This window comes from Streptomyces sp. OfavH-34-F (assembly GCF_022347745.1).
Taxonomy (GTDB): domain Bacteria; phylum Actinomycetota; class Actinomycetes; order Streptomycetales; family Streptomycetaceae; genus Streptomyces.
On record NZ_JAKRGC010000007.1, the window covers coordinates 1 to 55463 of the forward strand.

Annotated in this window: 55 protein-coding genes and 4 pseudogenes (1 of these 59 running past the window's edge); 32 read left to right on the forward strand and 27 right to left on the reverse strand. The window is 73.3% G+C overall.

What is annotated here, in order from left to right; all coding sequences use genetic code 11:
• Together MHW47_RS02780 and MHW47_RS02785 are read right to left on the reverse strand one after the other, a co-directional pair.
• A partial coding sequence (locus MHW47_RS02780) for a bifunctional DNA primase/polymerase (protein WP_275448787.1) occupies positions 1–816 on the reverse strand: 816 nt, incomplete at its 3' end.
• Between the two features lie 790 nt (positions 817–1606).
• Complete coding sequence (locus MHW47_RS02785) at positions 1607–2566, reverse strand: ScbA/BarX family gamma-butyrolactone biosynthesis protein (RefSeq protein WP_239220972.1); 960 nt, start codon at positions 2564–2566, stop codon at positions 1607–1609.
• A 511-nt stretch (positions 2567–3077) separates the two neighbouring features.
• Between MHW47_RS02785 and MHW47_RS02790 the strand changes: the two genes are divergently transcribed.
• From MHW47_RS02790 to MHW47_RS02815, 6 genes and pseudogenes are all read left to right on the forward strand, one after another.
• Complete coding sequence (locus MHW47_RS02790) at positions 3078–3662, forward strand: ScbR family autoregulator-binding transcription factor (protein ID WP_275448792.1); 585 nt, start codon at positions 3078–3080, stop codon at positions 3660–3662.
• Positions 3663–3965: 303 nt separating this feature from the next.
• Positions 3966–4781, forward strand: coding sequence for an AfsR/SARP family transcriptional regulator (locus MHW47_RS02795; RefSeq protein WP_239220974.1), 816 nt, complete (start codon positions 3966–3968; stop codon positions 4779–4781).
• Positions 4782–4936: 155 nt separating this feature from the next.
• A pseudogene (locus MHW47_RS02800) lies at positions 4937–5146 on the forward strand (DUF4158 domain-containing protein); the annotation flags it as partial.
• A gap of 235 nt (positions 5147–5381) precedes the next feature.
• Positions 5382–6047 carry a transcriptional regulator gene (locus tag MHW47_RS02805; protein WP_239220976.1) on the forward strand — a complete coding sequence of 222 codons (666 nt, stop codon included), beginning with the start codon at positions 5382–5384 and terminating at the stop codon, positions 6045–6047.
• Positions 6044–7324 (forward strand): annotated as a pseudogene (locus tag MHW47_RS02810) (MFS transporter); the annotation flags it as partial. The gene MHW47_RS02805 and the pseudogene MHW47_RS02810, both read left to right, overlap by 4 nt.
• Positions 7312–7627 (forward strand): annotated as a pseudogene (locus MHW47_RS02815) (transposase); the annotation flags it as partial. The pseudogenes MHW47_RS02810 and MHW47_RS02815, both read left to right, overlap by 13 nt.
• Here the strand turns inward: MHW47_RS02815 and MHW47_RS02820 are convergent.
• Positions 7592–7996, reverse strand: coding sequence for a hypothetical protein (locus MHW47_RS02820; protein WP_239220977.1), 405 nt, complete (start codon positions 7994–7996; stop codon positions 7592–7594). The pseudogene MHW47_RS02815 and the gene MHW47_RS02820 sit on opposite strands and share 36 nt — an antisense overlap.
• A gap of 147 nt (positions 7997–8143) precedes the next feature.
• The gene (locus tag MHW47_RS02825) at positions 8144–8737 is read right to left on the reverse strand and encodes a TetR/AcrR family transcriptional regulator (RefSeq protein ID WP_239220978.1); all 594 of its coding nucleotides are present in this window, start codon (positions 8735–8737) and stop codon (positions 8144–8146) included.
• Positions 8738–8843: 106 nt separating this feature from the next.
• On the opposite strand from MHW47_RS02825, the gene MHW47_RS02830 reads away from it, so the two are divergent.
• The 3 genes from MHW47_RS02830 to MHW47_RS02840 all read left to right on the forward strand — a co-directional run bounded on the left by MHW47_RS02830 (position 8844) and on the right by MHW47_RS02840 (position 11192).
• Positions 8844–10295 carry an MFS transporter gene (locus MHW47_RS02830; RefSeq protein ID WP_275448789.1) on the forward strand — a complete coding sequence of 484 codons (1452 nt, stop codon included), beginning with the start codon at positions 8844–8846 and terminating at the stop codon, positions 10293–10295.
• An 83-nt stretch (positions 10296–10378) separates the two neighbouring features.
• Positions 10379–10726: a YciI family protein gene (locus tag MHW47_RS02835; protein ID WP_239220979.1), complete on the forward strand. Its 348-nt coding sequence runs from the start codon at positions 10379–10381 to the stop codon at positions 10724–10726.
• Between the two features lie 61 nt (positions 10727–10787).
• Entirely contained in the window at positions 10788–11192 is a 405-nt protein-coding gene (locus MHW47_RS02840) for an SgcJ/EcaC family oxidoreductase (protein WP_239220980.1), read from the forward strand.
• On the opposite strand, the gene MHW47_RS02845 is transcribed toward MHW47_RS02840, so the two are convergent.
• The 3 genes from MHW47_RS02845 to MHW47_RS02855 all read right to left on the reverse strand — a co-directional run bounded on the left by MHW47_RS02845 (position 11182) and on the right by MHW47_RS02855 (position 16401).
• Positions 11182–12441 (reverse strand): MFS transporter, encoded by a 1260-nt coding sequence (locus MHW47_RS02845; protein ID WP_239220981.1) that lies wholly within the window; start codon positions 12439–12441, stop codon positions 11182–11184. The genes MHW47_RS02840 and MHW47_RS02845 overlap by 11 nt on opposite strands.
• A gap of 140 nt (positions 12442–12581) precedes the next feature.
• Positions 12582–15971 carry a tetratricopeptide repeat protein gene (locus MHW47_RS02850; protein ID WP_239220982.1) on the reverse strand — a complete coding sequence of 1130 codons (3390 nt, stop codon included), beginning with the start codon at positions 15969–15971 and terminating at the stop codon, positions 12582–12584.
• A 55-nt stretch (positions 15972–16026) separates the two neighbouring features.
• Entirely contained in the window at positions 16027–16401 is a 375-nt protein-coding gene (locus MHW47_RS02855; protein WP_239220983.1) for a hypothetical protein, read from the reverse strand.
• A 151-nt stretch (positions 16402–16552) separates the two neighbouring features.
• Here MHW47_RS02855 and MHW47_RS02860 point away from each other — a divergent pair, with 151 nt between their 5' ends.
• From MHW47_RS02860 to MHW47_RS02870, 3 genes are all read left to right on the forward strand, one after another.
• Positions 16553–17500, forward strand: a complete 948-nt coding sequence (locus MHW47_RS02860; RefSeq protein ID WP_239220984.1) for a LysR family transcriptional regulator — start codon at positions 16553–16555, stop codon at positions 17498–17500.
• Between the two features lie 51 nt (positions 17501–17551).
• Positions 17552–17920 (forward strand): hypothetical protein, encoded by a 369-nt coding sequence (locus tag MHW47_RS02865; protein WP_239220985.1) that lies wholly within the window; start codon positions 17552–17554, stop codon positions 17918–17920.
• 262 nt (positions 17921–18182) lie between these two features.
• A complete protein-coding gene (locus MHW47_RS02870) occupies positions 18183–19487 on the forward strand; it encodes a phytase (protein WP_239220986.1) in 1305 nt (434 codons plus the stop codon).
• Between the two features lie 61 nt (positions 19488–19548).
• On the opposite strand, the gene MHW47_RS02875 is transcribed toward MHW47_RS02870, so the two are convergent.
• Positions 19549–20592, reverse strand: coding sequence for an SGNH/GDSL hydrolase family protein (locus tag MHW47_RS02875; RefSeq protein ID WP_239220987.1), 1044 nt, complete (start codon positions 20590–20592; stop codon positions 19549–19551).
• A gap of 305 nt (positions 20593–20897) precedes the next feature.
• Between MHW47_RS02875 and MHW47_RS02880 the strand changes: the two genes are divergently transcribed.
• Positions 20898–21521, forward strand: a complete 624-nt coding sequence (locus MHW47_RS02880) for a hypothetical protein (protein ID WP_239220988.1) — start codon at positions 20898–20900, stop codon at positions 21519–21521.
• A 4-nt stretch (positions 21522–21525) separates the two neighbouring features.
• Here the strand turns inward: MHW47_RS02880 and MHW47_RS02885 are convergent, their stop codons facing one another.
• Positions 21526–22365, reverse strand: a complete 840-nt coding sequence (locus tag MHW47_RS02885; RefSeq protein WP_239220989.1) for a class I SAM-dependent methyltransferase — start codon at positions 22363–22365, stop codon at positions 21526–21528.
• Positions 22366–22445: 80 nt separating this feature from the next.
• Between MHW47_RS02885 and MHW47_RS02890 the strand changes: the two genes are divergently transcribed.
• Entirely contained in the window at positions 22446–23219 is a 774-nt protein-coding gene (locus MHW47_RS02890) for a glycosyltransferase family 2 protein (protein ID WP_239220990.1), read from the forward strand.
• 42 nt (positions 23220–23261) lie between these two features.
• On the opposite strand, the gene MHW47_RS02895 is transcribed toward MHW47_RS02890, so the two are convergent.
• Positions 23262–24161, reverse strand: coding sequence for a hypothetical protein (locus tag MHW47_RS02895; RefSeq protein ID WP_239220991.1), 900 nt, complete (start codon positions 24159–24161; stop codon positions 23262–23264).
• A 276-nt stretch (positions 24162–24437) separates the two neighbouring features.
• Between MHW47_RS02895 and MHW47_RS02900 the strand changes: the two genes are divergently transcribed.
• A complete protein-coding gene (locus MHW47_RS02900; protein WP_239220992.1) occupies positions 24438–25637 on the forward strand; it encodes an alpha/beta hydrolase in 1200 nt (399 codons plus the stop codon).
• Here MHW47_RS02900 and MHW47_RS02905 read toward each other — a convergent pair.
• From MHW47_RS02905 to MHW47_RS02915, 3 genes are all read right to left on the reverse strand, one after another.
• Positions 25621–26100 (reverse strand): DUF2871 domain-containing protein, encoded by a 480-nt coding sequence (locus MHW47_RS02905; RefSeq protein ID WP_239220993.1) that lies wholly within the window; start codon positions 26098–26100, stop codon positions 25621–25623. The two genes, MHW47_RS02900 and MHW47_RS02905, sit on opposite strands and share 17 nt — an antisense overlap.
• A gap of 137 nt (positions 26101–26237) precedes the next feature.
• Positions 26238–26633 carry a cupin domain-containing protein gene (locus MHW47_RS02910; protein WP_239220994.1) on the reverse strand — a complete coding sequence of 132 codons (396 nt, stop codon included), beginning with the start codon at positions 26631–26633 and terminating at the stop codon, positions 26238–26240.
• Entirely contained in the window at positions 26630–28078 is a 1449-nt protein-coding gene (locus tag MHW47_RS02915) for an MFS transporter (RefSeq protein ID WP_239220995.1), read from the reverse strand. The genes MHW47_RS02910 and MHW47_RS02915 overlap by 4 nt, the downstream gene beginning before the upstream one ends.
• A 57-nt stretch (positions 28079–28135) precedes the next feature.
• On the opposite strand from MHW47_RS02915, the gene MHW47_RS02920 reads away from it, so the two are divergent.
• Entirely contained in the window at positions 28136–28804 is a 669-nt protein-coding gene (locus tag MHW47_RS02920) for a TetR/AcrR family transcriptional regulator (RefSeq protein WP_239220996.1), read from the forward strand.
• 225 nt (positions 28805–29029) lie between these two features.
• On the opposite strand, the gene MHW47_RS02925 is transcribed toward MHW47_RS02920, so the two are convergent.
• The 3 genes from MHW47_RS02925 to MHW47_RS02935 form a co-directional block, all read right to left on the reverse strand.
• The gene (locus tag MHW47_RS02925) at positions 29030–30106 is read right to left on the reverse strand and encodes a CU044_5270 family protein (RefSeq protein WP_239220997.1); all 1077 of its coding nucleotides are present in this window, start codon (positions 30104–30106) and stop codon (positions 29030–29032) included.
• Positions 30103–30780: an RNA polymerase sigma factor gene (locus MHW47_RS02930; RefSeq protein ID WP_239220998.1), complete on the reverse strand. Its 678-nt coding sequence runs from the start codon at positions 30778–30780 to the stop codon at positions 30103–30105. Before MHW47_RS02930 ends, MHW47_RS02925 begins: the two co-directional genes overlap by 4 nt.
• 136 nt (positions 30781–30916) lie before the next feature.
• Positions 30917–31396 carry a nuclear transport factor 2 family protein gene (locus MHW47_RS02935; RefSeq protein ID WP_239220999.1) on the reverse strand — a complete coding sequence of 160 codons (480 nt, stop codon included), beginning with the start codon at positions 31394–31396 and terminating at the stop codon, positions 30917–30919.
• 81 nt (positions 31397–31477) lie between these two features.
• On the opposite strand from MHW47_RS02935, the gene MHW47_RS02940 reads away from it, so the two are divergent.
• Entirely contained in the window at positions 31478–31933 is a 456-nt protein-coding gene (locus MHW47_RS02940; RefSeq protein ID WP_239221000.1) for a VOC family protein, read from the forward strand.
• A gap of 31 nt (positions 31934–31964) precedes the next feature.
• Here the strand turns inward: MHW47_RS02940 and MHW47_RS02945 are convergent, their stop codons facing one another.
• The gene (locus tag MHW47_RS02945; protein WP_239221001.1) at positions 31965–32288 is read right to left on the reverse strand and encodes an acyl carrier protein; all 324 of its coding nucleotides are present in this window, start codon (positions 32286–32288) and stop codon (positions 31965–31967) included.
• 186 nt (positions 32289–32474) lie between these two features.
• On the opposite strand from MHW47_RS02945, the gene MHW47_RS02950 reads away from it, so the two are divergent.
• Both MHW47_RS02950 and MHW47_RS02955 read left to right on the forward strand, forming a co-directional pair.
• Positions 32475–33092 carry an ABATE domain-containing protein gene (locus MHW47_RS02950; protein ID WP_239221002.1) on the forward strand — a complete coding sequence of 206 codons (618 nt, stop codon included), beginning with the start codon at positions 32475–32477 and terminating at the stop codon, positions 33090–33092.
• A 3-nt stretch (positions 33093–33095) separates the two neighbouring features.
• Positions 33096–33491 (forward strand): SRPBCC domain-containing protein, encoded by a 396-nt coding sequence (locus tag MHW47_RS02955; protein WP_239221003.1) that lies wholly within the window; start codon positions 33096–33098, stop codon positions 33489–33491.
• Positions 33492–33566: 75 nt separating this feature from the next.
• Here the strand turns inward: MHW47_RS02955 and MHW47_RS02960 are convergent, their stop codons facing one another.
• Complete coding sequence (locus tag MHW47_RS02960) at positions 33567–34406, reverse strand: alpha/beta fold hydrolase (protein ID WP_239221004.1); 840 nt, start codon at positions 34404–34406, stop codon at positions 33567–33569.
• Positions 34407–34473: 67 nt separating this feature from the next.
• Between MHW47_RS02960 and MHW47_RS02965 the strand changes: the two genes are divergently transcribed.
• The 3 genes from MHW47_RS02965 to MHW47_RS02975 all read left to right on the forward strand — a co-directional run bounded on the left by MHW47_RS02965 (position 34474) and on the right by MHW47_RS02975 (position 36631).
• Positions 34474–35304, forward strand: coding sequence for an AraC family transcriptional regulator (locus MHW47_RS02965; RefSeq protein ID WP_239221005.1), 831 nt, complete (start codon positions 34474–34476; stop codon positions 35302–35304).
• A 31-nt stretch (positions 35305–35335) separates the two neighbouring features.
• A complete protein-coding gene (locus tag MHW47_RS02970; RefSeq protein WP_239221006.1) occupies positions 35336–35926 on the forward strand; it encodes an AAA family ATPase in 591 nt (196 codons plus the stop codon).
• A gap of 78 nt (positions 35927–36004) precedes the next feature.
• Complete coding sequence (locus MHW47_RS02975) at positions 36005–36631, forward strand: maleylpyruvate isomerase N-terminal domain-containing protein (protein ID WP_239221037.1); 627 nt, start codon at positions 36005–36007, stop codon at positions 36629–36631.
• Positions 36632–36745: 114 nt separating this feature from the next.
• On the opposite strand, the gene MHW47_RS02980 is transcribed toward MHW47_RS02975, so the two are convergent.
• A complete protein-coding gene (locus MHW47_RS02980; protein WP_239221007.1) occupies positions 36746–37669 on the reverse strand; it encodes a serine/threonine dehydratase in 924 nt (307 codons plus the stop codon).
• 124 nt (positions 37670–37793) lie between these two features.
• Positions 37794–38537 (reverse strand): VWA domain-containing protein, encoded by a 744-nt coding sequence (locus tag MHW47_RS02985; protein WP_239221008.1) that lies wholly within the window; start codon positions 38535–38537, stop codon positions 37794–37796.
• A 251-nt stretch (positions 38538–38788) separates the two neighbouring features.
• Between MHW47_RS02985 and MHW47_RS02990 the strand changes: the two genes are divergently transcribed.
• The 5 genes from MHW47_RS02990 to MHW47_RS03010 all read left to right on the forward strand — a co-directional run bounded on the left by MHW47_RS02990 (position 38789) and on the right by MHW47_RS03010 (position 42891).
• On the forward strand, positions 38789–39343 hold the full coding sequence (locus tag MHW47_RS02990; RefSeq protein ID WP_239221009.1) for a hypothetical protein: 555 nt from the start codon (positions 38789–38791) through the stop codon (positions 39341–39343).
• Between the two features lie 213 nt (positions 39344–39556).
• Positions 39557–39904, forward strand: a complete 348-nt coding sequence (locus MHW47_RS02995; protein WP_239221010.1) for a hypothetical protein — start codon at positions 39557–39559, stop codon at positions 39902–39904.
• Between the two features lie 172 nt (positions 39905–40076).
• Positions 40077–40922: a hypothetical protein gene (locus MHW47_RS03000; protein ID WP_239221011.1), complete on the forward strand. Its 846-nt coding sequence runs from the start codon at positions 40077–40079 to the stop codon at positions 40920–40922.
• Between the two features lie 50 nt (positions 40923–40972).
• Positions 40973–42205: a fumarylacetoacetase gene (gene fahA / locus MHW47_RS03005; RefSeq protein ID WP_239221012.1), complete on the forward strand. Its 1233-nt coding sequence runs from the start codon at positions 40973–40975 to the stop codon at positions 42203–42205.
• Positions 42202–42891, forward strand: coding sequence for an IclR family transcriptional regulator (locus MHW47_RS03010; RefSeq protein WP_239221013.1), 690 nt, complete (start codon positions 42202–42204; stop codon positions 42889–42891). The genes fahA and MHW47_RS03010 overlap by 4 nt, the downstream gene beginning before the upstream one ends.
• A gap of 28 nt (positions 42892–42919) precedes the next feature.
• Here the strand turns inward: MHW47_RS03010 and MHW47_RS03015 are convergent, their stop codons facing one another.
• Complete coding sequence (locus MHW47_RS03015; protein ID WP_239221014.1) at positions 42920–44083, reverse strand: aromatic ring-hydroxylating dioxygenase subunit alpha; 1164 nt, start codon at positions 44081–44083, stop codon at positions 42920–42922.
• A gap of 195 nt (positions 44084–44278) precedes the next feature.
• Between MHW47_RS03015 and MHW47_RS03020 the strand changes: the two genes are divergently transcribed.
• Positions 44279–45454, forward strand: coding sequence for a GDSL-type esterase/lipase family protein (locus tag MHW47_RS03020; protein ID WP_239221015.1), 1176 nt, complete (start codon positions 44279–44281; stop codon positions 45452–45454).
• A 150-nt stretch (positions 45455–45604) separates the two neighbouring features.
• On the opposite strand, the gene MHW47_RS03025 is transcribed toward MHW47_RS03020, so the two are convergent.
• Together MHW47_RS03025 and MHW47_RS03030 are read right to left on the reverse strand one after the other, a co-directional pair.
• Entirely contained in the window at positions 45605–46135 is a 531-nt protein-coding gene (locus tag MHW47_RS03025) for a pyridoxamine 5'-phosphate oxidase family protein (RefSeq protein WP_239221016.1), read from the reverse strand.
• Positions 46136–46179: 44 nt separating this feature from the next.
• Positions 46180–47610: an MFS transporter gene (locus tag MHW47_RS03030; RefSeq protein ID WP_239221038.1), complete on the reverse strand. Its 1431-nt coding sequence runs from the start codon at positions 47608–47610 to the stop codon at positions 46180–46182.
• 163 nt (positions 47611–47773) lie between these two features.
• Between MHW47_RS03030 and MHW47_RS03035 the strand changes: the two genes are divergently transcribed.
• The 3 genes and pseudogenes from MHW47_RS03035 to MHW47_RS03045 form a co-directional block, all read left to right on the forward strand.
• Positions 47774–48700, forward strand: a complete 927-nt coding sequence (locus tag MHW47_RS03035) for a LysR family transcriptional regulator (RefSeq protein WP_239221017.1) — start codon at positions 47774–47776, stop codon at positions 48698–48700.
• A 65-nt stretch (positions 48701–48765) separates the two neighbouring features.
• Positions 48766–49230, forward strand: a complete 465-nt coding sequence (locus MHW47_RS03040; RefSeq protein ID WP_239221018.1) for a MarR family transcriptional regulator — start codon at positions 48766–48768, stop codon at positions 49228–49230.
• A gap of 98 nt (positions 49231–49328) precedes the next feature.
• Positions 49329–49967, forward strand: a pseudogene (locus MHW47_RS03045) (phosphatase PAP2 family protein); the annotation flags it as partial.
• A gap of 42 nt (positions 49968–50009) precedes the next feature.
• Here the strand turns inward: MHW47_RS03045 and MHW47_RS03050 are convergent.
• The 4 genes from MHW47_RS03050 to MHW47_RS03065 form a co-directional block, all read right to left on the reverse strand.
• Positions 50010–50699 (reverse strand): response regulator, encoded by a 690-nt coding sequence (locus tag MHW47_RS03050; protein WP_374230046.1) that lies wholly within the window; start codon positions 50697–50699, stop codon positions 50010–50012.
• Positions 50696–52162 carry a sensor histidine kinase gene (locus MHW47_RS03055; protein WP_239221019.1) on the reverse strand — a complete coding sequence of 489 codons (1467 nt, stop codon included), beginning with the start codon at positions 52160–52162 and terminating at the stop codon, positions 50696–50698. Before MHW47_RS03055 ends, MHW47_RS03050 begins: the two co-directional genes overlap by 4 nt.
• A 101-nt stretch (positions 52163–52263) precedes the next feature.
• Positions 52264–53844: an MFS transporter gene (locus tag MHW47_RS03060; protein WP_239221020.1), complete on the reverse strand. Its 1581-nt coding sequence runs from the start codon at positions 53842–53844 to the stop codon at positions 52264–52266.
• Positions 53845–53980: 136 nt separating this feature from the next.
• On the reverse strand, positions 53981–54451 hold the full coding sequence (locus MHW47_RS03065) for a MarR family winged helix-turn-helix transcriptional regulator (RefSeq protein WP_239221021.1): 471 nt from the start codon (positions 54449–54451) through the stop codon (positions 53981–53983).
• A gap of 207 nt (positions 54452–54658) precedes the next feature.
• Here MHW47_RS03065 and MHW47_RS03070 point away from each other — a divergent pair, with 207 nt between their 5' ends.
• On the forward strand, positions 54659–55463 hold the 5' portion of the coding sequence (locus MHW47_RS03070; protein ID WP_239221022.1) for a rhodanese-like domain-containing protein. It continues 584 nt past the right edge of the window; only the first 805 of its 1389 coding nucleotides appear in the window; the start codon lies at positions 54659–54661; the stop codon falls past the right edge of the window.

The window sequence follows — 55463 nt, forward strand, 5'->3', positions numbered from 1 at the left end:
GGTGCCCAAGTACCTCAGGCCCCTGCGCACCGGCCTGGGCCCCGGCGCGGGGGCGTTGGGCAGATGGCCGGTCCGCTGGAGCTCCCTGGCCAGCCAGGCGGGCAGCGGCGCCGGGGTGCGTACGCTCCCCACCGCGCGATAGGTCCCGGCCTCGGTGACGGTGCCCGGGGCGACGATGTACCCGCCGTGCGCCCGGACGTCCACCTGCCAGGCGAGGGCCCGGCCGCCGCCCGACCCGGCCGAGCACTGCCAGCGGTGGCCGCCGTCGTTCCGGTACCAGACGTGCATGCCGCCCGAGGGCGTCCGCACCCGGAGCGTCGAGGCGTCGTCGGCCGGGCTGGTGGCGCCGCGCAGGGCGGCCAGCAGCCCCAGCGTGTGGAAGCCGTTGGCCAGGCCGGTCAGGTCGATCGCGGCGGAGATCCCGACGCCCGGCAACAGGCGGTCCCGGTGCGGGAGTTCACGGGCGTGCGCGTCGACATCGACGACCACCAGGCCCGCCGAGCCGGTGGCCACGCCGACCCCCAGGTCGGGGCGGCTGCCCCACCACTGGCCGATCCGGTCGAAGTCGAGCGTCGCCGCGTGGAACCCGTGGCACCAGCGGCCCGCACGCACGCAGTCGCAGCGGGCCCGGTCGTGGTCCGGGCCGCGGCACGCCTCGCAGTTGCCCACCGGTGTCTTGCGGCCCGGTGCAAGAGGATGAACCGGCCATCCCTGGCGCGCGCACCACCAAGCGGTCGTCAAGGGCTGCGAAGCGACCGGAGCAGCCCTCTTGAACTGCCGTGGGTCGTCGCACGAGACCCGCAGTTCAGCTGCCATCCACTTCCCCCGTCAGCGACCGAAGCGACTCAACTCGCAAAATCAGATTAGCGAAACAATCGGGGAAGAAGAGGTACAAGCGCCAGAACGCATGTGCCCACCGGGGAACGGCTCCAGCGACCCAGCGACCGGGCGGCGAGCGACCCCCGGTCGCTGGGTCGCCGGCCGGAGCGCCGCGAACCCCGCAGGTCAGCGAGGTTTCCCCGGCGCAACAGCGACCGAAGCGACTCAAGCTCGCTATATATGACGCGCACGCGCACACATGCCAATGGCTCCATATACCTGAGCCTTCGGTCGCTTCGGTCGCTGCCCGCCCTGGCCGGGCTGGTGACCTGGGACTTCCTCCCGGGCCCCGCAGCTACCGAGAGGGCGGTCGGTCGCTTCCGGCCGGTCGCTGGGGGCGTGAAACACTTCCGGCCGCCTCCAGCCCTTCTGAACCGTGTTTCCAGCGCTCGCCGCCCGGCTCGCGCCATCCGTGCGGCCTGCGCGGCGGGCGAGGGGCCCGGGGACGAACCGGCTCCGCCGCACGCAGAGTCTGCGTGCGGCGGTCACCGACAGGGCGTCACATGGGGTGCGAGCGGGGCCTTCGGTCGCTTCGGTCGCTGCCGAGTGCTGCCGTACGGCCGTGACCTGCTGGTTCGACGGGCGAGCGGGGCAGCTACCCAAGGCGCCCCCGGGACTCCCCCCGGTCCCGGGTCGCCCCGCCCCGGGAGGGCACTCTCCCAAGAAAACAGGATGACCGGTTTGTTTTTGAGGGAGGGGGCGGCGCGTGGGTGGACCTGGAGAGGGGTCAGCCGACCGGGCCCGTGAGCACCGAGGTGAAGACGTCCTTGCCGTCCTGGCGGCCGGTGACCTCGAGCGTCACCATGTTGTGCGCCTCCCGCTCCACGCGGGTCACCTCGATCCAGCAGGGCCGGTCGAGTTCGGCGTACTGGTGGAAGTGGTTCGCGGCGGCGGCCGGGACGAACGAGCGGGGCGCCATCACGGCGCAGGCCGCCTGGCGGGCCGCTTCGAGCAGGACCATGCCGGGGACGTGGTCGCCCTTGTGGTCGAAGAGGATCGGGTGGTTGAGGTCCGGGGTGAGCAGCCAGCGCGGATGCCGGCCGGTGCCGGGCGCGCCGACTGCGGAGAGCACCACGTCCGTGAGGAAGGTGCGCCCGACCATCGACGGCGGCAGCAGGGTGCGGTCCGGGTACGTCTCGGCGGCGGCGGGCGGCTGGGCGGCGCGGGTCTGCCGTAACCGGTTGTAGACGGCCGGCGGGATCACGGAGATCTGCCCGGTGCCGTTCGCCATGGGCAGGCCGCTGCGGCGGAGCGCGAACTCGAACGCCATACGGCTGGCCACGCCCCTGCGCCGGACGACCTCGGTACACCGGGTGTCGAGGTCGAAGTCGGTCGGGCCGGACGCGATGCGGAGACTCGTGGTGTCCGTGGTGTAGGTGATGCTCGACATCACAAACTTGTGACCGAGGGGTACTCCCAATTCCACGTGCGAGACGTAGATTCCTGCTTGGCGGAACGTTTCCGCCACCTGGAGCGGGTCGTGGCTCGCTCCGTCGAGACTGCGGAACATGGTGTGGGCGCGGGGCCATTGGCCGGTGAGCGAGAAGTTCGCCCCGTCCTGGGTGTCGCACCCGGTGAGGAATACCTCGGCGACGGAGTCGCGGTGCACGTACTCCTTCGCGACCGTGGTGGTCAGCCGCGGTGCGGCCGGCGGTGCGGTTCTGGCTTCAGCAGTGGTGAGACTCACGGTGGCCCCCATCTTGCATCTTGAAACCTGCGTTCGGCGACGCCACTTAAGATACGGACCTACCGGTTTTTTTCAATCGGCCCAAAGGTAAAGGATTTACCAAGCGTTGACCAGTTTGCTTGAACATCTCATTCCACTTCAAGGCTTCTGGTCAGTAACTTCGCGCTCGATCGCTGAGTAAATCGGGGCATATGCCGCGTAGATCGTCCAGGCCGCACGGTCCGGCGGCGAAGGCCGCCGTAGAAAAAAACCTTTCGGACGGTTTCCTTTGGTGGACTGAGGTCTAGTCCTCCGAGAGGATGGCTGGAGAAACCAACTACTTCTGTGACCTGGGGCCCCCGGTGTCACACGCGCCTGGGCAAAATGATCAGCCTGCCCCGGGGCGTTGCACGTCGCAGTGCTAAACCAACCAGCCGTGCGGTTTACTGGGGGTCAGTAGGGTCAGCAGGATAATCCAGGGTGAATCGGACGGCGGTACGCCGGGCCCGTGCCCCGCCAGGAGGAGGACATGATGGTCAAGCAGGCGCGAGCGGCTGTGACACGTCAGGCTCTCATCTCGGCCGCCGCGGAGGTGTTCGGTGCCGACGGGTATGCGATGGCAACGCTACCGACGATCAGCGGCCGGGCGGGGGTGAGTTCGGGCGCCCTCCACTTCCACTTCCCCAACAAGGAGGCCCTGGCCTCCGCCGTGGAGAGTGCCGCCGCGGAATCGGCCCTCGCGCTGACCGAGGAGAGCGCGCAGGCCGAGGGGGGCGGCCGGCTCCAGACACTCGTCACGGCGGTGCGCCGGCTGATGGACGCGGTCGCCGGCGATCCGGTCGTGCGCGCGGGCTTCCGGCTGAGCGGCGACCCCTCCCGCAAGAGCGAGGCCAGGCTGCACGACTGGTGGTACGAGTGGGTGCGCGACGCCCTCGCGGAGGCGCGCAGCGACGGGGAGCTGGCGGAGGGCGTCTCGGCCGAGGACGCGGCGGTGGTCATCGTGGCGGCGACGCTCGGTCTGGAGACCCTCGGCGCGGCCGACCCGTACTGGCGGTCCACGGAACGAGTGGACCAGCTGTGGTCGTTCGCGCTGCCGCGGCTGAGCCGCGCGGAGTAGCGGGCCAGGCGTGAGCCCCCGGCAGCTGCCGCCCGCCGGGGCGCGGCAGCAAAACAATCCGTATGGTCTGGTTGTGGGAGTGCCTCCCGGGGGTGACAGAAGGGTCAACGCCCGCGCGGATGCCCAAGTTTGATGCATCAGGCACCTTTTACACCCTCGCTCTTGAGGATCGCTGAGGCCGCGCACCAGCGGGAGCGGGTGGATTGGTTGGGTATTGACATACCGTCTGCGCTGTTTTTAAATCGGTTGGGTCAGCAACAGTTCCGGGCGGCCCGTGGTGGTCCGGAGATGCGGGGAGACGGCGTGGACATCGACGTACTCGGCACGCTCGACGTGCGGGAAAAGGGCACCTCGATCGCACCGACCGCGCCCAAACCCCGGCAGGTGCTCGCCCTGCTGGCGCTGCACGCCGACGAGGTGGTGCCGGTGGGCACCCTCATCGAGGAGCTGTGGGGGAGCGAGCCGCCGCGCAGCGCCCGCCCCACCCTGCAGACGTACATCCTGCAGCTGCGCGAACTCATCACCGTCGCGCTCGAACGGGACGGCGACGAGACCCGCACCGCCAAGGACGTCCTGCTCACCGTCCCCAGCGGCTACTTACTCCGCAGCGGCGAAGGAACGCACGACGTCCGGGAGTTCGAGCGCCTGGCCGGGATGGGCTACCGGGCCATGGACGCCGAGAACTTCCCCGAGGGCGCGCGGCTGCTGCGCGAGGCCCTCGCCCTGTGGACCGGACCGGCGCTCGCCGACGTCCACACCGGGCCCCACCTGGAGACACAGCTCAAGCGGCTGGAGGAGAGCCGGCTGTGTGCGCTGGACCAGCGCATCGAGGCCGACCTCAGACTGGGCCGCCACCGCGAACTGCTCTCCGAACTGACCGTGCTGCTCAGCCGCTACTCCACCCACGAGAGCCTGTGCGGGCAGTACATGCTCGCGCTCTACCGCTCCGGACGGCGCGGTGAGGCGCTGGACGCCTACCAGCGGCTGCGCTCCACGCTCGTACGCACCCTGGGCCTCGAACCCTCGCCCGCGCTGGCCAAGTTGCAGCGCTCCATCCTCCTGGCCCGCACCGAGGGCGTGCCGGCAGCAGGCGGCGCCCGGCTCGCCGAGATCGGCTGACGCACCCGCCTGCCCGGCCCGGACCCGAGGGCTGAGGAACATCCGTGTCAGATCGTGCGCGCTAAGCCGCCTCAGGGCTGATTAGCCCTTTGACCTGGGGTGATGGAGCGTCGGAGCCTTCGTGGGTCGTTGTTGTCGATCTTCGGAGAACTGCTGTGTCGGTCGAGTTCCTGGCGGATGAGCAGGCGGCCCAGTAAGGGGCGTTTTGCGAGGTTCCCTCGCGGGCGGAGCTGGAGCGTTACTTCTTCCTGGACGACGCGGACCGTGAGGCGGTGCAGGCCAGGCGCCGGGTCTGTAACCGGCGCGGGTTCGCGGTCCAGCTCACGAGCGTGCGGTTCCTGGGCCTGTTCATGCCGGACCCGCGGTAGGTACCGGCGGAGGTGGCCGAGTACCTGGCCGAGCAGCTGGAGATCGCGGCTCGGCCGGTACTCCTTCCAGCTCCCCGACCTGCCTGGCGGCCTGCGGCCCCTGCGTGACAAGCCCCCCCGAGGCCGGATAAAGGCACCAGCAGACACGACATTAGCCACAAATAGTCAAACCGCAAAGAGTTCTTCGCGAAGGTCTATTTGCGAAGAACTCTTGCGGACTACGGTGTCCCGCATGAGTGATGCTGTGGAGAGGCCAGACGGCCCGAACGTGGGAGAAGACTCGGTCGTCCTGGATGCCAAGGGGCTGCGAGCCCTGGCGCATCCGGTGCGCGTGCAGGTGGTCGGGCTGCTGCGGAAGTACGGCCCGTCGACGGCCACCCGCCTCGCGGAGCGGTTGGGCGTGAACTCCGGTACGGCCAGCTACCACCTCCGGCAGCTCGGCGCGGCCGGCTTCGTCGAGGAGGACACCGAACGGGGCAACGCGCGAGAGCGTTGGTGGCGTTCGGTGCACCGGACGATCTGGTTCAACGATCCGGAGCTGGCCGAACGGGAGCCCGAGGCCGCACTGGCCTATCAGCAGTCCGTCGCCGCCATCTACACCCTGCGCACGCAGCAGACCCTGAACGGGCTTCAGACGATGCCCCGCGCATGGCGGAACACGTTCGACATGAGCGACTGGGCCCTGCGGCTCACGCCGGAGGAAGCCGGTGACCTGTACCGGGAGCTGGCGGACGTCATCGCGCGCTACCGGCGCGACGCACCGGAGACGGCGGCAAGCGCCCCCGAGGGAGCCGAACGGGTCGCCGTAATCACACAGATTCTGCCCGAACTGGACGTGCCTGCCGCGTCGCCGATCCCTTCCCACCCCCAAAGCGAGGAAGGAGACCCGACATCATGACCGACGACGCCTCGAAGGCCGGCGGCATACCCGGCGAGAAGTCCTTACGGCCGCTGGGCGGGGTGCTGGCGGCCATGGCCGTGTCGCTGACCGGCACTCGGATCTCCGTTGTGGCACTGCCCTGGTTCGTCCTCGCCACGACCGGCAGCGCCACCCAGACCGGACTGGTCGCCTTCTGCGAGATGGCTCCCTACGTGATGGTCAAGGCGTTCACCGGACCGCTGGTGGACCGGATCGGCCCCCGGGCCGTCTCCTGGACCACCGACCTGGCCAGCGCGACCGCCGCCGCCGCGATCCCCCTGCTCCACACTCTTGACCTGCTCTCCTTTCCCCTTCTGCTGGTTCTCGTCGCGCTGATCGGCGCGGCCCGAGGGCCCGGCGACCTGGCCAAAGAGGTGATGGTCCCGGAGGCGGCTGAGCGCGGCCGAGTACCGCTGGAGCGCGCCACCGGTCTGTCCGGCGTGGTCGAGCGGCTCGCCTCCACCGTCGGCCTGGCGGCCGGCGGATCCCTGGTGGCATTGCTCGGTCCCCTGACCGGACTCGCCGTCAACGCAGGATGCTTCGCCCTCGGATCGGTGATCATCAAGCTCGCCCTGCCTCGCGGCATGGGGCACGCCGCCGAGGAAGCTCCTTCCCGAACCGGGGAGACAGAACCGGGCTACTGGCGGCGATTCGGCGAGGGCTTCACCTTCCTGCGCGGCGAGCCGCTCCTGCTCACGGTCATCGTCATGGTCGGCATCACCAACCTGTTGGACTCAGCATTCGCCTCGGTGCTCGTACCCGTCTGGGCCAGGGAGTCCGGCAACGGGCCGGCCGCGATCGGCCTGATGGGCAGCGTAATGGGGGCCGCGGCGGCAGGCGGAAGCTTGATCGCCGCGATGGTCGCACACCGACTGCGGCGGCGGATGGTAGTGCTCACCGGGTTCCTGCTGGCCGGGGCACCGAGGTTTCTGGTCCTCGCCTTCGACACCCCGCTGTGGACGGTACTGGCCGTCTTCGCGATCAGCGGGTTCGGCGCCGGCTTCGTCAACCCGGTGTTGGGGGCCGTCCTCGTCGAGCGGGTGCCGCGCCGAATGCTGGGCCGGGTCAACGCGCTCGGTGACTCACTGTCCTGGGCCGGCATCCCCCTCGGCGGACTGCTCGCCGGGGCGGCGGTGACCGCTGTCGGACTCGTGCCGGTGCTGTTCGCCGGGGGCAGCGCATACTTCCTCACCACAAACCTGGCCGGACTACGGCAGGAATGGCGCCAGATGGACGGGACGCGCGGGCGGGGCGCCGCAACCAGGAACCGGACGCGGTGCTCGGGGACCGCGGCTACGACCTCGACAAGTACCGCCGGCTCGTCCGGGGCCTCGGTGTGAACCGCTGATCGCCCGCCGGGGCACCGAACACGGCTCCGGGCTCGGTACTCAACGCTGGGTGGTGGAGCGCGCGTTCGCACACCTGCACGGGTTCCGCCGCCTGCGGATCCGCTGGGAGATTCGTGACGACATCCACGAAGCCTTCCTCCGCTGGGATGCGCGCTCATCTGCTGGCGACGCCTGTCACAGCCGGTCCGAGCTCTCGCTCTCCCGCAGTAGCCATTCCCTGACCGAAGGAGAACGGTCAAGGAGCTGTCTGACCTGCATTCCCTCTTCGCGTGAGGTCACCTTCGGCAGCGGGACGAAGTCGTCGGGGATCACGTCCAGCATGCTCACCACACGGCCTCCCGTACGCAGAGCGATCAGCAGTTCCCACCGCACGTGATCGGGAACGTCAGGGCGGTGGGACAGGGTGTGCCACATGGCCGGCCAGAGATAGTGGGTGTCGCCGGGCGCCACATTCGCCCGCACCCACGTTGGATCCAACCGCTGGCTCAGGCCGAGGACTTCCGCCCGCTCCTCCAGCCGGAACAGCGAGGCCGAATCGATGACCTTCACCTCGCGCGGCAGCGGCCGCTCAACGTTCATCGTTCCATGCTTCCCGACAGCGAATTACGTTGGGCACCCGACCCCAAAGAGTCATTCCGTCAGGAGTTCTCAGCGCACGATCTGACACCGATGTTCCTCAGACCCTGACCCGTGCCCAGGCGGTCCACGGGCGCGCCGCGGGACGGTCTACGGGGCGGTTCCGTTCGGGCGGAACGAGAGCAGGCGGTTCACCAGGCCGTTGATGTACTCCGGTGTGAGCCCGTCCATGCCGAACAGGACGCGGATGTACATGGGGGCCAGGACGTGGTCCAGGACCTCGAACGCGTCCGGGGCCTCCTCGCCGCGCTCGCGGGCGCGGTCGAGCACGGACTGCAGCTGCCGGGTCCGTTCGGCGCGGACGCCCTCCCGGGCCCGGTCGCCCTGTTCGCCCGTGCCGGCCAGGGCGACGGCCAGGTGCAGCACGGCCGGGCCGTCCGGGCCGGTGATCTCGCGGGCCACCTGTGCCGCGTATGTACGCAGGTCGCCGGCCAGGGTGCCGGTGTCGGGCATCGGTGACCTGGCGTTGAGGCGGGTCAGCGCGACCTCGCCGAGCAGGGTCTCCAGGTTGCCCCAGCGGCGGTAGACACTGCTGTCGGCCACGCCCGCGCGGGCCGCGACGTCGCCGACCGTGAAGTTGCCGTAACCGCGCTCGCCGATCAGCTCGGTGACGGCCTGATGCACCTGCGCGGCGACGCGCGCACTGCGCCCGCCCGGCCGCCGGGCCGGCTCCTTCTCACTCATGCCCCCACCTTAACGCAGTCAAGGCTTGCGTTTACGAGCATCCTTCCGTACAGTCCACTAACGCAGCCAACAACTGCGTTAACGTTCTGACGGAGAGGAACTCCTTTTGGCAGCCTCGTCTGCGGCCGCGAGCCGCCGCCCCCGCCGGGGCGTGCTGCTCACGGTGACCTGCCTGGGCCAGTTCATGGTCCTGCTCGACAACACGATCGTCGGCGCCGCGCTGCCCGACATGCAGCACCGCCTGAACACCGGGCTGACCGGCCTGCAGTGGATCGTCGACGCCTATGTGCTGCTCGTCGCGATGCTGCTGCTGTCCGGTGGTGTGTTCGCCGACCGGTTCGGCCGCAAGCGGGTCTTCCTGACCGGCGTGGTGGTGTTCACCGCCGCCTCGGCGCTGTGCGCCCTCGCCCCTTCGCTCGGGTGGCTGGTCGCCGGCCGGGCGCTCCAGGGCATCGGAGCCGCCGCGCTGAGCCCCGCCTCGCTCGCCCTGCTCGCCGCCGCCCATCCCGTGCCGCAGGACCGGGTGAGGGCGATCGGACTGTGGGCCGGGCTGAGCGGAGTCGGCCTGGCGGCAGGCCCGGTGGCCGGGGGCGTGCTGACCGACGCCTTCGGCTGGCCCGCCGTCTTCCTGGTCAACGTGCCCATCGGCGCGGTCCTGCTGCTGGCCGGGCTGCGCGGCCTCGACGAGAGCCGCAACCCCGGCGCGCCCGCGATCGACGTACCCGGAACGGTGCTGTCCGTCCTGGCGGTGGGGACGCTGACCTACGCGCTGATCGAGGGCGGCGCCCGCGGCTGGACCTCCCCGCCGATCCTGCGCGGGTTCGCCGCCGGGGCGGCCCTGCTCGCCGCGTTCCTGGCCGTCGAGGCGCGCAGGACCGCGCCGATGCTGCCGCTGCGGCTGTTCCGGGAGCGCCTGTTCACCGTCTCCAACACCGCGATGGTGGTGGTCGGGTTCGCGCTCATGGGGTCGTCGTTCTTCTTCTCCCAGTTCTTCGTGTACGTCCAGGGCAGCTCGCTCCTGGAGGCCGGGGTGCGCACCCTGCCGCTCTCGCTCGCGATGGTGGTCGTCAGCCCGTACGCGGGCCGGCTCGCCGCCCGGTACGGCTTCCGCCCTGTGGTCACCGCCGGGCTGGTCCTGGCGGGGCTGGGCCTGGTGGCGCTCGGCGCGGTGCACGCCGACACGGGGTACGGGAACGTGTGGTGGCGCCTGGCGCTCGCCGGTACCGGCTTCGCCCTGACGATGTCCCCGCTGACGGGCGCCGCCATCCAGGCCGCCGCCCCGCAGGAGGGCGGTCTCGCGTCGGGCATCAGCAGCACCACCCGGCAGATCGGCGCGGTGCTCGGGGTCGCGGTGCTCGGCGCCGTCGTCCGCGCCCGCCAGTCCGGCGGCGCCTCCTTCGGGAGCGGCCTGGACACCGCGTTCACCGCGGCCGGTGTCCTCACCCTGGCCACCGCCGTGCTCACCGGCCTCTGGCTGACGAGGTCCGCACCGGCGCAGAACCCGCCCGCCCCGCAGCGCGCGGCCGAGCCGGCCCCGGCCGAGGCATCGACGCCGTAACCGGCCCCGACCCCACGGCCCTTACACCGACCCCCCTTCACCCACAGCGGTCGCCCGTACGGCGGCCGGAGAGAGGATGTGCCATGAAATTCGCCCTTGTGATCTTCGAGACGGACGCGTCGCGCCGCCGGATCGAGGCCGACCGGGCCGCGTACCGCAAGGAGTACGAAGGCTGGATCGGCGGCCTCGCGGCAGCGGGGAAGCTCGTCGGCGGTGAGGCCCTGGAGACCGAGCGCCTCGCGCCCGCGACCGTACGCACGACGGCCGACGGGACGACGACGGTGAGCGACGGGCCCGCGCTGCCCGGCGAGGAGACCCTCGGCGGCTGGTTCCTCGTGGAGGTCGCCGACCGTGCGGAGGCCGTGGAACTGGCCCGGAGCCTGCCCACCCCGGAGACGGTGGAGGTCCGTCCGGTGCTTGAATCGGCCTGAGCGGCGGGACGTTCGCGGCGGGCTTGACCCCAAGCGGACTTGAGGTCGCAGGATTCCCGGCATGGACACCGAATCAGCGGCCCACGCCGCGGACATCGAAGCTATGCACCAGGTCGTCGCCACCGTCGAGCGCTCCCAGAGGCGCAAGGACCCCGACGCGTTCCTGTCCCTCTTCCGCCCCGACGCCATCTGGACGACGGCGCACGGCAAGGTCCTCATCGGCCTCGACGCGATCTCCGCGTTCACCCGCGAGGTCCTGCCGGCGTCCCAGTGGGACGGCGAGGTCACCTACGAGGTGGCGCACGTCGTCTTCATCCGCCCGGACGTGGCGGCGGTCAAGGTCCGCCAGCGCTACGTGTTCCCGGACGGCGAGAGCGAGGGAGCCCCGCTGTACGTGATGAGCAGGGAGCCGGACGGGCGCTGGCTGCTGAGCGCCGGCCAGAACACGGAGGTCCTCACGGCCTGACCCCACCCGCGGCCCGCCCGGACGATTCCGGCGCGGGCCGCGGTGTCCGCCGTTTCCGGGGGAGCAGCAGCGGGGTGGCCAGGATGAGCAGTCCGGCGACCGCCAGGGCCGGGCGCGGACCGGTGACGCCGGCGAGCAGCCCGGCGAGTGCGGTGAGAACGGCGACGGCCGCCTGCTGGCCGATCGACCAGGCCGTCAGCGTGCGAGTCACGAGGTGCTGGGGCGTGTGTTCCAGCCGGTACGTGGACAGCACCGGCCCGTACAGGCTCATGCTGACGACGATGGCCAGCTCGACCGCCATCACCGTGACCAGCCCGGCGACCCCCGGCCCTACGAGGACCAGGCCGATCAGCCAGACCGCGCGCAGCGTCCCCACCACCCGGAAGACCCGGTCGCGGCCGTGCCGGGCGACGACCCGGCGGGCCAGCCGGGAGCCGACGAGCCCGCCGAGGCACGGCGCGGCGAAGGCGAGGCCGTACTGCCAGGGCGGGAAGCCGAGTTCGCGCAGCAGGAGGACGGCGAGCAGCGGTTCGGTGGCCATGATCAGACCGGCGACGAGCACCTGGTTGAGGTAGAGCGCCCGTAGTACCGGATGACCCAGGATGTGCCGCCAGCCGGCCAGCAGCGCCCCCGCGCGCAGCGGGCTCTCCCCGGCCGGTTCCGGCGCCGCCTCCCTGCCCCCGATCGCGGTGAGGGCGAGCGCGGAGAGCAGATAGCTGAAGGCGTCGGCCAGCACGGTGGTGACCGGCCCGAAGACCCCGATCGCCGCACCGCCCAGGGGCGGGCCCACCGCGATGGAGCTCCAGTTCGTCGACTCGAAGCGGGCGTTGGCGACGAGCAGGTCGCGTGGCCGTACGAGCGCCTTCAGGAACGCGCCGCTCGCCGCGCCGAACGCGATCTTCGCCGCCGCGATCACCGCCGAGACCACCAGCAGCTGGACGAAGCCCAGCACCCCGAAGGCGTACGCCACCGGCACCGACGCCATGGCCCCGAACCGGACCAGGTCCATCCCGATCATCACCGGCCGCTTGCGCCGGAACTCCACCCACGGCGCGAGCGGCACCGCGATCAGCGCCCCCACCGCCGGCCCTGCGGCGGACAGCGCCGACACCTCGGCCGGCCCGGCGTCCAGCACCAGGACCGCGATCAGCGGCAGCGCCCCGAACCCCAGCCCCGACCCGTACGCGCCCACCGCGTACGACGCCCACAGCCACCCGAAACGCCGCCCCAGCCGTCTCCCGCCCACCATGCGCAGCGCGCTCCTCGCACCCTCGGCCGAACAACCCGTCCGTGTCGGGGTGAGCCAATCCGGCGGGATACCGGCAGGTCAAACAACCCATAGGGCGGTCCGGGACAACCAGTGGTTGTACGCGGGGGCGGGCGGCGCGGTCAGGTCAGCTCCGCCGCGAGCCGGGACCGGGCAGCCAGGGAGTGGCTGCGCAGCAGGGTTTCGAACGACTCCTGGCCCCCGTCCCCGCCCCCGTGTTCCACCGCCGCGTCCGGCCCGGCCACATCGCCCGTCCTGCGCAGGCGGACGAGGAAGGCGTGCACCGCCGAGGTGACGGAGGAGTCGCGGCCCAGCGCCCGCACACAGTCGGCGAGCAGGTTCTCGAAGGCCGGGACCGCCGCTTCCGGATCGCCGTCCACGTGGCCGCGCGCCTCGGCCAGACAGCCGCGCAGCATGAACGTCCCCACGTGGTCGGGGCCCCAGATCCGGACGGCGGCGGACAGGATGTCCTCGTACGCGGCGGCCGCCCGGGCGTGGTCCCCCGCCTTCGCGAGGAGGTCGCCGTAGGTGACGCGCGGAGCGAGCATCTCCACGTGCTCGTGGCCCATCAGCCGCCGGTAGTCGCCCAGCAGTTCCTCGTACGCGACCACCGCGCCGGCCGCGTCGCCCGCCTCGCTCCGCAGGACGATGACCTGGCTGCGCACATCGAGCGTCCGGGGATGGTCGGGGCCCAGCACCCGCACATGGCTGGCCAGCAGCTCCTCGTACTCGGGAAGCATCCCGTCCGGCTCGGCCCCGGGGTCCTCGCTCCGCAGTTCGGCCAGCACGGAGCGCAGCCGGAGGGTCTCGGGATGGTCCGCGCCGAGCACGCGCCGGCGTACGTCCAGCACCTCCTCGTACAGGGCGATCGCCGCCTCCTGGTCGCCCGCGTCGTGCCGCAGGCTCGCCAGCATGCGGCTGATGCGCAGGGTCTCGGGGTGCTCGGGCCCCAGCAGGCGGACGGCGTCCGCGCGCACCGCGCCGAGGTCGGCGAGGGCCCGCCGGTACTCACCCGCCAGACCCTGCCACTCGGCGGCGCTCGCGCGCACGGCGAGCGTACGGGCGTGGTCGGGCCCGAACAGGCGCAGGCAGTCGGCGACCAGGACGCCGAACTCCTCGGCGGTGCCCGCCGGATCGCCCGTCACGCCGTGCAGCTCGGCCAGCATGACGCGCACGTCCAGGATCTGGTCCTCGGGGGCCGACGCCGCCCGCGACGCGGCGACCAGCTCCGCCAGGGAGGCCGCGGCGGCGACCGGGTCGCTCTCCAGCATCGCCTGGTGCCAGGCGGCGGCCAGGGCCCGGTTGGCGAGGACCAGCGGATGACCGGGGCCCAGAGTCGCCTCCAGACCCTCGACGGACTGGCCCATCCCCGTCGGCGCGTGCATCGCGTCACCCGCCTCGTTCCGCATCAGGGAGAGCGTGAAGCGAATGGAGGAGACCTCCAGATGGTGCGGGCCGAACACCCGCGTGCCGTCCGTGAGCAGGGCTTCCAGCTCGGCGACGCCCGCAGCCGGGTTCCCGGCGTTCGCGCGCCAGACGGCCAGCTGGTAGCGGGTGTCCAGGGTGTCGTAGTGGTCGGGGCCCAGGGCGCGCAGACAGTCGCCGAGCAGCGTCTCGTACGCCGCGACGGCCCCCGCCGGATCGCCCGCCCGGCCCCGCAGCTCCGCGAGCAGGCCGCGCAGGTGCAGGGTCTTCTTGTGGCCGGGCCCCAGCACCCGGGCCACGTCCCCGTACAGCGCCTCGCACTCCGCCCGCGCCCGGCTCTCGTAGCCCCGCTCCTTCCACAGCTTCGCCGTCGCCAGCCGGACGTCGAGGGTGTCGGGGTGCACGGGTCCGAGCACCCGTACGTGCTCGGCCAGCACGTCGGCGTACAGCTCCAGCGCCCCGGCGCTGTCCCCGCCCTGCGCCAGGGCCTCGGCGACGTCCTTGCGCGCGAACAGGACAGTGGGGTGGTCGGGCCCGAACAGACGCAGCTTGTCGGCGAGCAGATCCTCGTACGCGCGTACCGCCCCCGCGGTGTCCCCGGTCAGGGCGAGGAAGCGTACGGCGTTGCTGCGCGCCGCCAGGGTGCGGGTGTGGTGGGGGCCGAGGCGGGCCTCGGCGGTCGCGGCGATCCGCCGGTAGTGGGCCATCGTCGCCCGGAGCAGCCCGGCGGCGGCGAGGCTCTGGCCCGCCCGGAGCACCACGTCGTGCACATCGCCCGCCGCCCACAGCTCGTCCTCGCCCAGCTCGTACAGCGCCTCCGCGTTCGTCCGCAGCGTCTGGCCGACCGCGAACTCCCGCTCCACCTCCGGCCAGCACGCGGCCAGGGCGTCGGCGGCCACGCGGACCACCTCTGCGAACCGGCCCGGCGGCAACTGCTCGCGCGCGGCCCGCTGGACGAGCCGGTGCAGCCGGACGGGCCCGTCGTCCGGGGCGGCGCTCACCAGGCTGAGGCGGTGGAGGCAGCGGACCGCCCCGCGCGCGTCGTCCTCGTCCACGTGCGCGTACGGACCACCCTGCTCTGCGCGGGCCCCGGCCAGGAACGCGCGGGCCGGGGCGCTGGTGTACAGCGCGGCCGGAATGCCCTGGGAGCTGAGCACACTGGACAGCTCCAGCGCCGGGCGGGCCAGCCCGGCCGGGTGGAGCCGGTCCGCGAGTTCGACGGACAGCGACCACACCACGGCGAGGGTCTGCCGCTGCTCGTCCGGGAGGGCGCCGCTCTCGGGCAGCAGTCCGTCCAGTCGGCGCGCCCGGTCGGCGAGCCTGGCCCGGTAGACGCGGCAGCTCATGCCCTGGTCCAGCATGTACGCGCCCGCCTGGGCCAGCGCCAGCGGCAGCAGCCCCAGTTCGTGCACCAGCTCCCGCGCCCCGTCCAGCAGCCGGGGGTCGCCGCCGAGGCGGCGGCCCAGATAGCCGACCGCCTCGTCCGGGCCGAACAGCTCGGTCTCCACCAGCCGCCGACCGGGCCCGGCGAGCGCGGCGTCCCGCCGACGGGTCGTCACCACCACCGTCCCGCCGGGACGTACGGGAGGCCACAGGTCCCGCAGGTCGCCGGGGGCGGTCACATCGTCCAGGACCACCATCCAGCGGCGGTCGGTGCGCCCCAGCCAGGCCACGAACCGGGCCGCCGCCTGGTCGGCGTCGGCGACCCGCCCCGGGCACACGTCCATCGCGGCCTCCGCGTAGACCGCGACGACCGCCTGGCGGGTGGCGGCCGGCACCCACACCAGCAGGTCCAGTTCGCCGGACGCCTGCGCGCGCCGCGCCCACTGGGCGGCCCACTGCGTCTTGCCCACGCCCCCCATCCCGGTCAGCACATGGGTCGTCACCGAGGCGTCGGCGGGGGCATCGGGGCGGGCCTGGAAGCAGTCCGCGGGCAGCGGCACCACTCCGACCTGGTGCGGCCAGGCCACTTCGGGGGCGGACAGGAGGTACGTGTTGTGCTGGACGTTGCCGTGGCCGAACTGCACCCCGCGCGCATGGGGCAGCTCGAAGCGGTCGCCGTGCCCCGTATCCGTATCCCTGTTCACGTGGTGTCAGAAGTCGTCTGGATCGTTCTGTCTCGTCGTGGGTCGCGGCGGGCGGTCAGAAGGTGTTGTGCTGGACGTTCCCGTCCCCGACCTGCACGCCTCTGGCGTCGCGCAGGTCCACCACGGTCCGCCCGGCCTCCCCGGACCCGCGCCCGGCCAGCCGCAGCACGTCCTCGGCGGCGGCGAGCAGTTCGGCGTCCTCGGCGGCACCCGCCTCCGCGAGGCAGGCCGTCAGCCGGTCCTGCCAGGTCTCCGGGTCCTCCTCGTGGCCGGCGAGCGCCTCCTCCGCGTCCCGGCGGCCCGAGAACCGCCGCCGCACCGCGTCCCGCAGGGCGGCGTAGGAGTCCTGCACGGCGGCGGACGCCACGTTGCTCGCGCCGACGCCGGCCCCTGCCGCCAGGGCGCTCGCGATCACCAGTACGGGTTCCACGGAGCCCCTCTCCTCGGCCGGCACGGCCTCCCAGTATGGCCCGCGCACGCGGGTCCGGCCCGGACAACCGGAGGAAAAGTCAGGCGGCCGGGAGAGGCGGCTCGGCGCACCTGCACGGCGCTCCCGGCCGGCGCTCCCTAAGGTGGCCGGCGTGGACCTTCAAGCCGTACGCACCTTCGTCGCCGTCGCCGAAGCGGGACAGTTCCAGAAGGCGGCCGTCGACCTGGCGGTCACCCAGCAGGCCGTGTCCAAGCGGATCGCCGCGCTCGAACAGGCCCTGGGGGTGCGGCTGTTCGTTCGGGCGCCGCGAGGAGCGCAGCTCACGATCGACGGCCGGGCGTTCCTGCCCCACGCGCGCGAACTGCTGCGCGCGGCCGAGCGGGCGGCCGCCTCCGTACGCCCCGGCCGCCGTCCGCTGCGCGTGGACGTGCTCACCTCGCGCAGCGCGCAGTCGGGCGCGATGCGCGGCTTCCACCGCGCGCACCCCGAGGTCGAACTGGACGTGCTGATGCTGCCCGGCATCGACGCGGCGATGGCCGCCCTCCGCTCCGGCGAACTCGACGCCACCTTCCGGGCGGTCGCCGCGCCCGGCCGGCCGCTGCCCGAGGACATCGAGGCCACCCGCGTCCTCGACGAACCCCTCCAACTCCTCACCGGCCCGGCCCACGCGCTGGCCGACGCGCCGTCGGTGACCCTCGCCGGACTCGTCGGGCACCGCATCTGGATGCCCGGCGTCGCCCCCGGCACCGAGTGGGGCGCCTACTACGACGACCTGGTCGCGGAGTTCGGGCTCACCATCGAGGCGACCGGCCCCAACTTCGGCTCGGACGCGCTGTTGGACACCCTCGCGGACACCCCGGCCCTGGCGACCTTCATGGGCGAGCACTCCCGCCTCATCTGGCCCGCCGGCCACGGGTTGCGCCGCATTCCGGTGACCGGACCGACGCCCGTCTACCCCCACTTCCTCCTCCACCGCCGCGACAACCCGCACCCGGCGCTGCGCACGCTGCGCGCCTACCTGTCGACCACGGCGAGCCCGGCGGACCCGGCGGAGACCTGGGTGCCGGGGTGGGTGGGCCCCCTGCCCAAGAATGGTTGAGCGTGCAATGATCGCGGGCGGTATCCGTACCCGTATCGAGAAGGCGGTCGTATGCTCCCCCGCAACGCAAACCTCCGCACCATCGCCGCAACGGCGACCACCACAGCCGCGCTGGCCGGTCTCGCCGTCCTCGGCACCGGCACCGCGAACGCCGCCGCGTGGCCCTCCCTGCAGCCGGGCGCCGCCCTCTACACGGGCACCAACGGCACGGGCGCCGTCCTCAACCCCGACCTCGGCGACCTCGGCACGTGCCACACCACCGCCGAGCCGGTCCGCTCGATCCAGATCGCCAACGGCTCCGCGTCGGTCCTCCTCTACTCCGGCGCCGACTGCACGGGCAACGCCTGGGCCAGCGGCACCCTGACCCAGAGCAACCTCCCCGAGACCAAGCTGAGCTACCGGGTCGTCACGGCCCGGTAACCCGCCGCACGAAGGAAGCGCCCACGCCCCGGCGGCCCCGTCGGGGCGAAGGGGGCGACGAGGCCGTGGTCCCCGACTGAAATAGTGGTGGGCCGGGTGTACCTGTGTGCCCCTCTCGGCGGCCTCCGTTTCGCCAGCCGTGTGTTCGTTCATCGTGCGTACACCTGGGCGGGTTGTTACCCGTCGCGTCGCGGCTGCCGTACGGACACCCCGCGGGGCCAGGCTCTCGCAGGTCGATCAACCCCCTGCTGAGGAGACCTGCGTGAATCGCTCCGCCCTCGTCCGGACCACTGTGCTGACCGCGACCACGGCTTTTGCGGCAGTCGCACTGGCCGTGCCCGCCGAGGCCCGGCACCGTCCGTACGCCGACGCCCTGCCCGCCGTGACCCCGCGTGCGGAGACGCCGGCGCTGTACGACGACGACGAAGGCGGCAACGCCGACGCGGACGACCCGGCGATCTGGCGCAACGCCGCGGCGCCCGGCCGCAGCCTCGTCGTCGCCACCGCCAAGGAGGGCGGCCTGCGGGTCTACGACCTGGACGCGCGACTGGTGCAGTCGATCGCCGCGCCCTCCGCCGCCGGGGAGGACGACGCCCCCGGCCGCTTCAACAACGTGGACCTCGTCCACGGCCTCCGGCTCACCTCGGGCAAGAGCGACCTGGCCGTCACCAGTGACCGGGGCCAGGACCGGCTGCGCTTCTACCGCATCGACCGCGACCGGACCGGCGGCCCGCTGACCGACGTGACCGACCCCGCCGTGCCGCCCGTGTTCTCCCGGGACCAGGCCGAGATCAACGACCAGCAGACCGCGTACGGCCTGGCGACCTGGACGAACCCGGCGACCGGGAAGTCCTACGCCCTGGTCAGCCGCCGCGAGCACACCACCCTCGCCCTCCTGGAGCTGCTGCCGGCCGCGGACGGCAAGGTCACCTACCGCAAGGTCCGCACCCTCGACCTGCCCTCCTCCTTCCGGATGCCCAACGGCACCCAGTGGTCCCCCTGCGGCGATCCCGGCGAACTGCCCCAGGTCGAGGGCATGGTCGTCGACCCGGCCAACGGCATGCTCTACGCCGGCCAGGAGGACATCGGCGTCTGGCGGATGCGCGCCGACCTCACCGGCACGCCCGAGCTGATCGACAAGGTGCGCGAGTACGGCGTGCCGGGCGTCTACGACGAGGAGACCGAGGAGTGCACCCCCGGCGCCGACCCCGGCTTCGGCGGCACGAAGATCTCCGCGGACGTGGAGGGCCTGACGCTGCTCACCGAGTCCGACGGCGACGGCTACATCCTCGCCTCCAGCCAGGGTGACAACACCTTCGCCGCCTACGACCGCGAGCTGGAGGACGACAACGAGTACGAGGGCGGCTTCCGGGTCGCCGCCGCGAACGACACCCTCGACGGCTCCGAGGAGTGCGACGGCGCCGCCGTCCTCAACGCCCCGCTCGGCTCCAAGTACCCCAACGGCCTCCTCGTCGTCCAGGACGGGCACGACGGCGACGGCGAGCGGGACGCGACCAACTTCAAGTTCGTCGACCTCGGCAAGGTCATGGACGCCCTCGACGACTGACCGCCCGGCGGCGCCCGGCCCGCCGGGCGCCGCCCCTCCTCGAACGCCGGCCGCGAACCGATCAGCGTTCGAGGAGGGCGATGCGGATGGCCCGCTCGACGTGGGCCGCCGTGTTGGCGTGGCCCTCGGCGTTGGGGTGGACCAGGGTGAGCTTCTTGTCGATGAGACCGCAGTTCAGCGGGACGCCGGGGACCTTCGCCGGCCAGAAGTCCGCAGCGTCGCCGCAGATGCCCTCGACCCACTTCGTGTCCGCCGGCTGGCAGACGTCATGCCCCTCGCTGGAGGAGTAGACGTCCACGTAACGGTCGCCGAAGAAGTCGCTCACCTGCTGGATCGTCCTGTTCAACGGCTTGAGGACGTCGTCGCGGAGCCAGTCGACGTCGGCGTGGGTGATCAGGCTCAGCTCGGTGAAGGACAGCCGGTTGCAGTCGCCGCTGTCCTCGGGCAGGACGGCCGGATAGCCGACCGTGAGGACCCGGGCGTTGGGCGCGGCCTGGTGCACCCGGGCGAGCATCTCGATGTACTCGTCCCGGACCCGGGCGAGCTTGTCCGCGATGCTCTCCTCGCCCTCGGGCGGGTCGGTGAAGTAGTCGCGGCAGGACTGCCCGACCGTGCCCTTCTCCAGGCAGGTGGTCAGGATGCCGGCGAACGGCAGGCTGTTGCCGCCGACGCCGATGGTGACGACGTCCGTCCCCTCGCCGAGGCCGGCCCGCTGGATCTGGGTGTCCACCGCCGGCCAGCCGCCCTCGGGCGGCCGCACCGGGCTGATCGGGACCTGCCGGGTCGTGGCGATGTCGGAGATCACGGCGCCGCCGCAGCTCACATTCGTCAGGTTGACGGGCTTGCCCGGCGGGAACTCGGCCAACTCGCGTTCCACGACGTCCGGATAGGCGTTCTCGGTGCGGTCGCAGCCGTCCCGCGAGGCGTCGCCGAGCGGCGGCTGCGGGGCTCCGACGAAGACGCCGGCGGTGTACGAGTCACCCAGCGCGGCCCACTCGTACGAGTCGGCCGCACCGGCGGAACCGGAGGGCAGCAGCGCGGACGCCGCCAGGGCGAGCCCGACGGCCAGGGCGCGCGTGCGCAGGCGTGACACACGGTGTCGCATGTTTGCTCCAGGGTGGGGGAAGGGCGCCCCGGCGCCGGTCGGCTCCTCCGGGGCGGGATACCTCGCCAGTGATCATCCATCCGGCAAGGCCGCCGGAGCGGTGAATCGGGCCGATCGTCCCCGATCGGGGTAAATCGTCAGATCTATCGCGCAGTTGCCGGCGGTCCGGGTTGACGCCACCCGGCGGTCACCCGCAGAGCGGCAGGGTGGCCGCGCTCGCCGTGATCGCCGGCGGCGTGGTCCTCGCCCGCCTGACCTCGCCGGACGGCGCCCGACGCGCCGGACCCGGCCGATAGGCTCGCGCCATGGGCCTCGACCTCACCACGCTGATCGCCGACTGGTCGTGGCTGGGCGAGCTGCCCGCGCGGGAGCGGCTGCCCCGGCTGCGGGACGCCTGGTACGACGACGAGACGGGGCTCTGGGACCGGGACGCCCCGGCGGCCGACGGCGGCTGGGAGTGGCCGCGCGGGCCGCACGGCGCGTACTTCGGCGTCTACGAATTCCCCGGCACCCTCGGCTCGTTCGGGCCGCACTTCTGGGCGGGGGAGGCGTGGGAGAAGGTACGCGACCACGCCGACCCGGCCCTGCGCGCGGAACTGGACGCCCTGCTGGGCGGGCTGACCTGGCCCGGACCCGGCTTCGAGGACGAGAAGGAGAACGAGGACCGCGCGTTCTTCACCCACGACCCCGAGGTTTCCTACGGCCTCCTCGTGGTGTGCGCCCCGCAGCGTGTACGGGAACTGCTCGCCATCTGGGAGCGCCTGCGCCCCCGGCTCGACGCGCTGCGCGCCCCCTTCGACCGGTACGCCGCCCGGCCGCAGGGCTGGATACCCGACTTCGACTCCTTCGTACGCCTCCTCACCGGCTGGGGCCGCGTCCTGGCGGAGGCGGCCCGGCGGGGCTGGGGGATCGTCGGGGTGAGCGAGTAGCCGGTCACCGCCTGCGCGAGATCCCCAGCTCGATCAGGTACCGCTTGGTCACCCGGCCCTCGTACCGCCCGTCGATCAGCTCCCCGACGGCCGCCAGCAGACCGCGCCGGGCGGCCTCCGGGAGCGCCCGGTGGCCCGAGTACGTGCGGAGCACGTCCAGGTACTCCGCCGTGGAGTACGTCAGGTCCCGCTCGTGACGGCGGAAGACGGTGGGGCCGAAGCGCCCGCTGCGGGCCACCTCCTCCGCGTGGTCGGCGTTGCCGACGTCGGCGGCGGCGGGCGGCCGCGTACCGGGACGGGTCCGCGGGTCGAACCGCTCGTAGCAGCGCTGGACCTCCACGAAGAACCCCTCCGTGCCGCCCGCCACGTGCTGCGTGCGCACCACGGCGAGCGCCCCGCCCGGCCGCAGGGCGTCGGCGGCCTTCGGCACGCGTACCACCGGATCGACCCAGTGGAACGAGGTGGCCGCGAGCACCGCGTCGAACGGTTCCGCCGGCAGCGGCCACTCCTCGAACGCCGCCGTCACCACCTCCGCGTCCGGCGCGCCGGCCAGCCTGCGCCGGGCGACCGCGGCCATGGCCGGCCCCGCCTCGACGGCCGTCACCCGGCACCCCCGCCCGGCCAGCGGCACCGTGGCCTGCCCGGTCCCGCACCCGATCTCCAGCACCCGGGCGCCGGGACGGACCCCGGCGAACGCCGCGAGATCGTCGTACAGCACCTCCGGATAGCCGGGCCGGGCCCGGTCGTACAACTCCGCGTCCTCGTCGAACGTGCGGCGCAGCCGCTCCCGCCGGGACTCCTCGGGACTGTCGTCGCGGCCCGGCCGCGCGGTGGCTTCGCCCATGCCGAGCAGGCTAGGCGACGGCGCCCGCCGGCGTGATGCTTGAATGAACCGTTGTCCCTGATCACGCAAGGAGAAGCGCTGTGCCCCTGGTGTCTGTCGTGATGCCCGTCTACAACTCGGCGGCCACCCTCGGCGCGGCCGTCCGGTCGGTGCTCACCCAGACGCACACCGACGTGGAGCTGCTGATGACCGACGACCAGTCCTCCGACGAGTCGATGGAGCTGCTGCGCGAGTTCGCCGCGCAGGACGAACGCGTACTGCCGCAGACTGCGCCCGAGCGAGGCGGCGCGGGCCGGGCCCGCAACCTCGCGATGGAGCGGGCCCGCGGCGACTACGTCGCGTTCCTCGACTCCGACGACATGTGGCTGCCGGAGAAGACGGAGAAGCAGCTCGCCTTCGCCGCCGAGGGCACCGCCCCGCTGACGTTCACCAGCTACTACAAGATGGACGCCGACCACGCGGGCGAGAGCGTCGACTGGGTGCCCAACGGGCGGGTGATCCGCGCCCGCGCCCACGTCGACTACCGCGCGATGCTGCGCCGCGACTACATCGGCGCGCTCACCGCCATGTACGACCGCAACGTCCTGGGCACCCGGCTGATGCCGGAGATGCGCAAGCGCCAGGACTACGCGCTGTGGCTGTCGATCATGCGCGACGGCGCGGACGCCCGCGGCCTGGCCGAACCGCTCGCCGTGTACCGGGCCGGCCAGGCGACCTCGCTGTCCTCGAACAAGATGTCCCTGGTCAAGTACAACTGGTCCCTCTACCGCGAGCACGAGCACCTGTCGGTGCCGAGGGCGACCCGTGCCCTGGCGGGCGCGGCGTGGCAGTCGCTGCGCAACTCCCGGATCTGAGGCGTACGGCCCCGGGGGGCCGTACGCCGTCGCGGGGTCGCGTCAGGCGCAGCCGGCCAGGGCGATGGAGAGGGTCGTGCACGTGGCGCTGTCCTGGTCGTCGGCCGCGTTCGGGTCGCTCGGCGACGACGACGTGCGGACGGCGGTGACGTGGACGGGGCCGATGTCCAGGACGCCGATCGGAATGCGGAACGTCGAGACCGCGTCGCTGCTGTCGGCCAGGTCCGCGTAGACGCACGTGACCGTGCCCGGCGCGGCGGTGCAGCCGGGGGAGAGGTTCGTGGCCGTCCTCCCCGCCGGGAGCGTCGCGGTCACCGTCGCCGAGGTGGCCGCGTCGGGGCCGTTGTTGTGGGTGCGGAGGGTGTACGAGAGGTAGGGCGCCAGGATGCCGACGCGCGGCTGGGCGTTCAGGCCGATGCTCAGGTCCGCCTCGGTGGGCGGGTTGGTGATCGTGATGGTGGGTCCGTTCGCGGTGGCCTCGCCGCCGTCGGCGTAGAGCTGGTAGCGCAGGACAAACGTTCCGGCAGGGGTCTCCGGGGCGATGCGCAGCGTGATCGAGCCGCTGAACGCCTCCCCGCCGGCCAGATCACCGAGCGGCACCCGCGGACCGAGCCCCCGCACCTCGGCGCAGGGCGCGGTGTTCCCGCTGCACGACTCGATGGTCGTGAACGCGTCGAGGGAGCCGAGGTTCGTGGAACCGGCGTAGAAGTTCTCACCGGCACCGGTCCTGGGGGTGTCCGCGGTGCCGTTGAAGTCGATGGTCAGGGTCTCCCCGGCGGCCACCGTGGTGGACGAGACGCTGATGTGGGAGACCGCGTACGCCGGCGCGAGCGTGAACTGCGTGCCCGCCACGGCGAGCAGGGTCGCCACGAACAGGGCCCAGGCGCGGCCCGGTCCGCGCGCCGCCCGGGGCCGGTGAGGAGAGGAGGTGAATCGTTTCATCAGCAGTGCTCCCTTTCGAACGTCGGTGACGAGCGGTGGCAGGGGGCGCCCTGCTGACGGCCTGGAGCTGTCCGCGCCCTCCCCGTTGCCGTGCTAACGACGGGAGTGGCGCCGGGGCACGACCGAACCGGGCGCGACCGGCGCCGACTTGGCGTACGCCGGAGCGCGGTAGGCCCCTGGTACGACCCGCCCTCCGCCCGTGCGACCCCGGAGGTACCGGAAGGCGTACCCGGGGCGGACGTCGGGGAGGTGGGGGCGGTCATAGCGTGCGGGATCATGAGAACCCGTCAGCGCGGCATCGCCGCGTCACTCCTCGTCCTGGCCCTCGGGGCCACCGCCGTCACGCCCGCCGTCGCCGCGCCGCCCTCCGCTCCAGCGGACCGGTCCGCGTCCGCGTCCGCCGCCTCCGTCACCGCGCCGCAGCTGCGGCTGCCCGCGCCGCGCGGGCCGTACGCGGTCGGCCGGAGCACCCTGCACCTGCGGGACACCGGCCGGGCCGACCCGTACGCGCCGGAGGCCGGCGCGCGGGAGCTGCTGGTGTCCGTGTTCTACCCGGCGCGCGCCGGAAGCGGGGTGCCCGCCCCGTACATGAGCACCCGGGAGGCGCAACTCCTCCTGGAATCGCGGGGGCTCGGCGGGCTCGTCGCGCCGGAGGCGGTCGGGGCGACCGAGACGTACGCCCGTACCGGGGCGGCCCCCGCACGCGGGCGGTACCCGCTCGTCGTCCTGTCGCCCGGCTTCGGGCAGAGCCGCTTCACGCTGACCGCCCTCGCCACCGACCTGGCCGCCCGGGGGTACGTCGTCGCGGCCGTGGACCACGCCCACGAGTCCACCGCCACCGTCTTCCCCGGCGGACGCGTCCTGCCCTGTGCCGCCTGCGACTACGTGGAGCGGACCGGGGAGGCGGGCCTGGCGGAGGTCGCACGGGGGCGGGCGGCGGACGTGTCGTTCCTGCTGGACCGGCTGACCGGCCCTCACCCCGCCTGGCGGTACGCCTCGATGATCGACGGGCGGCGCGTCGGCATGGCCGGGCACTCCATCGGCGGCGACTCCGCCGCGTCCACGATGGCCGCCGACCGGCGCGTGCGCGCGGGGGTGAACATGGACGGCACCTTCTTCGACCCGGTCCCCGCCGCCGGGCTGCGCGGCCGCCCGTTCCTGATGCTCGGCACCGAGGCCGACCACGCGTCCGGCGGGACCTTCGACCCCACGTGGGACCGGGACTGGAAGCGCCTCGACGGCTGGAAGCGGTGGCTGACCGTCGCCGGCGCGGGCCACTTCACCTTCACCGACCTGCCGCTGCTCGCCGCCCAGCTGGGCATCGCCGACCCCTCGGCCCCGCTGCCCGCCGACCGGTCCGGCGACATCACCCGCGACTACGCCGGCGCTTTCTTCGACCTCCACCTCAAGGGCGTACCGCAGCGGCTGCTCGACGGCCCGACCGCCGGCAACCCGGAGGTCACGTTCCAGCCGTAGCGGCGGTGGCGGTCTCCGCGGCCGGTTCGCCCGGTGCGGCCGCCGGCCGGACGTGTGCGTCGACCCGCTTGCCGAGCAGGACGAAGAGCAGGATCAGCCCGACCGTCAGCAGGATGTGTCCGAGCCCGGCGGTCAGGGGCACCACATCGGCGATCTCGTCCTCGCCGCGGCCGAGCACGGTCAGGATGCCGTGAACGCCCATCATGGCCGTCGAGAGGGCGAGACCGAGGTTGTAGAACCAGAAGAACGCGGTGAACAGCTTCGAGCCGGAGAGCCCGAAGACCTTGTCCAGGGCGAGCACGATCAGGAAGACGAGCATGCCCAGGGCCAGCAGGTGCGTGTGCATGAGCGCCAGCTGCGTGTCGCCGTGAAAGTCCTCGTGCTTCGTGAACTCCCGGTAGAAGAGACCGGAGACCACTCCGACGATCATGTAGACGTGCGCTGCGTAGTACGACTTCCGCATGACGGCGTCCCACTCCCCGGGTCGGCTACCGCTCGGACCCCGCCATCCAAGCACCCGCCCCTCTCTCCCGGGGGCGCTCGACCCTCCTCTCTCCAGCCCTCGTCGAGCGCCCCCCGGTTGCTTCTCGTGCGGCGGGTTCAGCGGGTGTCCGCGCGCTTCTCCAGCCGGGTGCCCCGGCGGAGGGTGATCGACATCAGGTCGCTGGGGCCGTCCAGTTCCAGCCGGTGCCAGCGGCCGCGGGGCACGATCACGGCGCTGCCCGCCGACAGGCGCACCCTTTCCTCCGCTCCGCCGGGTGCGTCGGGACGGAGGTGGAGGCGGATGCCGCCGGACAGGCAGCACACCGCTTCGTCGGCTTCCGGGTGCATCTCCCAGTGGTCGGCGTGCACGTCCGCGTCGGTCTCCACGCGGAAGGCGGCGATCTGCCAGACGCCGGCGTGGCTGTCCGTCATCTGCCGTTCGGCGGCCCGGACACCGCCGTCGGGGTGGAAGCGCAGGGCCGAGGCGAACAGGTCGAGGGTGGTGGCCGTCATGAGGGGGTTCCTTCCAGTCGGTTGTCCGCGGGGGCGGTCAGGCGCGGGGCGGGGGTGGTGGTGCGGGTGCGGGGGAGTACGGCGACGGCGACGGCCGCCGCGAGGACGAAGACGCCGGCGGCGAGGGCCAGGCCCAGGGCGTAGCCGTCGTTGAGCGCGGCGGGGCCGGTGGCCGTGCCGGTGCGGTGGGCGGCGACGGTCGCCAGGGCGGCCAGCCCGACACAGCCGCCGAGCTGGCGCGAGCTGTTCATGAGGCCACCGGCCGTACCGGCCTCGTGCGGGGCGACGCCGGTGGTCGCGGCGGCGGCGACCGGGGCCAGCACCAGCCCGGCGCCGACGCTGGTGACCAGGGACGGTCCGAGCACATCGGTGAGGAAGCCGCCGTCCGGGCTGATCAGGGCGAACCACGCCAGGCCCCCGGCGGCGAGCAGGGCCCCGGGCACCAGGGACGCGCGGGGCGTACGGCGGGCGGTCAGGCGGGTGGCGACGACCGTCCCCGCGACCAGGCCCAGCGAGAACGGCAGGAACGCGATCCCGGTCGCCGCCGCCCCCATGCCGAGGACCTGCTGCATGTACAGGGACACGAAGTAGAACGCCGTGAACTGCCCGGCGGCGGCCAGGAACACCAGCACGTTCGCGCCGGTGACCCAGCGGCTGCGCAGCAGGCCGAGGCGCAGCAGGGGCGCGGCGACCCTCGTCTCCACGTACGCGAACACGGCCAGCAGCACCGCTGCGGCGGCGAGCGTCGACCAGGTCGTCGGCGCGGTCCAGCCCAGGGTCTCGGTGCGTACGACGCCGAGCACCAGGAGGCCGATCCCGCCCGTCACCAGGACGGCGCCCAGCGCGTCCAGCCGTTCGCGCCGGGCGGGTGACGTTTCGGCGGGCACTCCGGCGGGGACGAGCGCGAGGGCCACCGCGACGACGGGCAGGTTGACCCACATCACCCAGCGCCAGCCGGCGTGCTCGGTGAGCAGCCCGCCGGCCAGTACGCCCAGCGCGCCGCCCGCGGCGTTCACCGCGCTCCACACCCCCAGGGCCCGGACGCGCCGGGGTCCTTCGACGAAGGTGACGGTGAGCATCGCCAGCGCGGCGGGCGCGGCCGCGGCGGCGCCGAGGCCCTGACCGGCGCGGGCGGCGATCAGCTGCCACGGTTCCTGGGCGAGCCCGCCCGCCAGCGAGCACAGCCCGAAGAGGATCAGCCCCAGCGCGAACATCCGCCGCCTGCCGTACAGATCGCACGCGCGCCCGCCCAGCAGCAGGAACCCGCCGAAGGTGAGCGCGTACACATGCACGACCCACGACAGGTCGAGCGGCGCGAACCCCAGCGACGAACGGATCGAGGGTAAGGCGACGTTGACCACGGACATGTCCAGGGCGACGACGAACTGGGCGACGGCGGCCGCCGCCAGCACCACGCCGGGCCGCCCGCGCGAGTTTCTATACATGTAAGAAAAATAGCGCCGAGGTTCGCCGTTGTCGACCGCTGGGGGATGATGGGCGGCATGCCGCAACCGTCCGCACCGCGCAAGACCAGGGGTCGGCCTCCCCGGATCTCCCGCGAGGAGATCGTCGCGACGGCCCGCCGGATCGTGGACGAGGGAGGCGTCGGCCGGCTGACGATGCGCCGGCTGGCCACGGAGGTCGGCAGTACGCCGATGGCGATCTACCACCACGTCCGGGACAAGGAGGAACTGCTCGTCCTGCTGCTGGACGACTACGCCGCACGGACGCTGCGCCGGCCGGAGATGCCCGCGCGGCCCCGGGAGCGGGTCGTCGTCGCCGCCACCGCCATCCACGAGGCACTCGCCGGCTGTCCCTGGATCGTGGAGGTGCTGACCGCCGACGACCTGCTGGCCACGAGCGCGCTGTGGTTCGTCGAGCAGATCGTCGACGGCCTGGTCGAGTGCGGTCTCCCGCCGGACGGGGCGGTGCACGGCTACCGGGCGATCTGGTACTACACCGCCGGGGAGATCGTGGTCCGGGCGACGGCCGCCCGGCGGCGCGCGGACAGCGAGCGCGCGACCTACCGCGAGCAGGTCTTCGGCGCCCTCGACCCCGGCGAACTGCCCCGGCTGGCACGGCTCGCGGACCGCTGGGCCCCGCTGACCGCCGAGGACACCTACCGGGCCGGCCTCCAGGCCCTGGTGGACGGCCTCCTCACCGGCCGCTGACTCCCGTACGAGCACCCCGGCACCCGCGTCCGCACCATCGGATACAACCCCGGCGTCGTGGCCACCGGCCTGCCCGACCACCTTCCGCAGCCGCTGCGCACCCTCACCCGGGCGTCCTTCGCCCTGTTCGCGACCTCCGTGGACAAGGCCGTCGCCCCCATGGCCGGGCGGACGGCGCCGCTTCCGGAACACGCCCCGGGCCCGTCGGCCCGGCGGCGTACCGGTTCAGGCCTTCGTGGACGGCTTCTCGCGGAGGGCGCCGACCACCGCGCGTTCCATGACCGCCGACCGGTTGGTCACGGTGCCCTTCCTGCCCAGCGAGGTGTCCCGGATCAGATAGCTTCGCTCGCCCAGGTACTCCAGCGTCTTCGCGTCGAAGATCCAGGCGGTGCGCCAGCCGGCGCGGGTGTTGTCGCGCGCCACCCCGATGCCGTGCCGGCCGGCCGCGTCCACTGCGTCGGTGTCCACGCTCACCCCGGGGATGCCGGCCGCCACCTTGTAGAGGGCGGCCGCGGTCCTCGGCGGCATCAGCGTCTCCCGCAGCAGCTCGCCGATGGTGTCGAAGAGGTCCTGGTCCGGGTCGCGGTCCTCGGGCGGGGTGTCGCGCGCGTCCTGGTCCGCGGTGATCTCGGCGGCGAGCCGCCGGCCCAGGGCGTCGGGGTCGGCCGGCAGCGACGCCAGCCAGGTGTACGTCGGCCGGTTGAGGCCCGCCGGGTAACCGACCGGCTCCTCGCCGTCCGGAACGCCGACCGTGATCGGACCGTACGAGCCGTTCTGGTGGATCAGCCCCTCGTCCACCACCGGTCCGGACTCCTGGGTGATCCAGACCTCGCGCTCACGGGGCTCGGTCAGCTTCACCGGGCCGCCGAACGTGCCCTCGTTCTCGGTCTGCAAGGTTCTGACGTACACGAACTGGTCGTCGCCGACCTTGCGGTCGCCGGACTTCGAGGCGACCGCGGCGATCCGGTCCAGCAGTACCGCCGCGCCCCGATGGGCGGTGGCTCCGGAAGCGGTGGGGGCGACGGCCGGTGCGGGGGCGTGGTCCCGGCCGGTCACCGCGAGCGTGGTGAGCAGCACCCCGCCCAGGGCGAGCCCGGCGGCGGGCAGCAGGATGGCCGGACGCAGCAGGCGGGGCCGGGGGCGGGTGGTGGCGCGCACGCCGTCCTGGTCGATCAGACGCATCAGTGTGTCCTTGTGGTGGAGATGGCGGCCCGGAGGCAGGTCCCGTTCGGCCGGGGCCGGCAGCAGCCGGGCCAGTTCCTCGCGTTCGGCCCGCTTGGGGCCGCGGATGCGGTCGTTCATCGGGCTTCCTCCTGGATGGGCAGGGCCACGAACGCGGCCCTGCCTCCTACCTCTCCGCGGCCGGGCCGGGGTTCCCTGCCGGAGCGGACGGATTCCGCGCGGCGCGCGGTGCGGGCGGTGCGTACGGGCCCGTCCGGTGCGGTGTCGAGCCGCTCGTCGGTGAGCCGCCGCAGCCGGGCGCGGGCCCGGGAGAGGCGGGATCGCACGGTCCCCACCGGGATGTCCAGCGCCTCGGCGGCCTCGCCGTAGTCGAGCCCGGACCAGACGCAGAGGGCCAGCACCTCGCGGTCCTGGCGGCGCAGGCCGCCCAGCGCCTGCCGGACGGCGGCGAGCCGCCGGGTGTCGTCCACATGCCCGGCGGTGGCGTCCGCGATGTCGGCGACCGGTTCCGGAGCCGGCCGGCGGGCCAGGAAGGCCAGCCGGCGTCCGTTGCCCCGGTTCGCGTTGCGCGCCTTGTTCGTGGCGATCCCGAGCAGCCACGGCAACAGCGACTCACCCTCCGGTTCCACCGTGTGCCGGGTGCGCCAGGCGGCCAGGAAGGTCTCGGACATGGTCTCCTCGGCCGTCGACCAATCGCCCGTCAGCCGGTAGGCGTGGTTGTAGACCGGCCGTGCGTACTCCTCGTAGAGCTCGGCGAACGCGTCGCGGTCACCGGCTCTGATGCGCGCGCGCATATGCTCCCGATCTTCCTGATCATCACATCTCACACCCCCTACCTCTCCGGACGGCCCGGGGGGTTCCGGTGACCCCCGCCACACCCCGGAGGCGTCCCGTACGTCCACCCCCCTGGGCCGTCCTCGGGGCCGCCCCTCAGCCGGCGGCGGCCAGGGCGAAGTCCTGCGGCAGGCGGGGCGGGGTTCCCCGCGTCCACACCACCCGGAGCGCGGAGGCGGAGATCCGCCAGCCGTCGGGGGTCCGCACCAGCGCGGTGTCCGTGTGCCCCGCGGAGACGAACAGGTCCTCCGAACCGTCCGCGAGGACATGGGTGCTCAGCTGGGCGCCCCTGGCGGTGGCCCGGTCGCCGTCGATCTCGATGACGGTGTTCGTGCCCATGTGCACCGTCCGGTCGAACAGCGCCATGCCCTGCCGTATGCGGTGCAGCACGGCCTCCCGGCCGCGAACGGTCCCGATGGGCATCTCCGCGGTGACGTCCTCGGCGTGGAACCTGCGCGCCCACTCCTCGTCGAAGACGCCGTGGTCCAGCGAGCGGAGGTAGCGGTCCAGCAGATCGGTGATCTCGGCACGGTCGGTCAGGTTTTGCAGCTGTCGCCGCGCTTCTTCGTTGTTCATGGCGCAAGCCTCTTACCTCAAGCGGACTTGAGGTCAAGACGCTTTCCGATCGTTGTCAGACCCGTCTGCGAGGCTCGGGGCATGGAGATGGAAGTGCAACTGACGATCGACTGCGCAGATCCGCAGCGGATGGTGGCCTTCTGGGCCCCCGCCCTGGGCTACGTGCCCGAGCCCGCGCCGGACGGCCACGCCTCGTGGCGGGCGTACTGGCAGGCCATGGGGGTGCAGGCGGACGAGCTGCCGCCCGGAGCGGGGGACATCCCGGAGTCGATCGTCGACCCCGCGGGGCACGGGCCGCGGGTGTGGTTCCAGCGGGTTCCGGAGGCGAAGTCCGGCAAGAACCGGTGGCACTTCGACCTCAAGGCCGGCGGCGGCCGTGCCGTTCCGGTGGCCGTCCGCAGGGAACGGGTGGACGCCACGGTGGCCCGGCTGGTCGAGGCCGGTGCCACGGTCGCGCGCATCAGGGACGAGCCGGACATGGAGTTCTACGCCGCCGCCATGCTGGACCCCGAGGGCAACGAGTTCGACGTCGTCTGATGCGGTGTCGCCGGGAGGCCCGGGCGCCGTGTCAGGCGACGGCCCAGGGGGTGTGGCCGTGGGGGGAGAGGTCCGGTGACGGGCGGAGGCCGGCGTCCCAGGAGGGCTGGAGGGCGGCGGAGACGATGCCCCAGAGCTGCCCCGCGGTGAGGGTGTGCACGGGCACGACGATCTGGCCGGCGAGGCTGACCGCGTACGCCGATTCGAGGGTGCCGACCAGGGTGATGAGGGCCATGGAGTCGAGCCCGTAGCTCTCCATCGGGGCGTCGGGGTCGGGCGTCTTGCCCTGGCCGAGGCCCGGAAGGCCCTGCCGGAGGATCGTCTCGAACCTCGCGTTCCACGGTGTCTGTGACATGGGGCGGACTTCCTTCCGGCTGCCGGGACTTCTGGCCGCGTGCGAGCCCGTGCACGTCCGTCACGGTGCCGGTTCACGCTGGAGCCCTCTTCGACGGGTGCTCGACGGGTGCTCGTGCGGCGGTACGGGGGCAGGTGGCGGCCCGATATCCCTGGCGTTGTCGGTGTAACCGTTTATAGTGGTTACATGAATGCTGCGGAGAGAGCAGAGGCGCCGTCGCCCGGTCTGACGCTGCGCTCCACCACGGGCGCCGCGTACCGCTTCGACCCGGGCGCGCTGTGCCTGGAGCTGCTGACGACCGGCGGGCCCGGCCCCTACCAGCGGTACGAGGTGCTGCACGAACCCGCCGACGTCACCGCCTGGGCGGAACGCTCCCGGCTCACCCCGACCCCCGACGTGGCCGTCTCCGCGACGGAGGTGGCCCTGGTACGAGGGCTGCGCGACGCGCTGTTCCGGGTGGTCATCGCCCATACGCGCGGCGAACCCCACCCGCCCGCGGACCTGGCGGTCATCAACGAGACCGCCGCCCGCCCGGCCCTGGCGCCCGCCGTCGGCCCGGACGGCCGCCGCCGCTGGGCCGGTGCCCCCCGGGGCACGGCGCTGGCCGCCACCGTCGCCCGCGACGCCGTCGAGCTGCTGACCGGCCCCCACGTCCACCGCATCCGCACCTGCTCCGCCGAGGACTGCCACCTCATCTACGTGGACACCTCGCGCCCCGGCCGCCGCCGCTGGTGCTCGATGGAGCACTGCGGCAACCGACACAAGGTCAGGGCGCTGCGCGCCCGCCACTCCGAGGAAGGATGACCGATGCCCACCGGACTCACCAGGGACGCGGGCTGGCAGATCGGCGTGTCCCGCACCCTGCCCCACCCCCCGTCCGTCGTCTGGGACTTCATCAGCGGCCCCGAAGGGCTCGCCCTCTGGCTCGGCTCGGACACGGAGCTGACCCCCGAGCGCGGCGCGCCGTACCGGACGGCGGCGGGCGTGACCGGAGAGGTACGCGGCTACCGCCCGGCGGACCGCATCCGCGTCACCCACGGCACCACCACCCTCCAGGTGGCCATGGCCCCGGCGGCGCACGGCGCCCGTACGATGCTCCGCTTCCACCAGGAGCACCTGGCGAGCGCCGAGGAACGCGAACGCCGGCGGGAGCACTGGCAGCAGGTGATGGACGAGGTGGAGGCCGCTCTGGACCGCCCGTGAGCGGTGGGGAGCGGGCCGCCCGGCCCGCTCCCCGCCCGGCGCCCCGCCCGCTCCCCGCCCGGCCGCCGGTCCTCCTCAGCCGTGCAGCGCGGCGAAGTCCAGCAGCGGACCGGCCACGCGCGGCGGGTCCTCCAGGATCGGCGAGTGCCCCAGCCCCGCCAGCAGCTCCACACGCGCGCCCGGGACGACGCGGTAGTCCGCGGCCGACGAGGCGCGCCAGCGGCGGTCCTCCGCGCCGAAGAGCACCAGCAGCGGCTTGCCGAGCACCGCGAGCCGCTCCGGCAGCGCCCGCTCCGCCAGGTAGGCGCGGGTGGCCCGCATCGTGGCGGCGAAGGTGTGCGCGGTCATGGCCCGCACCTCGTCCAGCAGCGCGTCCGGTACCCGGTAGCCGGGACGGCTGAAACCCGTACTCGCGAGCTGCCGGATCTGCTCGTCGGCCGGCGGCCATTGCACGGGACCTGCGGAGTCCTGTGCCTCCGGGGCGATGAACGCCCCCAGGCCGGGCCCCGTGTTGACGAGCACCAGCGCCGACACCCGGTCGGGCCGCAGCTCCGCCAGCGCCGTGGCCGTCACCCCGCCGCTGGAATGGCCCACCACCACGGCGCGCCCGACCCCCAGCCGGTCCAGCACCCCGCCGACCCGCCGCGCCTGGTCCGGGATCGCGTACGAACCGTCGTCCGGCTTGTCCGACCCGCCGTGCCCCAGCAGATCGACCCGGACGACACGGTGCGCGCGGGCCCCGTCGCGCACCAGCAGCGGGACGAGCGCGTCCCAGGAACGCGCCGAGGAGGCCGAACCGTGGATGAGCAGGAGCACGGGGGCGTCGCGAGGTCCGTCCTGGCACACCCGAAGGGTGTCGCCGTCGTCCAGCGTCACCGCCGAGAGGGCGGTCGTGGTCTTCTCGGAAGCAGTCATGAGCCCACTGTCGCCACCTGCTCCCGCCCGCGTATTGGACGAATGTTCCCTCTCGTAGCATGGGAGGGTGCACACGTTCGCGCACGGTACGGCCGTGTGGGGTGTCGCCCGTCCCCGGGGGCCCGGCCGGGTGGCCGGGGTCGCCATGGCCGGCTTCCGCGTGCACGATCTGGACGCGCTGCGCATGGTCCCGCATCCGGCGGTCACGCTGCTTTTCGAATTCGGCGCCGGTACCCCCGTCCTCGACTCCGCGACCGGTGGCCCGCAACGCGGCTGCTTCGTGGCGGGCCCCGGATTCGGCTCCGGGGGCGCGGTGCGGGTGCGCGGGGAGAACGTCGAGTGCGTGCAGGTGCGGTTGTCCCCGGTGATCGCCCGCGCCGTCCTCGGGGTGCCTCCCGCCGAACTCGACGGCGCCGTCGTCCCGCTGGAGGCGCTGTGGGGGCGCGAGGCGTCGCGGATACGGGAGCGGCTCGGCGAAACCCCTTCCTGGCAGGACCGGTTCGCGCTCGTGGACACCCTCGTCGCCCGCCGGTACGCGGCCCGGCCGCCGGTGGACGCGGAGGTGGCGCGGGCCTGGCGGCGGATCACCGCCGGGCACGGCGCGGTCCGGATCGAGGAACTCGCCGCCGAGGTCGGCTGGAGCCGGAAGCGGCTGTGGTCCCGCTTCCGTTCCCAGGTGGGCCTGCCGCCCAAACACGCGGCGAGCCTGGTCCGCTTCGACCACGCCGCGCACCGCCTGGTCGCGGGCGAGGGCGCGGCCCGCGTGGCCGCCGAGACGGGTTACGCGGACCAGTCCCACCTCCACCGCGAGGTCATGGCGTTCACCGGGGCCACCCCGGCGGCGGTGGCGCGCGAACCGTTCCTCGCCGTGGACCCGATCGCCTGGCCGGGCCGCTGAGGAACGCGGAAGAAGGAGAGGATCACGCCGTATGACCCCTGAGCCGGAGCGGTTCGTCGTCATCACCGGAGGCCCCGGCTCCGGAAAGAGCACCTTGATCGACCACCTGCACGGGATGGGGTACGCGCGCTCCGTCGAGGCGGGGCGCGGGGTCATCCAGGACCAGAGGGCGATCGGCGGCTCCGCGCTGCCCTGGGCCGATCGCGCGCTCTTCGCCGAGTTGATGCTCTGCTGGGAACTGCGCTCCTACCGCACGGCCACCGCCACCGCCGGGGCGACGGCGCCGGTCCTGTTCGACCGGGGCGTCCCGGACATCGTGGGCTATCTGCGACTGGAGGGGCTGCCCGTCCCCGCCCACCTCCACGCCGCCGCCCGGACGATCCGCTACCACCACCGCGTGCTCATCGCCCCGCCCTGGCCGGAGATCTACGAACAGGACGCGGAACGCACCCAGTCCTACGCGCAGGCCGAGCGCACCTACGCGTCGATGGCTGACGTCTACACCGCGTACGGCTACGAGTTGGTGCACCTGCCCCTCGCCCCCGTCGAGGAGCGGGCGCGGTTCGTCACGGACTTCCTCGGCCGGTGCCGGGGCCCGGAAGCCGGCGAGGACCGGGTCTAGAGCACGGGTCCGGGCGGGGCGGCCGGGGCCGGCGGCCGTCTAACCTGGCGGCATCCCTTCTCCCTCACGTGGACGGCGCTGCTCGACGCCGTCGCCGGCCTCCCGGACGAGGACTTCGCGCAGCCCTCGGGCTGTACGGGGTGGCTCGTCCGGGACCTGGTGTGCCATCTGGTGATCGACGCCCAGGACGTCCTGATCACCCTGGCCACCCCGGCCGACGAGCCCGTCACCGCCGACGCTCCCGGCTACTGGGAACTGCTCACCGAACCCCCGAGCGGCGACGACCCGCTCGACGCGCTGATCCCGAGACTGGCGGCGGCGTACGGCGAACCGAGGTGGCTCAAGCACCACATCGACGACGTCGGCTCGGCGGCCGTCCGCGCCGCCGGCCTCGCCGACCCGGCCGCCCGCGTCCGCACCCAGGACAAGGTCCTCACCGTCGCGGACTACCTCACGGCGTACGTCCTCGAAGGCTCCCTGCACCACCTGGACCTGGTCGCCCACCTGCCGGCGGCCCCGCAACCACCGGCCGACACCCTGGCGGTGGCCCGGACCGCGCTGGAGGCCGTCGCGGGCGCCGCGTTCCCCGCCTCGCTCCGGGACGCCGACGCGCTGCGGATCGGAACGGGCCGCCGCGCCCCGACGCCCGCGCAGACGGCGGAACTCGGCGACCTGGCGGCACGGCTCCCGCTCCGCCTCGGCTGACCCGAACCCGATCCGTCGCCGATCCGCCCCCGGTCCGCCCCCCCCGGCGCGCACCGGGGTGCCGGCCCCGTACTCGCGAAGCCGGCGCCCGTCACCCCCGTGCCGACGGCGTCCTCACCCCGCCGCCGTCCAGTCCGCGTTCGCGCCGCAGACGATCAGGCACGGCCGCTTCCCCGGAACCCGGCCGGCCAACCACGCGGCGAACGAGATCGCGGCGGCCGGTTCGACCGCGATCCGGCACTCCTCCCAGAGCAGGTCGCGCGCCCGGAGGATCTCGTCGTCGTCGACCAGCACGGACGTCACGCCGTGGGCGGTCAGGATCTCGAAGGCGACCTCGCCGACCCGGGCGGCGCCCGTGGCCGACGCGGCCACGGAGCCCACGGGGGAGTCCACGGGCTTCCCGGCGGCCAGCGCGTCGTGCAGGCAGCGGCAGTCCTCCGGTTCGGCGGCCACGACCGCGCGGCCGCCGATCGCCAGCGCCGTACCGGCCGCGAGACCGCCACCGCCCACGGCCGCGACGACCGTGTCGACGGACGGCTCGTCGGCCACGATCTCGGCGCCCACGGTGCCCTGGCCCACGACGACCGCCGGATCGTCGTACGGGTGCATGAACCGGTGATGCGGTCGCGCCGCCGCGTCCAGCGCCGCCGACGCCGCCTCGGCGAAGGTCGCGCCGTGCCGGACGAGCCGCGCCCCGGCGGCCTCGATCCGGCGGGCCTTCGCCTCCGGCACCGTCACCGGCACGTAGACCGTCGCGGACCTGCCGAGCAGCGCCGCCGCCGTCGCCACCGCCAGCCCGTGATTGCCGCCGGACGCGGCCACGACATGGTCGTCCGGGGGCGTGGTGAGCAGCGCGTTGAGCGCGCCGCGCAGCTTGAACGAGCCGCTGCGCTGGAGGTACTCCAGCTTCAGCAGCACCCGGCGCCCGTCCAACTCCAGATCGAGCATCGGCGTACGACGGGCGTACGGACGAATCCTGTCGGCAGCCGCCGCCACATCGGCGGGAAGGGGCACGGGCACGGAAGCGGGAACGGGCATGGATACGGGAACGGGGGAGGGTGCATCGCTGAGGTTCTTCACCCCTCCATGCTTCACGCCCCCGCCCGCCGGCACCAGCGCCGGCCGGGAACCGCCGCGCCCCACCCTGCAACACCGCCCCGCCCTACAGCACCCCCGCGTCGCGCGCGGCCTCCAGCCACTGGGGGAACTCCTGGAGCAACTGGTCGAACAGCACGTCGTCGTGCACGGCCCCCGGCGTCCGGCCGGCGTGGAAGAAGCCGGCGTTGTCGACGACCCGGCGGGCCGGGACGGCGAGGGTGTCGAGTTTGCGCAGGAACGCGAACTCGTTGTCGTCGGGGTCGCCGAACCCGATGAACTGCCAGAACAGGGGCAGCCGGGCCGCCTTGCACAGGTACTTCTCGGCGGCCCGCCTGCTGGTCGGCCCGCCGTCGGTCTGGAAGACGACCAGCGCGGGAGCCGTGCTGCCGGAGGCGAGGTAGTGGTCGATGACCTCGTCCATCGCCCAGTGGTAGTTGGTGCGGCCCATGTGCCCGAGGTTCGCGTGCAGCTTGTCGACGTGCCCCCGGTGCCGGCCGAGCACCAGATCGGTGGAGCCGTCCACGTCCGTGGAGAAGAACACCACCGGGACGATGCCGTCGTCGTCGAGGTGAGCCGACAGCGACAACACCTGTTCGGCCAGGCGCTGCATGGTGCCGTCCCGGTAGTACGGCCGCATCGACCCGCTGCGGTCCAGCACCAGGTAGACGGCGGCCCGCGTCCCTTCCAGCCCGTGGTTCCGGACGCTGCTGCCCGCCGCCTCGTAGTGGGGCACCAGATCGGGCGCGTACTTGATCACCTTGGACAGGCTGATGGCCGGAACGGACCCACGGCTGTTCGTTGAACTCACGTTCCCATCTTGCCGGGGCCTCCCCGGTGGCGTGAACGGTTCGCCCGGACCGGAGCCGGTGGTCATGCGGGCGCGCACGGCCGCCCGGCCCGGCACTGACACAGCTGCTCGGTGAATTCCTGCGCGTGCGAAAAAAGGCATCTGCGCCACTCAATGGTGAACTTTGCCCCTATGTTCCTTGATTCCGGGCCGGGTTGGGAAGTGTGGCCGTGCTCCTCAAAGAGGCGCACGGCCAACCCAAGGAGAAGACCTTGAAGCGTGTCCCGTTCCGTCGGTCCGTCGGGCTGATGGCCGCCGTCGCGGCCCTCGTCGCAGGCCCGGCGCTGTCCGCTCACGCCGTGAACCCCACCGCCCCGAACCAGCAGCAGACCTACGCCGCGCAGGCGCGGGCCGCCGGCCTCACCGACCAGCAGGCCGGACAGCTCCAGCGGCAGGTGGACGCGATGCTCGCCCAGGAGCCCCGCGCCCGCCAGACCTCGGCGAACGCCCTCGACATCCCCGGCGGAACCGCCACGCTTCCCGTCCCCGGACAGACCGAAACCCGTAACCTGGCCCACCCGAACGCGGCGCTGGCCTGCGCCAACGGGCACCTGTGCATCAGGGACGGCCGCGGCGTCGACTACGACTACTACTACTGCGGCTACTACGACTTCAACGGTGTCGGCGACGGCACCTTCAACAACAACCAGACCTCCGGCACCCGTGCCCGCTTCTACAACAGCGACGGCAGCGAACGCTGGTCCCACGTGGCCAAGGGCTCAGGCACCGCCTCCTGGACCCCGGTCTTCCACATCCGCCCCTGCTGAAACCCGCGGCCTCCCCCACCGCCCCCGGTGGCGGGGGAGGCCCCTCCCGGTGGTGGGAGAGGCCCCGCCCCCCTCCCGACAGGGCCGGTCGGGGGATACCGGGGGTGCAGATTCGTTTCTGCATCATGCGTACGAGTGACAACGGGCCGGGAGGGACGGAGTCGCGGGGGAAGATCGGCGCGGCAATCATCCCGTCAGCAGAAAGACCTGGTCATGCGTCTGCGCTCCGGCCTCACCACCGTCCTCGGTGCCGCCCTGCTCGCCGTCACCGCCACCGCCGCCCCCGCTTCCGCCGCCACCGGCCAGTTCCGCTACGACTACGTGACCGTCGAGGGCTACGAGGCGTCGGGCTTCCTGAACAACCCCGAGGACGGGGTGTGCCTCAACCTGCCCGGCGTCGGCGAGGACAACCCCGAGCCGGCCCACTCCCCGAAGAACCGCACCGACGCCTGGGCCATGGTGTTCAGCGAGGCGGACTGTCAGGGCGACGTGTTCCGGCTGCGCCCCTTCACCGGCGGCGCCGGCGAGCGGCTGAAGGTACGGTCCGTCGTCTTCGGCTGACCGGCGGCCCGACCCCGGGCAGGGGCCCGGCGGGACGTACGCGGGGCGGCGGACTCCTCCGGGAGCCGGCCCCGTTCCCGCAGCGGCCCCGGCCCGCCCCGCCTCACCCCCTCTGCTCGATAAAAGAACGGGGACTGTTCTTATTGCGAAGGCACTCCGCTAGGGTGCGGATGTGCCCCTCCCTCTCGCCTTCCGCCGTCTCGTGGACGACGCCGCCGTCTTCCCGCCCGGCCTGGCCCCGCTCCCGCAGGCCGTCGCCGCGCACGCCGAACACCTCGCGTCCGCCCACGCCGGTCTCGTCGGCCCCTTCGTCATCGGCGCGGACCGGCTCGGCGAGCTGACCGACCTCGCCGGACCCGACCTGTACCCCGACGGCATGCGGGTCAGCGTCGTGACCGGGTCCGCCGCCGTCCCGGCCGTCCTGGCCACCCTCGCCGCGAGCGACCGCCTCGTCCTCGCCGCGCTGGAGGTCAAACCGGACCCCGCGCGCCCCCTGCGCCCCCAGCTCGACGCCCTGGCCGCCCTCGACCTGCCCGGCGCCGTGTACATCGAGGCCCCGCGCCCCGGCGCGCCCGCGTGGGAGCAGGCCCTCGCCTCCGCCGTACGCCACGGCTTCCGGCTGAAGTTCCGTACCGGAGGCACCGAGGCCACCGCGTTCCCCAGCGAGGACGAGGTGGCGGCGTGGATCACCGACACCGTCGCCGCGGGCATCGCCTTCAAATGCACCGCGGGGCTCCACCACGCCGTCCGGCACACCGCCCCCGCCACCGGCTTCGAGCACCACGGCTACCTCAACGTGCTCCTCGCCACGGCGCGCGCCTGCGCCGGGGCGCCCCGCCCCGTCGTCCGCGCGGCCCTCACCGAACGCGACCCGGAGGCGCTGGCCCGCGCGGTCACCGCGCTCCCGCCCGCCGAAACCGTCGCGGCGCGGGCGGCCTTCACCTCGTACGGGTCCTGCAGCGTGCTCGAACCGCTGGAGGACCTCGCCGCCCTGGGCCTCCTCGACCCGACCGCCTGACAGCCGCCCGACCGCCGCAACCCGCTTCCCGTCACCGAAGGGCTCCACACATGCACGCTCACCCCGACACCTGGGTCGACGCCGCGGCCGGCAGCGGTTACGACATCGACAACCTCCCGTACGCCGTCTTCTCCACCACCGGTACCACCCCCCGCATCGGCGTCCGGATCGGCGACCACGTCCTCGACCTCGGGGCCGCGGCCACCGCCCTGCGCCCCGACTGGACGCCGCTGCTCGACGCCCCCGCGCTCAACCCGCTCATGGCCGCAGGACCCGCCACCTGGGCCGCGGTCCGCGCCTGGGCCACCGAACTGCTCACCGACACCGCGCACCGCGACCGCGTCCGGCTCGTGCCGCTGGCCGACGTCACCCTCCACCTGCCCTTCGAGGTCGGCGACTACGTCGACTACTACGCGTCCGTGGACCACGCCACCAACGTCGGCCGGATCTTCCGCCCCGACGGCGACGCCCTGATGCCCAACTGGCGCCACCTGCCGGTCGCGTACCACGGGCGCGCCGGCTCCATCGTCGTCTCCGGCACCCCCGTCCACCGCCCCGCCGGACAGCGCAAGGCCCCCACCGACCCGGCGCCCACCTTCGGCCCGTCGCTGCGCCTGGACATCGAGGCCGAACTCGGCTTCGTCGTCGGCCGCACCGTCCCGCTCGGACAGCGCGTCTCCACCGCCGAGTTCACCGACACCGTCTTCGGCGTCACCGGCGTCAACGACTGGTCCTCGCGCGACATCCAGGCGTGGGAGTACGTGCCGCTGGGCCCCAACCTCGGCAAGTCCTTCGCGACCACCGTCAGTGCCTGGGTCACCCCGCTCGCCGCTCTCGAACACGCCCGCACCGAACTCCCCGGACAGGAGCCCGCCGTCCTGCCCTACCTGCGCGAACAGGGCCCGTCCGGCTACGACATCGACGTCGAGATCGAGGTCAACGGCACCGTCGTCTCGCGCCCCCCGTACGCCTCCATGTACTGGTCGCCCGCGCAGATGCTCGCCCACCTCACCGTCAACGGCGCCTCCCTGCGCGTCGGCGACTTCTACGCGTCGGGCACCATCTCCGGGCCGGAGAAGGAGCAGCGCGGCTCGTTCCTGGAGCTGTCCTGGGGCGGCCGGGAGACCTGGAAGGCCGGCGGCGAGGAGCGCACCTTCCTCCAGGACGGCGACGAGGTCGTCCTGCGCTACTCGGCCCCCGGCGCGCGCGGCCGCATCGGCCTGGGCGAGGTCCGCGGCACCATCCTCCCCACGATCGAGCCGCTGCCGGACGAGACCCCGTGACCCCACCCAACGAGCCCGAGGGCGGCGGCTCGCAGACCCTGGAACGCGGACTCGCGATCCTCGTCGAACTGGGCCGCCACCCCGAAGGACTGAACACCAGCCAGGTGGCGGCGGCCACGGGCTTCCACCGCTCCATCGCGCACCGCCTGCTCGTCTCCCTGCACCGGACCGGGTTCGCCGCACGCGACGACGACGGCCGCTACACGGTGGGCCCGGTCGTGCCCGGCCTCGTCGGCGCGCCCGGCCCCAGCCTGCGTACCGTCGCCGAACCCGTCCTCCAGCGCCTCGCCCGCCGGCTCGACGCCACCGCCAGCCTGGTCGAGGCCGTCGGCAGCGTCGCCGTCACCACGCTCGTCGCCGAACCTCCCACGGACGGGCCCCTGTTCTGGTACCGCAAGGGCAGCCGCGACCCCCTCGACCACGGCTCCGGCGGCCTGGCCGCCCTGGCCTCCGGCCCCCCGCGCGCCGCCGAACCCGACCGCGTCCAGGCCATCCGCGAAGCCGGCCACGTCATCACCCACGGCGAGGTCAACCCCGGCGCCCACGGCGTCGCCGCCCCCCTCCCCGGCTGGCCGGTCCGCGCCGCGATCAACGTCGTCACCTCGGACCCCGGCCTCGCCGAACGGGCGATCCCCCACGTACGGGAGGCCGCCGCGGCCATCGGCGTCCCGGGCGACCACCTCTGAACCCGCAAGCGCGCCGGGGCGCGGCCCCTCAGCGCACGGGCGCCGGGTCCGCCGACGGCCGCACCGGGGTGCCGCAGACGCCGGCGCCCCCGCAGGGCTCCGCCGCGCCCCGACCCGCCGGGGCGGCGGTCAGGGGGACGCCGTTGGCGCGCAGGGTCTCCCGCAGGTTCAGGATCAGCGAGAACACCTCGTGGTTGCGGTCCTCGCCCTGCTCGTCCCAGGCCCGCTGCTCCGCCTCGACCGCCGTCCGGTCCTGGGCGAAGATGCGCTCGGTGAACCGCCTGATGAGGGGGGCGGCCAGGGTGAGCGCGCCGGGGACACGGGGCTTCCTGATCATGAGGTGGCCGTAGACGCGGCAGGCGCGCTGGTCGGCGCCCACGGGCACGTACACCGCCCACAGGCTGAAGACCGGCCGGGCGGCGCCCTCCGGCAGCAGTTCCAGGGTCTGGTACGGATACTCCGTGCGAATGGTCATCACATCGCTGGAGCCGCCCGAGATCCCCTCGGCCGCCAGCACGCTCGCTCCGGCGTCGCGCCTGCCCCCGGTGTGCGTGAAGAGGTAGCGGGCCTCCACCGAACGGGCGTCGCCGTCGTGGCCGAGGAGTTCCGGACGGAGCCGGCCCACGACGCCCTGGTGCAGGAACTGGTGGTTCATGTCCAGCAGGTTCTCGTGCATGAACGAGTAGTGGCAGCGGACGGTCCGGGCGTACGTCAGCGTCTTGTAGTGCGGCGAGCCGTACGCCGGCAGCATCGGCAACGGGGTCGCCTCCGCCTTCTCCGGGTCGCCGGGGAAGACGAACACCAGGCCGTACGCCTCCCGTACGGGATAGCCGCGCACCCCGCGCGGCGGCCTGCGGTCGTCCTTCGTCAGATACGGGATCTGCGAGATGCGGCCGTCGCCGCGGTACGCCCACGCGTGGTACCGGCACCGGAGCACGTCGCCTTCCACGACGCCCATGCTCAGCGGTACCTGCCGGTGCGCGCACCGGTCCTCCAGCGCGTGGACGGCGCCGCTCCGCCCCCGGTAGAGCGCGATCCGCTCCCCGGCGAACACGGCCGGGACCACCTTCCCGGCCCGCACCTCCCCGGCCCGCGCCACGGGATACCAGTGGTCCGGGTGCGCGCCGACGCGCCGCAGGTCCACCGCGCCGCAGGCCTCCCGGTCCCTCGCGTCCGCGTCGGTCTCGTTCATGGTTCTCCCTCACAGCTGGGTCGGCGGCGGCCCTCCTCATCCTGTCCGCGCCCGCCCCGGCTGCCCTTTCAAGCGCGTCCGGACCAGTGAACGGGGCCCTCGGCCGTTAACGCGACGCCTCCTTCTTCACCCTTTCGGCTGCAAACAGGCCGCCCCCTCTTCACCGACCGGGCCCGGCCTGCCGACACCCGGAGCATGATGACTTCCCCTTCACGGCGTTCCAGGGCGCTGGCCGCTGCGGCCGCCGCCGTGTGCGTCGCCACGATCACGGGTACAGGGCCGGCCTCCGCGTCCGGGAGCGCGCCGGCCGCCGCCGAGGCACCGCTGCTGGTGTCGGTGGGCGACAGCTTCATCTCCGGTGAGGCGGGGCGCTGGGCCGGCAACAGCAACGAGAGCGGCAAGGGCCGGGCCGGCACCGACCGGGCCTGGGACGCGGCCACCGGCACCACCGACCCGCACCGCGTCTACGGCGCCTCCTACGACGACGGGTGCAACCGCTCCGACGTGGCCGAGGTCCGGTCCGTCACCCTCGACGTCCGCCGCCTCAACCTCGCCTGCTCGGGCGCGACGTCCACGGCGGTCCTGCTGCCCGAGAACGGCGGGGAGCCGTTCAAGGGAGAGCCCTCGCAGGCCGGGCAGCTGCGCGACGCGGTGGACGGGCAGCAGGTGCGTGCCGTCGTCGTGTCCATCGGCGGCAACGACCTCGGCTTCTCCGGCATCATCACCGACTGCGCGAAGAAGTTCCTCAAGCCCTTCGGCAAGTCCCCGTGCGCGCCCGGCGCCTCCGAGAAGGTCGCCGAACGCCTGCCCGCCGTACGGCAGGCGGCCGTCGACACCCTCACCGATGTGAGGACCGCCCTGCGCCGCGCGGGACACCCGGACGGCTCCTACCGGCTCGTCCTCCAGTCCTACCCGTCCCCGCTCCCCGACGCCGCCCGCGTCCGCTACCCCGGCGAGAAGTACGACCGCCTCACCACCGGCGGCTGCCCCTTCTTCGACCAGGACCTCACCTGGGCGCACGACGACCTGGTCCCCGCGATCAGCGCGGTCCTGGCCGAGGCCGCCGAGGAGGGCGGCGCCGAGTTCCTCGACCTCTCCCGGTCCTTCGAGGGGCGCGAAGTGTGCTCCGCCACCACCCGGCACGCCGACCTCGCGCACCCGCCCAGCGGCCGCACCAGCGAGTGGGTCCGCTTCGCGACCAGCGGCCTGGGCCAGGGGGAGCGTCAGGAGTCCCTGCACCCCAACAGCTTCGGCCAGCAGGCCCTCGGTACCTGCCTCACCCTCCAGCTCCGCCGGCCCGCCGGTGACCACCGCTGCACCAACACCGCCGGAGAGGGCCCCGAGGAGATGAACCTGAGCCCCCTCGGCTGACACCGGCAGGGTGTCCGCGCGCGACGCCCCGCCTCGCCGGCACCGTGACCGCCCGCCGCCCGCCGGCCGGGACGCACGGAACCGGACTCGCGCGGTGGTGATCGCGTACGAGTCCGGTCCGGTCGTGTCCGGTGCCGGGGGCTGTCGGGCTCAGGCGGCGCGGGCCGCCGGGCCGCTCCCGGTGGCCCCCGCCGGGTCCGGTTCCCGCTTCCGCCACAGCGTGCCGCGGAGATCGGTGCCGCGGACGAGCTGGATGCGCCACGGGGCGATCCGCAGCACGTGGTAGCCCGGATCGCCGGGGCCGCCCCGCCAGTAGCGGACCGGGTCGTAGCCCACGCCCGGCGGGCCGCCGCGCTGGTACAGCCGCCAGGCGTGGAGCCTGGACTCCTCGTCCTCGGCCCAGGTCGAGACGCTGTCCACGAAGACTGCGTTCTGGCGAGGGCTCCAGTAGGCGTACGTCGTGTGCGGGTTGTTCGCCAGGTGCGCGCTCTTCACCGGGGTGCGGTACGAGGCGAGCCAGCCCACCGGCACCCCGTCGACGATCTCCCACACGGGCAGCAGCACACGGGCGCGCGGGCGCTGTTCGCGGTCGACGGTGACCATCGTGGCGTACTTGATCTCGCGGACGTAGTCGAGGAAGGTGCCTTCGATCTCGGAGAACTCGCTGACGATTCGGGTCATGGGCCTGTCCTTTCGCTGGTTGCCGGGGTCCTGCCGGGGCGGGGTCAGTGCGCTGCGGGAGTGGCGGCGGGTTCGGTCGAACCGGCGGCGTCCACCGGGGCGGGGCCCGTACCCCCGCCGCGCGTCCGCAGCCCGAACGCGCTGACGGCCGCTGCGGCGACGGCCGCGGCGAACGGGACGAGCAGCCCGGCCCGGTAGCCGTCGAGCAGGCCGGCGGGCGTGTCCGTACGGGTCGCGGCCACGCTGACCGCGGTGACGGCGGAGAGGCCGATCGCGGCACCGAACTGGAAGGCGGTGTACAGCAGACCGCCCGCCAGGCCCTGCTCCTCCTCGGCGACGCCCTCCGTCGCCACGATGGTCAGGGGGCCGTACGCCAGCGAGAAGGCCAGCCCGAGAACGATCAGGCTCGGGAACATCGCCGCGTAGCTCCAGTCCGCCCCCACCGGCAGGAACAGCCCGTAGGCGAGCACCGCGAGCAGGAGGCCGCCCAGGATCACCCGGGCGTTGCCGAAGCGCTCGACGAGCCGGGGGGTGAGCGTCGGCGAGAGGACCGCGTCGACGCCGATCACCAGCATCGCGAAACTGGTCTCCAGCGTCGACCAGCCCCGCAGTTCCTGGAGGTACAGCACCACCAGGAACTGGAACCCGAAGAACCCGGCCGCGAACAGCATCGCCGACAGGTTGGCCCGCACCAGCGGTCCGTGGCGCAGGATCGCCAGGCGGACGAGGGGCTCGGCGGACCGCCGCTCGATGAGCACGAACGCCGCCAGGAACGCCAGCCCGGCCAGCAGGGTGCCCGCGCTGACGGCGACGCCCGCGTGGGCGGCGCGCTCGACGCCCAGCACGATCAGTACCAGGGCGGCGGTGACGGTGAAGGCACCGGCCGCGTCCACGCGCTTGCCGGACCGGTCGGGCCGCTCCGACCGGGGGACGAACACGAGGGCCGCGACGAGGATGAGGAGGGAGAGCACGACCGGGGCGAAGAACACCCACCGCCAGCCGACGGCGGTCAGCAGCCCGCCGGCCACCAGACCGACCGTGAACCCGCCCGCCGCGGTGCCGGAGTAGACGAGGAGCGCCCTGTTGCGCTCGGGGCCCTCGGCGAAACCGGTGGTGATGATGGACAGGCCCGCCGGGGTCATGAAGGCCGCGGCGACGCCCGTGACGAACCGGGCGAGGATCAGCGTCCACCCGTCGTTCGCGAGGCCGCCGAGCCCGGAGAACAGCAGGAAGACGGTGAGCCAGAAGACGAACATCTGACGGCGTCCGAAGAGGTCGGCGGCCCGTCCGCCGAGGAGCATGAAGCCGCCGTACCCGAGGACGTAGGCGCTCATGACCCACTGCAGCTCGCCGGTGGACAGTCCCAGATCGGTACGGATCGACGGCAGGGCCACGTTGAGCATGGCCACGTCGATGCCTTCGAGGAAGATCGCGCCGCACAGGACGAGCAGGATGCCCCACTTGCGCGCGCTCATTCCGCCGGTGGCACTCAAGGCACTCATGACGAGGAACTCCTTCCGGAGCAAGGGGTGTTGTCGGTGCCTTCAGCCTTCGCCATCGCCCTGGCGGGAACAACAGCGATCATCGCAACGTTCGTTCAGCCGGGCTTACCGATCGGCGCGCACGGGGGAGACGGCTGTGGATCAGAGCGAACTGGAATGCTTTCTCGTGCTCGCCGACGAGCTGCACTTCGGACGCACCGCCACCCGGCTGCACCTCTCCCGCGCACGCGTCAGCCAGCTCGTCCAGAAGCTGGAACGCCGGGTCGGGGCGCCGCTGTTCACCCGTACGAGCAGGCGCGTGGCCCTCACCACTCTGGGCCGGCGCCTGCGCGACGACCTCGAACCGCACTACCGGGGCATCGAGGAGGCCCTCGCCCGCGCCACCGCGACGGCACGCGGCATCGAGGGCGTCCTGCACGTCGGCTTCTCCACCCCGCTGGCCGGCGAGATGGTGATGGAGGCGACCGAGCGGCTGCGCGCCAGCCATCCGGACATCGCCGTCGAGGTCTGCGAGGTCCCGCTCTCCGACCCGTACGGCATGCTGCGCGCGGGCGAGTTCGACGTCCAGCTGACCGATTTCCCCGTCCACGAGGACGACCTGACCCGCGGCCCCACCCTCCTCACCGAGGACCGGGTCCTCGCCGTCGCCGCCGCCCACCCGCTGGCCGCGCGGGCCGCGGTGACCCTGGAGGACCTGGCCGGGCTGCCCCTGCTGACCATCGCGGGCGACATCCCGGAGTACTGGCTGGAACACCGCCTGCCCACCCGCACCCCCAGCGGCGCCGCCATCGGCCAGGGCCCGTCCGTCACCAACCTCCAGGAGGCCCTGACCCTGGTCGCCGCCGGCAGGGGAGCCCTCCTGGCCGGTGCCCACATCGCCCTGTACCACGGCCGACCCGGCGTCACCTACGTCCCGGTGGAGGGCGACACCCCCCTCGGCTACGGCCTGATGTGGCGCTCGGACGGCGGCACCCGGGCGATCGAACTCTTCGCCCGCATGCTCCACGAGACGGCCCGCACGAAGGAGCGCACGGCCCTGCGAAGGGCACCCGGTCCGGCTTGACCTCAACTGCGCTTGAGCTTCTACGTTGATCATGTTCCGCTGATCACGAGGAGAGGCAGAGGCACATGACCGTGACGCTCAAGGAGTACCCGCAGGAGGAACTGGCCGCTCAGCCCATCGGCGCGTGGACCGGCGTGGCCTGCCGGCTGGTGGTCGGGGCGCTGCGCGAGCAGCTGGCGGTGGAGGGGCTCACCCAGCCGCACTGGTGGACGCTCAACCACGTGGCCGGAGGGCCGGGCACCTGGACCCGGAAGGCGCTGACCGCGCGGCTGGCCCCGTGGGACGACCTCGGGACCGACTTCGAGGAGGTCTTCGACGATCTGGTCGCCCGCGGCTGGCTGACGGAGGACGCCGGGTTCATGACGCTGACCGAGGAGGGGGAGGCCGGGCGCGTCCGGGCCAGGGAGCGCAACCTGCGAGTGCACGAGCAGGTGCACGAGGGCGTGGACACCGCCGACTTCGTGACCACGATCAACGTCCTGCGCCGCATCGTCGCCAACCTCGGCGGCGACGGCGACCTGCCCGGCTGACGGCCGTCGGCCACGCCGTCAACCCCGACGATCGTCAGGGGGCGGCGGGGCCGTTCGGCCCGGGCGCCCGGCCGCCCCCGCTCCTAGGTTCGGGCCTCATGGAGAGAGAACCGCGAAAGAAGAACCCGGCCGTCCGCCGGCTCGGCGCACTGGCCGTCCTGGGCGCGGGAGCGGGGACCGTCGCCCTGCTGTCCCCCGGCGGGCTCGGCGAGCCCGGTCCCGTCGAGGTGACGGGCGGCGCCTCGGCAGCCGCGTACCGCTCGCTGACCGAGAGCGTGGCGAAGGCACCGGACGGGCTGGGCCTCTGGCTGGAAGCGGCGACCGAGGGCACGCTCGTGGCCCTCGGGCTGCTGCTGGTGTGGGTGGCATGGACGGCGTTCCGCCGGGGGGACGCCCGCGGCGTCGGGGGCGTCGTCCTCGCGGGTCTCGGCACCGTCCTCGCCTACGCGATCAGCGAAGCGGTGAAGCTCGTCGTGGACGAGGAGCGCCCGTGCCGGGCGCTGGGGGCCGCCGTCGAGTCCGTCGCCGAGTGCCCTGCGGCGGGGGACTGGTCGTTCCCGAGCAACCACGCGACGCTGGCCGCCGCGCTGGCCGCCGGGCTCGCCCTGCTGCGCCCCCGCCTCGCGTGGCTCACCCTGCCGCTGGCGGGGGCCGCCGCGCTGCTGCGGGTGCTCGTGGGGGTGCACTACCCGCACGATGTGCTCGCCGGCGCGGTACTCGGCGGCACGGTCGCGGTGGCGGTGCTGCTCGCGCTCCTGCCGCTCGCCGGGTCGGCGGCCTCACGGCTGGTGCGGGGCGGGGGGAACGATTCCGGCCTCGTGGGCCACGACCGCCGCGGCGGCCCGGTTGTCCACGCCCAGGCGCCCCAGGATGGAACTCACATGCGCCTTGACGGTGCCCTCCACCACGTGCAGCCGCCGGGCGATCTGCCCGTTGGACAGCCCGCCGCCGAGGAAGGCCAGCACCTCCCGCTCCCGGCCGGTCAGGGCGGCCACCCGGTCCCTGGCGGCGGCGCGCCGGCCGGCCAGGGCGCCCGCACCCGTCGCGCCGAGATGCGCGACGACCCGCGCCGCGACCTTCGGTGACAGATACGCGGCGCCCTCGGCCACCGCACGGACCCCGGTGATCAGTTCCTCGGGCTCGCCCGACTTGATCAGGAAGCCGGCCGCCCCGCCGCCGAGGGCCCGGAGGATGTAGTCGTCCTCGCCGAACGTCGTCAGCATGACGATGCCGGTGGACGGCACGGTGTCGCGGATCTCGGCGACCGCGTCGAGGCCGTCGAGGCCCGGCATGCGGATGTCGAGCACCGCCACCGAAGGCCGGTGACGCCGCACCAGCTCCACGGCCTCGCGCCCGTCCCCGGCCTCGGCGACGACCTCGATGTCCGGGGCCGTGGTGAGCACGGCGCGCACCCCGGCCCGGATCATCGGTTCGTCGTCGGCGACCAGGACCCGGATCGTCGCGCTCACGGGGTGACCGCCTCCAGGGACACCAGGACGTCCTTCCGGAAGCAGAGCCGGTAGGCGTCGCCCGACCGGTCGTCGAACCGGTCCGCCGTCATCGCGTAGTACTCGCACATGGTGCCGTCCCCCCTCGGCCCGGCGTCCTCGGGCCGAACGCTCGTCTGCCGGTCCGGAAGATACCGCTCCACCTCGGACCGGTGCTGCCCCACGTGGAGCCGGGCGAAGTCGCGCGGGTCCAGGACCGACCGCGACGCGGAGAACATCTCCCATCCCACGAGCGCCGCGCTCAGGAGCGCCCCGGTCACCAGGGGCACCATGACAGCGGCGACGAGAGCCCGCCGCACCCGGCGCCGGGCGTGCTGATGGGACGCGGGCGCAGGCACCGGTACGGGGGAGTGCGGCGCGGACGCCGATGACGCCGATGACGCCGACGACGCCGATGTCACCGGGAACGTCCGGGGCACGGTTTCCGCGGGGGCGTGCGGGATGCGGGCGGTGACCGCGTAACCCCCGGCGCGCGGGCCGTGCTCGAACACCCCGCCCGCCAGCCGGACGCGCTCGTCGAGACCGGCCAGCCCCAGGCCCCCGCCCGGCGCCGGGCTCCCGGGCGGGACCGGCGGCGGTCCGTTCTCCACGACGACCCGGGTCTCCGCCGCCGTGTGCGTCACGCACACCGTCGCAGCCGCACCGGGCGCGTGCTTGGCCACGTTGGTCAGCGCCTCCTGCACCACCCGGTGGACCGCCCACGCGACGACGGGCGGCACGCCGTCCGCCGCACCGTCCACGCGCAGCTCCACGGCGAGGCCGGCCGCCCGCGCCCGTGACGTCAGCGCGGGGAGACCGGGAACGTCCGGGCCCGCCGGCGCGGCGCCCGACTCCTCGCGCAGGACACCGACGACCTCCCCGAGGCGCTCCACGGCGGCCGCGGTCCTGGCCCGGATGTCCCCGGCGGCCTTCCGGTGGTGCTCCGGGAGGTCCGGCGCGAGCTTGAGCGCACCGGCGGACAGCGCGATGAGGCTGAGGTCGTGGCCGAGCACGTCGTGCATGTCCTGGGCGATCCGGGCCCGCTCCCGCGACCGGGCCCGGTCGGCGATCAGCTCCTGCTCACGGCGTAGCTGTTCGGCGTGCTCCCACCCGGCCCGTACGAGCTGCTGGTACTGGGACCAGAACCGCCCCGCGAACCAGGGCAGCATCGTGCCGGCGACCACCACGCCCACGAACCGCCCGGCCAGCGGAAGCCAGGCCGGGACGACGGAGAGGGCCACCACCCCGGCCGCGAGCACCGCCACCAGGACGAGCGCGGTGGGCGCCGTCCGCCCGGCCCGCCGCCCCGTCAGGAACGCGGCCACGGCGGCCGGAACGGCCCACCACAGGCTCACCACGCTCAACAGGGCCCCGGTCGCGGCAGCCCCCGCGAGCACGCTCCCGGCCGCCGGCCGCGACCTCGTACCGTTCACCACATCGTCCACACCGACGACGCTACGGACCCCGTTCCGCGCCCCGCCACTGCCGAAAGTCAAAGGCCGGCACGGCCGCCGCTCGCGGTGCGGGCGCCCGGGGCGGCGGCTTCCTAGTGGGCCGCCGCGCCAGGTGCCCGCCGGACCACCGCGACCGCCAGCACCGCGCCGATCACCGCCAGGACGCCGGAGACCAGGGCCGCCGTGTGGACGCCGTTCATGAAGGCCTGGTGGCTGCCCTCGGCGACCGCGTCCCGCAGCCGGGCGGGCATCGTGCCCGCCACGGGGGCGACGCCCATGGACACCGCGTCCTTGGCCGCGCCGAGCGCCCCGGCGGCCGGGGCGGGGACTCCGGCGGCGGTGAGTTCGCCGGTGAGGGTGGAACCGACGCGGCTGCCGATGAGCGACACCAGCACCGAGGTGCCCAGCGCGCCGCCGATCTGCAGGGCGGTCGCCTGGAGGCCGCCCGCGACCCCGCCGTCCTCGACCGGCGCGTTGCCGACGATGGCGTCGGAGGAGGAGGCCATCACCATGCCGACGCCCAGGCCCAGCGCGATGAACGGCGGCCACAGCGCGGCGTACGACGAATCGGTGCCCCAGCCGAGCATCCCGAAGCAGGCGGCGGCCTGCAACGCCATGCCGAGCGGCATCGTCAGACGCGGACCGAACCGCTGCGTGAGCACGGCTCCCAGAGGGGAGGCGACCACCGAGGCGAGGCTCAGCGGCAGGGTCCGCACGCCCGCCTGGACCGGGGAGAAGCCCCGCACGTTCTGCAGGTAGAGCATGACGAAGAAGATCACGCCGAGCAGGATGAAGAAGTTCAGCGCGGTGATGACGGCGCCGACGGACAGCGCCGGGTTGCGGAACAGGCGCATCGGCAGCAGCGGGCGCGCCACCCGCGTCTCGTACCGGACGAACAGCGCCAGCACGGCGAGGCCGCCCGCGATCGCGCCCAGCGTGCCGCCCGACGTCCACCCCCAGCTCTCGCCCTTGACGACGCCGAACACCAGCGCCAGCAGCCCGGCGGCCAGCAGGACGACGCCGGGCAGGTCGAACTTCTCCCGCGCGGCGGCGGCGTTCCTGCTCTGCGGCAGGACGGCCATGCTGAAGGCCAGGGCGACGACGCCGATGGGGGCGTTGATGTAGAACACCGACTCCCAGTTCACGTGCTCGACCAGCAGGCCGCCCGCGATGGGCCCGAGCGCCGTGGAGACGGACGAGACCATCGCCCAGATGCCGACGGCGATGCCGAACCGGTGCGGCGGGAAGACGGCGCGCAGCATCCCGAGCGTGTTGGGCATCAGCAGCGCGCCGAAGAAGCCCTGCACCGCGCGGAAGGCGATGACCCCCTCGATGGAGCCGGCCAGGCCGATCGCGACGGAGGCGACGGTGAAGCCGGCGACGCCGACGAGGTAGAACGTACGCCGTCCGAACCGGTCGCCCAGCTTGCCGCCGAGGATCAGCGCGGCCGCGAGGGCCAGCAGGTAGGAGTTGGTCACCCACTGCAGATCGGCGGTGGTGGCCCCGAGGTCCCGGCCGATCTCCGGGTTGGCGATGGAGACGACGGAACCGTCGAGGCCGACCATGAACAGGCCGAAGGCGACGGCGATCAGGGTCAGCCACGGGTTGGCGCGCACGCCGCGCGGGCCGGGCCCGGCCACGGGCGCGGAGGAGTGGAGCACTGCGGAGGGCAAGAGGATTCAGTCCTTCGACGGGACGGGCGCGCCGATGCGGCCGGCGGCACACGTCCGGGGGGAAACGGGAAGAACCGCCGTCACGGGGACGGCGGCGGGGGAGGGGAGAGCGGGGGTGGGACGCGCGGACCGGCCGCTACCGGTCGGCGTGCAGCCGCTCGACGAGTGAGTTCAGCGTTCCGAGCGCCGCGCCTAGGGCCTTCAGATCGCCGTCGGTCATGGTCCGCAGGGCGCCCGCGACGTGCGTGCTCATCAGCCGGTGGACCTCGGCCAGTTCCTGCCGCGCCCTGGCGGTCAGATGCAGATGCGCGACCCGCTTGTCGGCGGCGTCCTGCCGCCGCTCCAGGAGTCCCTGCTCGGTGAGGTGCGTGACGAGCGCGCTGACGTTGTTCGGCTTCATCAGCAGCGCCTCGGCCGCCTTGCGCACGGTGATGCCGTCGTGCGCCTCGACCTGCCGCAACAGGGCGAGCTGGGCCTCCGGCGGCTTCGGGGCGGGGAACTCCCGCTCCACGTGCCGTTCCAGGGCACGGGAGAGCACGGGCAGGCAGGCCGCGAGCCCGGAGGCCACCTGGCCGACACTCTGCGCGGACGCGCTGTTCCCCTGCACGCCGGGAGCTTAGGTATCGCTGGATACCTATGTCAAGGTAGTCAATTCCCCGCCGGATACCCCCCTGGGTATTTGACAAGCGGAGGCGGGGCTTCGTACCGTCGAGTAGGTAATACCCCGAGGGGTATCCCAGGGCCCAGAAAATACCCCCCTAGGTATCCAGGGCACCTGGACACCGCTCAGAACCGTCCCGCTTCGGAGGCTTCCGTGTTCTTCTCGCAGTACTACCTCGAGTGCCTGTCCCACGCGTCGTACCTGATCGCGGACGAGGGCACCGGCCGGGCGGTCGTCGTGGACCCGCGCCGGGACGTGTCCGAGTACCTGCGCGACGCCGAGGCACGGGGCTTCACCGTGGTCGGCGTCATCAACACCCACTTCCACGCCGACTTCGTCGCCGGGCACCTGGAGATGGCCGACCGCACGGGCGCGTGGATCGGGTACGGGCGCCGGGCCGAGACCGAGTACGCGATCCGCCCGCTGGCCGACGGCGACACCATCTCGCTCGGCGAGGTGACGCTGAAGATCATGGAGACGCCCGGCCACACCCCGGAGTCGATCAGCGTGCTGGTGTACGAGCGCGCCGAGGACGCCGTCCCGTACGGCGTGCTGACCGGGGACGCGCTGTTCATCGGGGACGTCGGCCGCCCGGACCTGCTCGCGTCGGTCGGCGTGACCGCCGCCGAGCTGGGCGCGATGCTCCACGACAGCGTGCAGCACAAGCTGATGGCCCTGCCCGACGAGGTGCGCGTCTTCCCCGCCCACGGCGCCGGCTCCTCCTGCGGCAAGAACCTGTCCACCGAGCGGCAGTCCACCATCGGCGAGCAGCGCGCCACGAACTACGCCTGCGCGCCGATGAGCGAGCAGGACTTCGTCGCGCTCGTGACCGCCGGCCAGTCCGCCGCACCGGGGTACTTCGCCTACGACGCCGACCTCAACCGCCGCGAGCGGGACCTGTTCGACCCGGCGTCCGCGCCGCGCGCGCTGGCCCCGGCGGACGTCCTGGCCCGGCGGG

Excerpts from the sequence above, each read along its gene's own strand:
- MHW47_RS02910 (WP_239220994.1), bottom strand. The coding sequence starts at position 26,633 with ATGACGGCCACCACCCTCGACCTGTTCGCCTCGGCCCTGCGCTTCCAC.
- MHW47_RS02920 (WP_239220996.1), top strand. The coding sequence starts at position 28,136 with ATGCCGCAACCGTCCGCACCGCGCAAGACCAGGGGTCGGCCTCCCCGG.
- MHW47_RS03030 (WP_239221038.1), bottom strand. The coding sequence starts at position 47,610 with ATGAGCGCGCGCAAGTGGGGCATCCTGCTCGTCCTGTGCGGCGCGATC.
- fahA (WP_239221012.1), top strand. The coding sequence starts at position 40,973 with ATGCACGCTCACCCCGACACCTGGGTCGACGCCGCGGCCGGCAGCGGT.
- MHW47_RS02875 (WP_239220987.1), bottom strand. The coding sequence starts at position 20,592 with ATGCGACACCGTGTGTCACGCCTGCGCACGCGCGCCCTGGCCGTCGGG.
- MHW47_RS02940 (WP_239221000.1), top strand. The coding sequence starts at position 31,478 with ATGGAGATGGAAGTGCAACTGACGATCGACTGCGCAGATCCGCAGCGG.
- MHW47_RS02995 (WP_239221010.1), top strand. The coding sequence starts at position 39,557 with ATGCGTCTGCGCTCCGGCCTCACCACCGTCCTCGGTGCCGCCCTGCTC.
- MHW47_RS02885 (WP_239220989.1), bottom strand. The coding sequence starts at position 22,365 with ATGGGCGAAGCCACCGCGCGGCCGGGCCGCGACGACAGTCCCGAGGAG.
- MHW47_RS03040 (WP_239221018.1), top strand. The coding sequence starts at position 48,766 with ATGACCGTGACGCTCAAGGAGTACCCGCAGGAGGAACTGGCCGCTCAG.
- MHW47_RS02950 (WP_239221002.1), top strand. The coding sequence starts at position 32,475 with ATGAATGCTGCGGAGAGAGCAGAGGCGCCGTCGCCCGGTCTGACGCTG.
- MHW47_RS02945 (WP_239221001.1), bottom strand. The coding sequence starts at position 32,288 with ATGTCACAGACACCGTGGAACGCGAGGTTCGAGACGATCCTCCGGCAG.
- MHW47_RS03020 (WP_239221015.1), top strand. The coding sequence starts at position 44,279 with ATGATGACTTCCCCTTCACGGCGTTCCAGGGCGCTGGCCGCTGCGGCC.
- MHW47_RS02960 (WP_239221004.1), bottom strand. The coding sequence starts at position 34,406 with ATGACTGCTTCCGAGAAGACCACGACCGCCCTCTCGGCGGTGACGCTG.
- MHW47_RS02915 (WP_239220995.1), bottom strand. The coding sequence starts at position 28,078 with ATGTATAGAAACTCGCGCGGGCGGCCCGGCGTGGTGCTGGCGGCGGCC.
- MHW47_RS02895 (WP_239220991.1), bottom strand. The coding sequence starts at position 24,161 with ATGAAACGATTCACCTCCTCTCCTCACCGGCCCCGGGCGGCGCGCGGA.
- MHW47_RS02835 (WP_239220979.1), top strand. The coding sequence starts at position 10,379 with ATGAAATTCGCCCTTGTGATCTTCGAGACGGACGCGTCGCGCCGCCGG.
- MHW47_RS02840 (WP_239220980.1), top strand. The coding sequence starts at position 10,788 with ATGGACACCGAATCAGCGGCCCACGCCGCGGACATCGAAGCTATGCAC.
- MHW47_RS02955 (WP_239221003.1), top strand. The coding sequence starts at position 33,096 with ATGCCCACCGGACTCACCAGGGACGCGGGCTGGCAGATCGGCGTGTCC.
- MHW47_RS02900 (WP_239220992.1), top strand. The coding sequence starts at position 24,438 with ATGAGAACCCGTCAGCGCGGCATCGCCGCGTCACTCCTCGTCCTGGCC.
- MHW47_RS02970 (WP_239221006.1), top strand. The coding sequence starts at position 35,336 with ATGACCCCTGAGCCGGAGCGGTTCGTCGTCATCACCGGAGGCCCCGGC.
- MHW47_RS03015 (WP_239221014.1), bottom strand. The coding sequence starts at position 44,083 with ATGAACGAGACCGACGCGGACGCGAGGGACCGGGAGGCCTGCGGCGCG.
- MHW47_RS02865 (WP_239220985.1), top strand. The coding sequence starts at position 17,552 with ATGCTCCCCCGCAACGCAAACCTCCGCACCATCGCCGCAACGGCGACC.
- MHW47_RS02880 (WP_239220988.1), top strand. The coding sequence starts at position 20,898 with ATGGGCCTCGACCTCACCACGCTGATCGCCGACTGGTCGTGGCTGGGC.
- MHW47_RS02935 (WP_239220999.1), bottom strand. The coding sequence starts at position 31,396 with ATGAACAACGAAGAAGCGCGGCGACAGCTGCAAAACCTGACCGACCGT.
- MHW47_RS02905 (WP_239220993.1), bottom strand. The coding sequence starts at position 26,100 with ATGCGGAAGTCGTACTACGCAGCGCACGTCTACATGATCGTCGGAGTG.
- MHW47_RS02825 (WP_239220978.1), bottom strand. The coding sequence starts at position 8,737 with ATGAGTGAGAAGGAGCCGGCCCGGCGGCCGGGCGGGCGCAGTGCGCGC.
- MHW47_RS02820 (WP_239220977.1), bottom strand. The coding sequence starts at position 7,996 with ATGAACGTTGAGCGGCCGCTGCCGCGCGAGGTGAAGGTCATCGATTCG.
- MHW47_RS02930 (WP_239220998.1), bottom strand. The coding sequence starts at position 30,780 with ATGCGCGCGCGCATCAGAGCCGGTGACCGCGACGCGTTCGCCGAGCTC.
- MHW47_RS02925 (WP_239220997.1), bottom strand. The coding sequence starts at position 30,106 with ATGAACGACCGCATCCGCGGCCCCAAGCGGGCCGAACGCGAGGAACTG.
- MHW47_RS02790 (WP_275448792.1), top strand. The coding sequence starts at position 3,078 with ATGGTCAAGCAGGCGCGAGCGGCTGTGACACGTCAGGCTCTCATCTCG.
- MHW47_RS02845 (WP_239220981.1), bottom strand. The coding sequence starts at position 12,441 with ATGGTGGGCGGGAGACGGCTGGGGCGGCGTTTCGGGTGGCTGTGGGCG.
- MHW47_RS03025 (WP_239221016.1), bottom strand. The coding sequence starts at position 46,135 with ATGACCCGAATCGTCAGCGAGTTCTCCGAGATCGAAGGCACCTTCCTC.
- MHW47_RS02805 (WP_239220976.1), top strand. The coding sequence starts at position 5,382 with ATGAGTGATGCTGTGGAGAGGCCAGACGGCCCGAACGTGGGAGAAGAC.
- MHW47_RS02980 (WP_239221007.1), bottom strand. The coding sequence starts at position 37,669 with ATGCCCGTTCCCGCTTCCGTGCCCGTGCCCCTTCCCGCCGATGTGGCG.